The organism is Variovorax sp. MPBD4-3, from assembly GCF_058809745.1.
Map to the genome: position 1 here is coordinate 1 of NZ_JBXASW010000034.1, position 55,895 is coordinate 55,895.

At 67.1% G+C, this 55,895-nt stretch carries 53 protein-coding genes (1 of these 53 running past the window's edge); 14 read left to right on the forward strand and 39 right to left on the reverse strand.

Annotated elements, in window-relative coordinates:
* From AC1RVW_RS19095 to ruvC, 3 genes are all read left to right on the forward strand, one after another.
* Positions 1–370, forward strand: a 370-nt coding sequence (locus AC1RVW_RS19095; protein ID WP_493201786.1) for a lysophospholipid acyltransferase family protein, incomplete at its 5' end; no start/stop codon positions are given.
* Positions 371–542: 172 nt separating this feature from the next.
* Positions 543–1,532 carry a phosphatidate cytidylyltransferase gene (locus AC1RVW_RS19100; RefSeq protein ID WP_081270189.1) on the forward strand — a complete coding sequence of 330 codons (990 nt, stop codon included), beginning with the start codon at positions 543–545 and terminating at the stop codon, positions 1,530–1,532.
* A gap of 25 nt (positions 1,533–1,557) precedes the next feature.
* Positions 1,558–2,106 carry a crossover junction endodeoxyribonuclease RuvC gene (ruvC, locus tag AC1RVW_RS19105; RefSeq protein ID WP_493201788.1) on the forward strand — a complete coding sequence of 183 codons (549 nt, stop codon included), beginning with the start codon at positions 1,558–1,560 and terminating at the stop codon, positions 2,104–2,106.
* A 1-nt stretch (position 2,107) separates the two neighbouring features.
* Here the strand turns inward: ruvC and AC1RVW_RS19110 are convergent, their stop codons facing one another.
* Positions 2,108–3,430, reverse strand: a complete 1,323-nt coding sequence (locus AC1RVW_RS19110; RefSeq protein WP_493201790.1) for an alpha-methylserine aldolase — start codon at positions 3,428–3,430, stop codon at positions 2,108–2,110.
* A gap of 165 nt (positions 3,431–3,595) precedes the next feature.
* On the opposite strand from AC1RVW_RS19110, the gene AC1RVW_RS19115 reads away from it, so the two are divergent.
* Positions 3,596–4,507, forward strand: coding sequence for a LysR family transcriptional regulator (locus AC1RVW_RS19115; protein WP_493201792.1), 912 nt, complete (start codon positions 3,596–3,598; stop codon positions 4,505–4,507).
* A 24-nt stretch (positions 4,508–4,531) separates the two neighbouring features.
* Here the strand turns inward: AC1RVW_RS19115 and AC1RVW_RS19120 are convergent, their stop codons facing one another.
* From AC1RVW_RS19120 to dksA, 21 genes are all read right to left on the reverse strand, one after another.
* Positions 4,532–4,708 (reverse strand): hypothetical protein, encoded by a 177-nt coding sequence (locus tag AC1RVW_RS19120; RefSeq protein WP_172839926.1) that lies wholly within the window; start codon positions 4,706–4,708, stop codon positions 4,532–4,534.
* 24 nt (positions 4,709–4,732) lie between these two features.
* The gene (lpxC, locus tag AC1RVW_RS19125; RefSeq protein ID WP_172839925.1) at positions 4,733–5,656 is read right to left on the reverse strand and encodes a UDP-3-O-acyl-N-acetylglucosamine deacetylase; all 924 of its coding nucleotides are present in this window, start codon (positions 5,654–5,656) and stop codon (positions 4,733–4,735) included.
* A 317-nt stretch (positions 5,657–5,973) separates the two neighbouring features.
* The gene (ftsZ, locus tag AC1RVW_RS19130; RefSeq protein ID WP_081270184.1) at positions 5,974–7,185 is read right to left on the reverse strand and encodes a cell division protein FtsZ; all 1,212 of its coding nucleotides are present in this window, start codon (positions 7,183–7,185) and stop codon (positions 5,974–5,976) included.
* Between the two features lie 170 nt (positions 7,186–7,355).
* Positions 7,356–8,585, reverse strand: coding sequence for a cell division protein FtsA (gene ftsA, locus AC1RVW_RS19135; protein WP_081270183.1), 1,230 nt, complete (start codon positions 8,583–8,585; stop codon positions 7,356–7,358).
* Between the two features lie 28 nt (positions 8,586–8,613).
* Entirely contained in the window at positions 8,614–9,402 is a 789-nt protein-coding gene (locus tag AC1RVW_RS19140; protein WP_081270182.1) for a cell division protein FtsQ/DivIB, read from the reverse strand.
* 2 nt (positions 9,403–9,404) lie between these two features.
* The gene (locus AC1RVW_RS19145; protein ID WP_081270181.1) at positions 9,405–10,376 is read right to left on the reverse strand and encodes a D-alanine--D-alanine ligase; all 972 of its coding nucleotides are present in this window, start codon (positions 10,374–10,376) and stop codon (positions 9,405–9,407) included.
* On the reverse strand, positions 10,373–11,833 hold the full coding sequence (gene murC / locus AC1RVW_RS19150) for a UDP-N-acetylmuramate--L-alanine ligase (protein ID WP_493201796.1): 1,461 nt from the start codon (positions 11,831–11,833) through the stop codon (positions 10,373–10,375). Before murC ends, AC1RVW_RS19145 begins: the two co-directional genes overlap by 4 nt.
* The gene (murG, locus tag AC1RVW_RS19155; RefSeq protein WP_081270179.1) at positions 11,830–12,891 is read right to left on the reverse strand and encodes an undecaprenyldiphospho-muramoylpentapeptide beta-N-acetylglucosaminyltransferase; all 1,062 of its coding nucleotides are present in this window, start codon (positions 12,889–12,891) and stop codon (positions 11,830–11,832) included. Before murG ends, murC begins: the two co-directional genes overlap by 4 nt.
* Positions 12,888–14,186: a putative lipid II flippase FtsW gene (gene ftsW / locus AC1RVW_RS19160; RefSeq protein WP_081270178.1), complete on the reverse strand. Its 1,299-nt coding sequence runs from the start codon at positions 14,184–14,186 to the stop codon at positions 12,888–12,890. Before ftsW ends, murG begins: the two co-directional genes overlap by 4 nt.
* Complete coding sequence (gene murD / locus AC1RVW_RS19165) at positions 14,183–16,288, reverse strand: UDP-N-acetylmuramoyl-L-alanine--D-glutamate ligase (protein ID WP_493201799.1); 2,106 nt, start codon at positions 16,286–16,288, stop codon at positions 14,183–14,185. Before murD ends, ftsW begins: the two co-directional genes overlap by 4 nt.
* Before the next feature lie 7 nt (positions 16,289–16,295).
* Complete coding sequence (gene mraY, locus AC1RVW_RS19170) at positions 16,296–17,474, reverse strand: phospho-N-acetylmuramoyl-pentapeptide-transferase (RefSeq protein WP_081270177.1); 1,179 nt, start codon at positions 17,472–17,474, stop codon at positions 16,296–16,298.
* A 15-nt stretch (positions 17,475–17,489) separates the two neighbouring features.
* A complete protein-coding gene (locus tag AC1RVW_RS19175; protein WP_493201802.1) occupies positions 17,490–18,932 on the reverse strand; it encodes a UDP-N-acetylmuramoyl-tripeptide--D-alanyl-D-alanine ligase in 1,443 nt (480 codons plus the stop codon).
* On the reverse strand, positions 18,929–20,485 hold the full coding sequence (locus AC1RVW_RS19180) for a UDP-N-acetylmuramoyl-L-alanyl-D-glutamate--2,6-diaminopimelate ligase (RefSeq protein WP_493201804.1): 1,557 nt from the start codon (positions 20,483–20,485) through the stop codon (positions 18,929–18,931). Before AC1RVW_RS19180 ends, AC1RVW_RS19175 begins: the two co-directional genes overlap by 4 nt.
* A gap of 2 nt (positions 20,486–20,487) precedes the next feature.
* On the reverse strand, positions 20,488–22,242 hold the full coding sequence (locus AC1RVW_RS19185) for a peptidoglycan D,D-transpeptidase FtsI family protein (RefSeq protein WP_081270174.1): 1,755 nt from the start codon (positions 22,240–22,242) through the stop codon (positions 20,488–20,490).
* Positions 22,239–22,598 (reverse strand): cell division protein FtsL, encoded by a 360-nt coding sequence (gene ftsL / locus AC1RVW_RS19190; RefSeq protein WP_106935707.1) that lies wholly within the window; start codon positions 22,596–22,598, stop codon positions 22,239–22,241. Before ftsL ends, AC1RVW_RS19185 begins: the two co-directional genes overlap by 4 nt.
* 94 nt (positions 22,599–22,692) lie before the next feature.
* Positions 22,693–23,616 (reverse strand): 16S rRNA (cytosine(1402)-N(4))-methyltransferase RsmH, encoded by a 924-nt coding sequence (rsmH, locus tag AC1RVW_RS19195; protein ID WP_081270172.1) that lies wholly within the window; start codon positions 23,614–23,616, stop codon positions 22,693–22,695.
* Positions 23,617–23,624: 8 nt separating this feature from the next.
* Positions 23,625–24,053, reverse strand: a complete 429-nt coding sequence (gene mraZ / locus AC1RVW_RS19200) for a division/cell wall cluster transcriptional repressor MraZ (RefSeq protein ID WP_081270207.1) — start codon at positions 24,051–24,053, stop codon at positions 23,625–23,627.
* Positions 24,054–24,326: 273 nt separating this feature from the next.
* The gene (hslU, locus tag AC1RVW_RS19205; protein WP_081270171.1) at positions 24,327–25,655 is read right to left on the reverse strand and encodes an ATP-dependent protease ATPase subunit HslU; all 1,329 of its coding nucleotides are present in this window, start codon (positions 25,653–25,655) and stop codon (positions 24,327–24,329) included.
* 2 nt (positions 25,656–25,657) lie between these two features.
* Positions 25,658–26,203, reverse strand: coding sequence for an ATP-dependent protease subunit HslV (hslV, locus tag AC1RVW_RS19210; RefSeq protein WP_093126143.1), 546 nt, complete (start codon positions 26,201–26,203; stop codon positions 25,658–25,660).
* A 58-nt stretch (positions 26,204–26,261) separates the two neighbouring features.
* Positions 26,262–27,926: an STAS domain-containing protein gene (locus AC1RVW_RS19215; RefSeq protein WP_106935710.1), complete on the reverse strand. Its 1,665-nt coding sequence runs from the start codon at positions 27,924–27,926 to the stop codon at positions 26,262–26,264.
* A gap of 46 nt (positions 27,927–27,972) precedes the next feature.
* Complete coding sequence (dksA, locus tag AC1RVW_RS19220; protein ID WP_493201856.1) at positions 27,973–28,770, reverse strand: RNA polymerase-binding protein DksA; 798 nt, start codon at positions 28,768–28,770, stop codon at positions 27,973–27,975.
* A gap of 554 nt (positions 28,771–29,324) precedes the next feature.
* On the opposite strand from dksA, the gene AC1RVW_RS19225 reads away from it, so the two are divergent.
* Positions 29,325–30,818, forward strand: a complete 1,494-nt coding sequence (locus AC1RVW_RS19225) for a YdgA family protein (RefSeq protein WP_493201807.1) — start codon at positions 29,325–29,327, stop codon at positions 30,816–30,818.
* Positions 30,819–30,865: 47 nt separating this feature from the next.
* Here AC1RVW_RS19225 and AC1RVW_RS19230 read toward each other — a convergent pair whose 3' ends face one another.
* From AC1RVW_RS19230 to AC1RVW_RS19280, 11 genes are all read right to left on the reverse strand, one after another.
* Entirely contained in the window at positions 30,866–31,921 is a 1,056-nt protein-coding gene (locus tag AC1RVW_RS19230; protein WP_081271346.1) for a CobW family GTP-binding protein, read from the reverse strand.
* Positions 31,922–32,017: 96 nt separating this feature from the next.
* Entirely contained in the window at positions 32,018–33,232 is a 1,215-nt protein-coding gene (locus tag AC1RVW_RS19235) for a class I SAM-dependent rRNA methyltransferase (RefSeq protein WP_493201809.1), read from the reverse strand.
* Between the two features lie 13 nt (positions 33,233–33,245).
* Positions 33,246–34,253, reverse strand: coding sequence for a tyrosine recombinase XerC (locus tag AC1RVW_RS19240; protein ID WP_493201811.1), 1,008 nt, complete (start codon positions 34,251–34,253; stop codon positions 33,246–33,248).
* On the reverse strand, positions 34,237–34,872 hold the full coding sequence (locus AC1RVW_RS19245; RefSeq protein WP_493201813.1) for a YdcF family protein: 636 nt from the start codon (positions 34,870–34,872) through the stop codon (positions 34,237–34,239). Before AC1RVW_RS19245 ends, AC1RVW_RS19240 begins: the two co-directional genes overlap by 17 nt.
* The gene (locus AC1RVW_RS19250) at positions 34,869–35,573 is read right to left on the reverse strand and encodes a DUF484 family protein (RefSeq protein WP_493201815.1); all 705 of its coding nucleotides are present in this window, start codon (positions 35,571–35,573) and stop codon (positions 34,869–34,871) included. The genes AC1RVW_RS19245 and AC1RVW_RS19250 overlap by 4 nt, the downstream gene beginning before the upstream one ends.
* Complete coding sequence (dapF, locus tag AC1RVW_RS19255; protein ID WP_081271353.1) at positions 35,570–36,445, reverse strand: diaminopimelate epimerase; 876 nt, start codon at positions 36,443–36,445, stop codon at positions 35,570–35,572. The genes AC1RVW_RS19250 and dapF overlap by 4 nt, the downstream gene beginning before the upstream one ends.
* Positions 36,446–36,502: 57 nt before the next feature.
* Positions 36,503–38,104 (reverse strand): MFS transporter, encoded by a 1,602-nt coding sequence (locus AC1RVW_RS19260; RefSeq protein WP_493201817.1) that lies wholly within the window; start codon positions 38,102–38,104, stop codon positions 36,503–36,505.
* The gene (locus AC1RVW_RS19265; protein WP_493201819.1) at positions 38,097–38,501 is read right to left on the reverse strand and encodes a DoxX family protein; all 405 of its coding nucleotides are present in this window, start codon (positions 38,499–38,501) and stop codon (positions 38,097–38,099) included. The genes AC1RVW_RS19260 and AC1RVW_RS19265 overlap by 8 nt, the downstream gene beginning before the upstream one ends.
* Positions 38,501–40,387 (reverse strand): amidohydrolase, encoded by a 1,887-nt coding sequence (locus tag AC1RVW_RS19270; protein WP_493201858.1) that lies wholly within the window; start codon positions 40,385–40,387, stop codon positions 38,501–38,503. Before AC1RVW_RS19270 ends, AC1RVW_RS19265 begins: the two co-directional genes overlap by 1 nt.
* Positions 40,388–40,391: 4 nt before the next feature.
* Entirely contained in the window at positions 40,392–40,679 is a 288-nt protein-coding gene (locus AC1RVW_RS19275; RefSeq protein WP_081271399.1) for a DUF1427 family protein, read from the reverse strand.
* Positions 40,680–40,697: 18 nt separating this feature from the next.
* Complete coding sequence (locus AC1RVW_RS19280; protein WP_081271356.1) at positions 40,698–41,351, reverse strand: hydrolase; 654 nt, start codon at positions 41,349–41,351, stop codon at positions 40,698–40,700.
* A gap of 170 nt (positions 41,352–41,521) precedes the next feature.
* Here AC1RVW_RS19280 and AC1RVW_RS19285 point away from each other — a divergent pair, with 170 nt between their 5' ends.
* Positions 41,522–42,433 carry a LysR family transcriptional regulator gene (locus tag AC1RVW_RS19285; protein ID WP_081271357.1) on the forward strand — a complete coding sequence of 304 codons (912 nt, stop codon included), beginning with the start codon at positions 41,522–41,524 and terminating at the stop codon, positions 42,431–42,433.
* 2 nt (positions 42,434–42,435) lie between these two features.
* On the forward strand, positions 42,436–43,653 hold the full coding sequence (locus tag AC1RVW_RS19290) for an MFS transporter (RefSeq protein ID WP_493201821.1): 1,218 nt from the start codon (positions 42,436–42,438) through the stop codon (positions 43,651–43,653).
* Here AC1RVW_RS19290 and AC1RVW_RS19295 read toward each other — a convergent pair.
* From AC1RVW_RS19295 to AC1RVW_RS19305, 3 genes are all read right to left on the reverse strand, one after another.
* Complete coding sequence (locus AC1RVW_RS19295; RefSeq protein ID WP_081271359.1) at positions 43,640–44,395, reverse strand: anti-sigma factor; 756 nt, start codon at positions 44,393–44,395, stop codon at positions 43,640–43,642. The two genes, AC1RVW_RS19290 and AC1RVW_RS19295, sit on opposite strands and share 14 nt — an antisense overlap.
* Positions 44,392–44,916, reverse strand: coding sequence for a sigma-70 family RNA polymerase sigma factor (locus AC1RVW_RS19300; protein WP_253820050.1), 525 nt, complete (start codon positions 44,914–44,916; stop codon positions 44,392–44,394). Before AC1RVW_RS19300 ends, AC1RVW_RS19295 begins: the two co-directional genes overlap by 4 nt.
* A 97-nt stretch (positions 44,917–45,013) precedes the next feature.
* Positions 45,014–45,583: a DUF3455 domain-containing protein gene (locus AC1RVW_RS19305; RefSeq protein ID WP_493201823.1), complete on the reverse strand. Its 570-nt coding sequence runs from the start codon at positions 45,581–45,583 to the stop codon at positions 45,014–45,016.
* A 253-nt stretch (positions 45,584–45,836) separates the two neighbouring features.
* On the opposite strand from AC1RVW_RS19305, the gene AC1RVW_RS19310 reads away from it, so the two are divergent.
* From AC1RVW_RS19310 to AC1RVW_RS19340, 7 genes are all read left to right on the forward strand, one after another.
* Positions 45,837–48,356: an acylase gene (locus tag AC1RVW_RS19310; protein WP_493201824.1), complete on the forward strand. Its 2,520-nt coding sequence runs from the start codon at positions 45,837–45,839 to the stop codon at positions 48,354–48,356.
* 125 nt (positions 48,357–48,481) lie between these two features.
* Complete coding sequence (locus AC1RVW_RS19315; RefSeq protein WP_493201826.1) at positions 48,482–49,165, forward strand: CPBP family glutamic-type intramembrane protease; 684 nt, start codon at positions 48,482–48,484, stop codon at positions 49,163–49,165.
* Positions 49,166–49,360: 195 nt separating this feature from the next.
* A complete protein-coding gene (locus tag AC1RVW_RS19320; RefSeq protein WP_493201828.1) occupies positions 49,361–50,392 on the forward strand; it encodes a M35 family metalloendopeptidase in 1,032 nt (343 codons plus the stop codon).
* Positions 50,389–50,871: an OmpA family protein gene (locus AC1RVW_RS19325; RefSeq protein WP_493201830.1), complete on the forward strand. Its 483-nt coding sequence runs from the start codon at positions 50,389–50,391 to the stop codon at positions 50,869–50,871. The genes AC1RVW_RS19320 and AC1RVW_RS19325 overlap by 4 nt, the downstream gene beginning before the upstream one ends.
* Positions 50,868–51,371 (forward strand): hypothetical protein, encoded by a 504-nt coding sequence (locus AC1RVW_RS19330; protein ID WP_493201832.1) that lies wholly within the window; start codon positions 50,868–50,870, stop codon positions 51,369–51,371. The genes AC1RVW_RS19325 and AC1RVW_RS19330 overlap by 4 nt, the downstream gene beginning before the upstream one ends.
* Positions 51,372–51,510: 139 nt before the next feature.
* On the forward strand, positions 51,511–51,918 hold the full coding sequence (locus tag AC1RVW_RS19335; RefSeq protein ID WP_493201833.1) for a hypothetical protein: 408 nt from the start codon (positions 51,511–51,513) through the stop codon (positions 51,916–51,918).
* Complete coding sequence (locus tag AC1RVW_RS19340; protein WP_493201835.1) at positions 51,915–52,358, forward strand: hypothetical protein; 444 nt, start codon at positions 51,915–51,917, stop codon at positions 52,356–52,358. The genes AC1RVW_RS19335 and AC1RVW_RS19340 overlap by 4 nt, the downstream gene beginning before the upstream one ends.
* A 116-nt stretch (positions 52,359–52,474) precedes the next feature.
* Here AC1RVW_RS19340 and AC1RVW_RS19345 read toward each other — a convergent pair whose 3' ends face one another.
* The 3 genes from AC1RVW_RS19345 to AC1RVW_RS19355 all read right to left on the reverse strand — a co-directional run.
* Positions 52,475–52,786, reverse strand: a complete 312-nt coding sequence (locus AC1RVW_RS19345) for a hypothetical protein (RefSeq protein ID WP_493201837.1) — start codon at positions 52,784–52,786, stop codon at positions 52,475–52,477.
* Between the two features lie 351 nt (positions 52,787–53,137).
* Positions 53,138–54,283 (reverse strand): hypothetical protein, encoded by a 1,146-nt coding sequence (locus AC1RVW_RS19350; RefSeq protein ID WP_493201839.1) that lies wholly within the window; start codon positions 54,281–54,283, stop codon positions 53,138–53,140.
* On the reverse strand, positions 54,280–55,895 hold the 3' portion of the coding sequence (locus AC1RVW_RS19355; RefSeq protein WP_493201841.1) for a DNA cytosine methyltransferase. The gene runs 607 nt beyond the window's last position; only the last 1,616 of its 2,223 coding nucleotides appear in the window; its start codon lies beyond the right edge, outside the window; its stop codon occupies positions 54,280–54,282. Before AC1RVW_RS19355 ends, AC1RVW_RS19350 begins: the two co-directional genes overlap by 4 nt.

Consider the following 55,895-nt stretch of genomic DNA (forward strand, 5'->3'; position numbering starts at 1 on the left):
TCCCCCTGCTGCCCCGGAACCCGAGACCTCTGCGGCCGCGCCCGCAACCGATCCGCTGGCCCCGCTCATCGAAGCCCTGCGCAGCGGCGACTCGATCATCATCTTCCCCGAGGGCACGCGCGGCCACACCGGCGAGCCGCAGAAGTTCAAGTCGGGCCTCTACGCGCTCGCCACCATGTTCCCCGAGGTGGTGCTGGTGCCGGCCTGGATCGACAACGTGCAGCGCGTCATGCCCAAGGGCGAGATCGTGCCCGTGCCCATTCTTTGCTCCGTCACCTTCGGCGCGCCGATCCGCGTCGAGGAAGGCGAGGAGCGCCGTCCCTTCCTCGACCGTGCACGCGCCGCGGTGATCGCTTTGCGCGATGTCTGACATGAAGCACTTCTCGATCGGCCTGCACAACAGCCGCGCCCATTGTGTGAAGGGCGCCGGGTGGCTCCCGCAGCGAAATAAAGGAGGAGGCCGCAGGCCGGGGGACATTCGCGGAGGGAGCTACCCGGTGGCCTTCACACACGCCCTGAACAAACCCGAAGCGCAGTAAAAAATGAACCAGTTCCTGCGCAACCTGACCCCGACCCAGCAGGTCGCCGCCCTCTTCCTCATCGTCTTCGGCGTGCTCGCGATCGTGAGCGCCACCGCGTTCTTCCTCACCTTCAGGGAACGCCGCAACCCCGTGCACGACGCCGCCTGGCAGGCCGAGCTGGCCCACTTCCGCGGACTGCTCGGCACCACCTGGTTCATGGCCGTGATCTTCTGGATCGGCTGGGCGCTGGGCGAGACGGTGGCCACCGTGCTCTTCGCGCTGATCGCCTTCTTCTCGCTGCGCGAATTCATCACCCTCTCGCCCACGCGGCGCGGCGACCACCGCAGCCTCATCCTCGCCTTCTTCGTGGTGCTGCCGATCCAGTTCTGGCTCGTCGCCACCGCGCGCTTCGACCTTTTCACCGTCTTCATCCCGGTCTACGTGTTCCTCGCCATCCCGGTGGCGAGCGCGCTGGCCAACGACCCGAGCCAGTTCCTCGAACGCAACGCCAAGCTGCAGTGGGGCATCATGGTCTGCGTCTACGGCATGAGCCACGTGCCCGCGCTGCTGCTGCTGAGCTTCCCCGGCTACGAAGGCAAGAGCGCCTTCCTCGTGTTCTTCCTGGTGTTCGTGGTGCAGACCTCGGTGCTGGTGCAGCACCTCATCTCGCGCCGCACCCAGCGCGCGCCCTTCGCGCCCAACGTGAGCCGCAGCTTCAACTGGACCAGTTGGGGCATCGGCATCGTGGTGGCCAGCCTGGTGGGTGCGCTGTTCTCCTTCATCACGCCGTTCAAGTTCGCCCAGGCGCTCGCGGTGTCGGTCATCGCATGCATCGCGGGGTCGATGGGGCACCTGGTGATGAAGGCGCTCAAGCGCGACCGCGGCATTCCCAACTGGGGCAAGAAGGGCGTGGGCGTGACCGGGGCCAACGGGCTGCTCGACCGCGTCGACGCGCTGTGCTTCGCGGCGCCGATCTTCTTCCACTCGATCCGCTGGTACTTCAACGCCTGAGGCAGCAAAGGCCTCCTTCCTGTTCATGCGAATTCTCGGCATCGACCCCGGCTTGCAGACCACCGGCTTCGGCGTGGTCGACGCGGACGGCCATGCGCTGCGCTACGTGGCCAGCGGCACCATCAGCACGCGGCACCTGGGCACCGGCAACCTGCCGGCACGGCTCAAGGTGCTGTTCGACGGCATCGCGGAAATCACGGCGCGCTACCAGCCCGATACGTCGGCGGTGGAAATCATCTTCGTCAACGTCAACCCGCAGTCGACGCTGCTGCTGGGGCAGGCGCGCGGCGCATGCGTGACCTCGCTGGTCAACAGCAACCTCTCGGTGGCCGAATACACCGCGCTGCAGATGAAGAAGGCCGTGGCCGGGCACGGACAGGCCGCCAAGGCGCAGGTGCAGGAGATGGTGAAGCGCCTGCTCGACCTGCCGGGCCTGCCCGGCGCCGACGCGGCCGATGCGCTGGGCATCGCCATCACGCATGCGCAGGTGGGGCGTTCGATGGCGCGGCTCGCTCAGGCGGCCGAGCTTTCGAAGACGCATGCCGGCACCTACCGGCAGGGCCGCTCGCGCTGACTCAGCGCACGATGTAACGCAGCTCGCCCAGGCGCTTGCGGCGCTCGCGCACTTCGGCCGCCACCGAGGCGGCGTCGCCTTGCAGGGCGCGCGCGATCCACGACGCCAGCTGCGGCATGTCCTCGGCCGTGAAGCCGAGGCGCACGATCTCCGGCACGCCGAGCCGCAGGCCGTTGATGTCGCCTTCGACCGGCGCCACGGGCAGCCCGATGCCGCAGGCCAGCAGGCCGCCTTGCGCGAGCAGCTTCGCGGCGCGCTGCCCGCCGCCCCAGCGCGCGGCCTCGACCGCCAGCTGGTGCGACTGCGTGAAGCCGCGCGCCCTGGCGAACACCGGCAGCCCCTCAGCATGGAGCGCGCGCGCCAGTGCCTGCGCGGTCTCGCGCATCGCGGCGGCATAGGCCTTGCCGTGCACCTTCCAGTCGAGCAGCCCGCGGGCCAGCGCGGCGGTTCGGCCCGCGTCCGAATTGGCCGTGAGGCCGGGATAGGCGATGGCGTCGATGCGCTCCATCAGCGCCGCGTCGTTCGACACGATCAGCCCGCCCGCCGGGCCGCCCAGGCTCTTGTAGGTGCTCATGGTGATGGCATGCGCGCCCTCTTCGAGCGGCTGCGGCCATGCCTTGCCGGCCACCATGCCCGACAGGTGCGCGGCGTCGAACAGCAGCTTCGCGCCCACGCTGTCGGCAATCTCGCGGATGGCGGGCACGGGGTGCGGAAAGAGATTGAGGCTGCCGCCGATGGTGATGAGCTTCGGTTTCACCTCGCGCGCCAGCCGGGCCAGCGCGCCCACGTCGACGGTGTAGCCGTCGGCATCGACGGGCGCCGGCACGGTCTTCAGGCCGTAGAGGCCGGCCGCGCCCGCCGCATGGTGCGTGACGTGGCCGCCGATGGTGGCGGGTGGCGCGATGATGGTGTCGCCGGGCTGGCAGGTGGCCATGAACACATAGAGATTCGACAGCGCGCCGGAGCCCACGCGCACCTCGGCGAACTTGGCGCCGAACACCTCGGCCGCCAGCTCGGCGGCGACCACCTCGATGCGCTCGATGGCTTCCAGCCCCATCTCGTATTTGTCGCCGGGATAGCCGAGCGACGGGCGCGAGCCGAGCCCGCGCGACAGCAGCGCCTCGGCCGCCGGGTTCATGACGTTCGTGGCGGGGTTGAGGTTCAGGCCGTCGACATCGTGGATGCGGTGGTTGTCGGCCACCAGCCGCTCGATCTCGGCGGCGACGCCGGCCGCGTCGCGCGCTGCGGCATCGGCGGCAATGGAGAGCACGTGGTCTTCGCTGGCGGCGGGAACCCAGGGGCGGCGTTGCAGGGCGGCAGGCATGCGGCGTATCTCGCTGGAAGTGGTGTGTGGCCGCATCGTCGCGCGCCGCACGGCAGCGGGCAAACCGGATAATCTGTGCCCCAGCCTTAGAAAAACTTGGCCTGATCTTTCTCGTTCTCGATGCCGCTCGCACCGCCCCGCCCCCGCCTGCCTCCGCACACCGCCGTGCGTGCCTTCGAAGCGGCCGCGCGCCACGGCAGCTTCGCGCGGGCGGCGGAAGAGCTGTTCGTCACCCCGGCCGCCGTCGCGCAGCAGATCAAGGCGCTGGAGAGCTGGGCCGGCGGCGCGCTGTTCGAACGGCACAGCCAGGGCATACGCCTGAGCGCGCATGGGCGGCGGGCCCTGCCTGCCCTCAGCGCCGCCGTCGACCAGCTCGGCCTCGCGGTGCAGGCGCTGCGCCACGAGACCCAGACCGCCGCTCGCCGCAGCACGCTGCAAGTGGCGGCCCTGCCTGCCGTGGCGCAGCTGTGGCTGTCGCCCCGGCTCTCGCGATTGAAGGCCGCGCTGCCCGGCGTGCAGGTGTCGGTGACGGCGCTCGAGCACCCGCCGAACTTTCGCCGCGAGCCCTTCGACCTGGGGTTGTTCTATGCGCGGGCCGGTGAGCACATCGAGACGGCAGTCGGTGCGCAGGCGATTCCTCTGGCGCGAGACCGGCTGCTTCCCGTCTGCAGTCCACGCCTGCAGCAGCCGCTGCCCAGCGGCCGGCCCCGATCGCTCGACGACCTGGCGGAACTGCTGGCCCGCTGCGGCGGCCTGCACGACACCGTGTGGCAAGACGACTGGCGGCGCTGGCTGCAAGCCACGCGCGCAGGCACCACGGCGGCCGAAGCCGATGCGCTGGCCGCGGGGCCGGACTTCTCGCTCTACAGCCTCGCGCTGCAGGCCGCGGTCGACGGCGAAGGTGTGTTGATGGGCCGGGAACAGCTCGTCGCGCCGCTGCTCGCCCAAGGCAGGCTGCATGCGCCATGGGGACGGCCGAAGGCGCTGGGAGATACCGTCATGCTGCTGGTGCCGGCCCATCGCAAGGGGCCGCTGCTGGCGCAGCAGGTGCAGGCGCTGCAGGCGTTGGCCGCCTGAGTGCCAAGGGGCCTGGGGCGTCGGCTAGGCCACGCGCTCGGCGATCAGCACCGCGAAGAAGCCGAACGCCGCCAGCAGCGTCCACTTCAGCACGATCCAGCCGAAGCGCCGGTACTTGACCTGCCCGGTGCCCGCATAGAACGCAAAGGACACGCCCGCCACCAGCAGAAGCAGCAGGATGGCCCAGCGGAAAAGAAGCATGTGTGAACGTGGCCTGCGCCGGGCCTACCAGGCGCGGGCGACTTCGCCGAAGCCGCGCGGTGCGCGCTTCTCGTCTTCGAAGGTCACGACTTCGTAGGCGTCGCTGTGCGAGAGCAACTCGCGCAGCAGCTTGTTGTTCAGCGCATGGCCCGAGCGGAACGCGGTGTACGCGGCCAGCAGCGGCTTGCCGATGATGTACAGGTCGCCCATGGCGTCGAGGATCTTGTGCTTCACGAACTCGTCGTCGTAGCGCAGGCCGCCTGCATTGAGCACCTTGGTGTCGTCCATCACGATCGCGTTGTCCAGGCCACCGCCGAGCGCGAGGCCCTTGCTGCGCATGTACTCGACCTCTTTCGTGAAGCCGAAGGTGCGGGCGCGCGCGATGTCGCGGCTGTAGGAGTCGGTGCCCAGGTCGAACTCCACGCGCTGGCCGGTGGAATTGACGACGCGGTGGTCGAAGTCGATCTCGAAGCTCAGCTTGAAGCCGTGGTACGGCTCCAGCCGCGCCCACTTCTCGTTGGCGCCCTCGCCCTCGCGCACCTCGACCTTGCGGGTTACGCGGATGAAGCGGCGCGGCGCCTTCTGCAGCGCGATGCCCGCGCTCTGCAGCAGGAACACGAAAGAAGAGGCCGACCCGTCGAGGATCGGCACTTCGTCGGCCGTGATGTCGATGTAGAGGTTGTCGATGCCGAGGCCCGCGCAGGCCGACATGATGTGCTCGACGGTCTGCACCTTGGCGCCGCCGGTGGAGACCGTGGACGCCAGGCGCGTGTCGGTGACCGACTCGGCGGTCATGCGGATGTCGACAGGTTCCGGCAGGTCGACGCGGCGGAACACGATGCCCGTGTCGGCCGGGGCCGGTCGCAGGGTCAGCTCCACGCGTTGGCCGCTGTGGAGCCCCACGCCCACGGCGCGGCTGATCGACTTGAGGGTTCGTTGTTGCAGCACGCCGGCGATTTTAGGCGCGCCACGGGGGTGGCGGCCTATGCCCCTGGCTATGGCACCGATAGACATGGGTTCTATGCAATCCCGCCGGATGCGCGCGAAATGGACGCAACGGGCACGAAGCGAACGCAGTGTGCAGAGCCGGTGAACGTCCCTTTCAGGTCGTCACCGTGGCCCCTTGCGAACCCTCGTGCCCGCTGCGTCCGGTCCGTCGATTCGCGGGACACCGCGGAACCGGCTTTGCCGGGCCGCAGGTGTCGCCCCCGGCAGGGGGTTGGCGAAGCGACACGAAGTGCGCGCAGCCTGGGGGCGAGCCAGGCTCAGTCGGCCTGGCGGCGCAGGAAGGCCGGAATCTCGAAGTCGTCCATGCCGCCCGACGACAGCGCGTCCACCTTGGCGGCGGCCATCGTGCGGTTGGTGCGCCACACGCTGGGCACGGCCATGCCGTCGTAGTTCGGCTGGCTGCCGCTGCTGTGCGCGTGGCCGGTGCCGCCCAGCGTGGGCACGGTGAAGCCGATGTTGTCGGTGCCGGTGCGGATCACTTCCAGGGTCGGGGCCTGGCGGCGTGCGTCGGCGCGCGACAGGCCGGTGGCCACCACGGTGACGCGCATCTCGTCGCCGAGGCTGTCGTCGTAGGCGGCGCCGTAGATCACGTGCGCGTCCGGCGAAGCGTAGGCGCGGATGGTGTTCATCGCCAGCTTCGACTCGTTCAGCTTCAGCGAGCCCTTCGATGCCGTCACCAGCACCAGCACGCCCTTGGCGCCCGACAGGTCGATGCCTTCGAGCAGCGGGCAGGCCACTGCCTGTTCGGCGGCGATGCGCGCGCGGTCGGGGCCCGCGGCCGCGGCCGTGCCCATCATGGCCTTGCCGGGTTCGCCCATCACGGTGCGCACGTCTTCGAAGTCGACGTTCACGCCGCCGTACTCGTTGATGATTTCCGAGATGCCGCCCACGGCGTTCTTCAGCACGTCGTTGGCTTGCGCGAAGGCCTCGTCCTGCGTGACGTCTTCGCCCAGCACGTCGAGCAGCTTCTCGTTGAGCACCACGATCAGCGAGTCGACGTTGGCTTCGAGCTCGGCCAGGCCGGCGTCGGCGTTGGTCATGCGGCGACCGCCTTCCCAGTCGAAGGGCTTGGTCACCACGCCCACGGTCAGGATGCCCATTTCCTTGGCGACGCGCGCGATCACGGGAGCCGCACCGGTGCCGGTGCCGCCGCCCATGCCGGCGGTGATGAACAGCATGTGCGCGCCGTCGATGGCCGCGCGGATGTCGTCCACCGCCGCTTCGGCCGCGTCACGGCCCTTCTCGGGCTTGCTGCCGGCGCCCAGGCCGCTGGTGCCGAGCTGGATGATCTTGTGCGCGCTGCTGCGCTGCAGTGCCTGGGCGTCGGTGTTCGCGCAGACGAACTGAACGCCCTGCACACCGCGCTCCATCATGTGGGCGACCGCATTGCCGCCGCCACCGCCGACGCCGATCACCTTGATCTGCGTGCCCTGATTGAACTCTTCGACTTCGATCATTTCGATGGTCATTTCTAACTCCTTGAATCTTGCAGTTGCCGTTATGTGTCTATGAATATTTCTTGTGCCGCGACTGGAACAACGATGCGCTCGTCATGGCGGTGGACCTGTTCGTCGCCATCGCTCGTTGAAGTGCAATGGAGGGCTGCCGCGCGCGAGCCAGAGTGGAGACTTGATCATCGTCAGAAATTCCCCACTATGAAGTCCTTGAAGCGCCCGAATGCGGTTTTCACCGACCCGTTCTTCTGCGCGACCTTGAAGCCGCGCATGCGCGCGAAGCGTGCCTCTTCGAGAAGGCCCATGACTGTAGCGGCGCGAGGCTGCGCGACCATGTCAGACAACGCGCTGGAATACTTTGGAATGCCGCGTCGCACCGGCTTGAGGAAGATGTCCTCGCCGAGTTCGACCATGCCGGGCATCACCGCGCTGCCGCCCGTGAGCACCACGCCCGACGACAGCACTTCTTCATAGCCCGACTCGCGCACCACCTGCTGCACCAGCGAGAAGATTTCCTCGATGCGCGGCTCGATCACGCCGGCCAGCGCCTGCTTGCTCAGCATGCGCGGTCCGCGGTCGCCGAGCCCCGGCACTTCGACCTGCGTGTCGGGGTCGGCCAGCAGCTGCTTGGCGAAGCCGTTCTCGACCTTGATGTCTTCCGCGTCCTTGGTCGGCGTGCGCAGCGCCATCGCGATGTCGCTCGTGATGAGGTCGCCCGCGATCGGGATCACGGCCGTATGGCGGATCGCGCCGTTGGTGAAGATCGCCACGTCGGTGGTGCCCGCGCCGATGTCGACCAGCACCACGCCCAGTTCGCGCTCGTCCTCGGTCAGCACCGCCTGGCTGGAGGCCAGCGGGTTCAGCATCAGCTGGTCGACCTCCAGGCCGCAGCGGCGCACGCACTTGATGATGTTCTCGGCCGCGCTCTGCGCGCCGGTCACGATGTGCACCTTGGCCTCGAGCCGCATGCCGCTCATGCCGATCGGCTCCTTCACGTCCTGGCCGTCGATCACGAACTCCTGCGGCTCCACCAGCAGCAGGCGCTGGTCGCTGGAGATGTTGATGGCGCGCGCCGTCTCCACCACGCGGGCCACGTCGGCGGGCGTCACTTCCTTGTCCTTCACCGCCACCATGCCGCTCGAGTTGATGCCGCGGATGTGGCTGCCGGTGATGCCGGTGTAGACCCGGCTGATCTTGCAGTCGGCCATCAGCTCGGCCTCTTTCAGCGCCTGCTGGATGCTCTGCACCGTGGCGTCGATGTTCACCACCACGCCGCGCTTGAGCCCGTTGCTCGGCGCGATGCCGAGGCCGGCCAGCTTGAGCTCGCCGCCGGGCAGCACCTCGGCCACCACCACCATCACTTTGGCGGTGCCGATGTCGAGTCCTACGACCAGGTCTTTGTATTCTTTGGGCATTGATATGTCCTCGATTCCTCGGTATTCGCTACTTGATTTTTCTTGGGGCCTCTGGCGAGACCGTGGTGACGCCGCGCAGCCGCAATGCATACGCGTCGTTGTGGCGCAGATCGGCGCCTTCGACATCCGCCACCGTGCGGTGGTACTGGCCCGCGACCTGGGTCACGGTCTTCAGGAAGCGCTGCAGGCGGGCCGACACTTCCTCGCCCTGGCCTCGGCCCAGCTCGATCTCGGCGCCGGTGTCCAGCACGACCTTCCAGCTGCCCCGGCTCGACAGCGTGAGCTCGTCGATGCTGAAGTCATACGGCTTGAACTGCGGCTGCAGCACGCGGTACATGCCCAGCACCTGGCCGGCCTGCTCGATCGGGCCGTCCAGGCGCGGCAGGTTGTCGTCCACCTCGGCCACATTGGCCTCGAACACGTCGCCGAAGCCGTTGATCAGCTTCGAGCCCGCTTCGTCGCCCCAGATGGCCACCGGCACCTGCTCGGTCAGCGTCACGCGCAGCTTGTTCGGGAACTCGCGCCGCACCACCGCGCTGCGCACCCACGGCACCGACTCGAAGGCCGCGCGCGCGCGCAGCAGGTCGATGGTGAAGAAGTTGCCCTTGAGCTGCGGCGCCACGTTGGCGCGCAGCGTGACCGCGTTGTTGTGCGTGACCTCTCCGTCCACCTTGATGCCGACGATCGGGAAGAACGGCTGGCGCAGCACCCACCAGGCGCCCGCCGCAAGCAGCATGAGCGCCACCGCCGCGAACGCAAGGTTGGCGACGATGTTCATGAGCTTGACGTCGAAGGGCGCGGGGATGCTGTCAGCCATGGCTATAACGAGCCTCCCGTGGCGTCGAGCGTGGCCGAGGCCAGCACCCGCACGCAGAGTTCTTCGTAGGCGATGCCCGCGGCGCGGGCCGACATCGGCACCAGCGAGTGGCTGGTCATGCCGGGCGAGGTGTTCATCTCGAGCAGGAAGGGCTTGCGGTCGCTGGCGCGGATCATCACGTCGGCACGGCCCCAGCCGCGGCAGCCGAGCGTGCGGTAGGCGGCCAGCGTGATGCGCTGGATCTCGTGCTCTTCCGCCTCGGGCAGGCCGCTCGGGCACTGGTACTTCACGTCGTCGGTGAAGTACTTGTTCTGGTAGTCGTAGGCGCCTTCGGGCGCGGCGATGCGCACCACAGGCAGCGCACGCGCGTCGAGCCCGTGGCCGAGCACGGCGCAGGTCACTTCCTCGCCTTCGATGAACTCTTCGCAGAGCACGTCTGCGTCGTACTTGGCCGAGAGCGTGATCGCGTCCTGCATCTGGGAGTAGCCCTCGACCTTGGTCACGCCGATGGACGAGCCCTCGCGCGGCGGCTTCACGATCAGCGGCAGGCCGAGCACGTCAGGCACGGCCATGACCTGCTCGCGGCTTTGCTGGTCGAAGGCCAGGCGCACGTACTTGGGCGTGGGCAGCCCGTCGGCCTGCCAGATGCGCTTGGTCATGACCTTGTCCATGGCCACGCTGGAGGCCATCACGCCGGAGCCGGTGTAGGGAATGCCGAGCAGCTCGAGCGCGCCCTGCACCGTGCCGTCCTCGCCGTGGCGGCCGTGCAGCGCGACGAAGCAGCGCGCGAAGCCTTCGCGCTTGAGGTCGGCCAGCTCGCGCTGCGAGGGGTCGAAGGCATGCGCGTCCACGCCGCGCGAGCGCAGGGCTTCGAGCACGCCGGTGCCCGACATCAACGAGATTTCGCGTTCGGCGGAACTGCCGCCGAACAGCACGGCGACCTTGCCGAAGAGTTTGGGATCCTGAAGGCTCATGCGGCCCTCCCTTGGCGCGAATCGCGCTGCGATGTTGAGGGCGTGGCGCCCAGTTCGACCACCTTGGCCGGCACCGCGCCGATGGACCCGGCGCCCATCGAGAGCACCACGTCGCCCGGGCGGGCGTTGTCGAGAATGGCTTGCGGCATGGCGGCGATGTCGTCGACGAACACCGGCTCGACCTTGCCCGCCACGCGCAGCGCGCGTGCCAGCGTGCGGCCGTCCGCAGCCACGATGGGCGCCTCGCCGGCGGCATAGACCTCGCCGAGCAGCACCGCGTCGGCCGTGCCGATGACCTTGACGAAGTCCTCGAAGCAGTCGCGCGTGCGGGTGTAGCGGTGCGGCTGGAAGGCCAGCACCAGCCGGCGCCCCGGGAACGCGCCGCGCGCGGCCGCGATGGTGGCCGCCATTTCCACGGGGTGATGGCCGTAGTCGTCGATGACGGTGAAGGTGCCAGCAGCAGCAGCGGCGTCACCGCCCTGCACCGCCACGTCGCCGTAGCTCTGGAAGCGGCGGCCCACGCCCTTGAAGCCCGCCAGGCCGCGCTGCACGGCCTCGTCGGGAATGCCGAGCTCCACCGCCACCGCGATCACCGACAGCGCATTGCGCACGTTGTGCTCGCCGGGCAGGTTCAGCACGATGGGCAGGTCGGGCAGCGTCACGCCGTTGCGGCGCTGCGCGGTGAAATGCATCTGGCCGCCGACGGCGCGCACGTCGATGGCGCGCACCTGGGCGTCTTCGCCGAAGCCGTAGCTGGTCACCGGGCAGGTCACGCTCGCGACGATCTCGCGCACCGCGGGGTCGTCGGTGCACAAGATGGCCACGCCATAGAACGGCATGCGGTGCAGGAAGTCGACGAAAGCCTTCTTGAGCTTCGCGAAGTCGTGCCCGTAGGTCTCCATGTGGTCGGCATCGATGTTCGTGACTACCGCCATCACGGGCAGCAGGTTCAGGAACGAGGCGTCCGATTCATCGGCCTCGACCACGATGTAGTCGCCGCTGCCGAGCTGCGCATTCGCGCCCGCGCTGTTCAGGCGGCCGCCGATCACGAAGGTCGGGTCCAGGCCGGCGGCGTCGAGCACGCTCGCCACCAGGCTGGTGGTGGTGGTCTTGCCGTGCGTGCCGGCAATGGCAATGCCCTGCTTCAGGCGCATCAGCTCGGCCAGCATCAGCGCGCGCGGCACCACCGGAATGCGCTTCTCGCGCGCGGCCAGCACTTCGGGGTTGTCCGGCTGCACCGCGGTGGAGGTGACGACCGCGTCCGCGCCGTCGATATGCGCAGCGGCATGGCCCACGAAGGTACCGATGCCCAGGCCCGCGAGCCGGCGCAGCGTGGCGCTGTCGGCCAGGTCGGAGCCGGTGATCTTGTAGCCCAGGTTCAGCAGCACTTCGGCGATGCCGCTCATGCCCGAGCCGCCGATGCCGACGAAATGGATGTGACGGATCGCGTGCTTCATTTGGCAAGCTCCTCGCAGGCGCGGACGACCGCCTCGACGGCTTCGGTCTTCTGCATGGTCTTGGCCTTCGCGGCCTTGTCGATCAGCGCGGTGCGCTCTGTGTTCTGTAGCAAGTCAGCCAGCAATTCAGGAGTGAGGTCGGCCTGCTGCACCAGCCAGCCGCCGCCCGCGTCCACGAGGAAGCGCGCGTTGGTGGTCTGGTGGTCGTCGACCGCCGAAGGGAAAGGCACGAACAGCGCTGCTGCGCCGACGGCCGCGATTTCTGTGACGGTGCTGGCACCTGCGCGCGCGACGATGATGTCGGCGTCCGCATAGGCCTGCGCCGTGTCTTCGATGAAGGGCGTGAGTTCGCCTTCGACGCCGGCCGCCGTGTAGTTGGCGCGCAGCTCGTCGATCTGCTTGGCGCCACTCTGGTGCAGCACCTGCGGGCGCACGGCCGGCTCGATGCGGGCCAGCGCCTTGGGCACCACGGTGTTGAGGCCGCGCGCGCCCAGGCTGCCGCCCACCACCAGCAGCTTCAGCGGGCCGGTGCGGCCCGCGAAACGCGTGGCCGGATCGGCCTTGGAGGTGAATGCCTCGCGCAGCGGATTGCCCACCCATTGCGCCTTCTTCAGCACATTGGGGAAGGCGGTGAACACGCGGTCGGCCACGCCCGCCAGCACCTTGTTGGCGAGGCCGGCGACCGAGTTCTGCTCGTGCAGCACCAGCGGCTTGCCCATCAGCACGCCCATCATTCCGCCGGGGAAAGTGATGTAGCCGCCCAGGCCCACCAGCACGTCGGGCTTCACGCGGCGCACCACGCCCAGGCTCTGCCAGAAGGCGCGCAGCAGATTCAGCGGCAGCAGGAACAGCGTGAGCGGACCCTTGCCGCGCACGCCGCCGAACTGCACCGGCTCGAAGGCGAAGCCGCGCGGCGGCACGAGTTTTTCTTCCATGCTGCCGGGCGCGCCCAGCCAGTGCACCTGCCAGCCGCGCTCGCGCAGGGCCTCGGCCACCGCGAGTCCGGGGAAGATGTGGCCGCCGGTGCCGCCTGCCATGACCAAGGCAGTGCGCGTCATACGCGGCCTCCTCGCATCAGCACGCGGTTTTCATAATCGATGCGCAGCACCACGGCCAGCGCCACGAGGTTCATCAGGATGGCCGAGCCGCCGAAGCTCATCAGCGGCAGGGTCAGGCCCTTGGTCGGCAGCGCGCCCAGGTTCACGCCCATGTTGATGAACGCCTGGAAGCCGAGCCACACGCCCACGCCCTGCGCCACGAGGCCGGAGAACACGCGGTCCAGGGCGATCGCCTGGCGGCCGATGTGCATGATGCGGCGCGTGAGCCAGAGGAACAGGCCGATGATCAGCAGCACGCCGATCAGGCCGAACTCCTCGCCGATCACGGCGAGCAGGAAGTCGGTGTGCGCCTCGGGCAGCCAGTGCAGCTTCTCGACGCTGCCGCCCAGGCCCACGCCGAAAATTTCGCCGCGCCCGATGGCGATCAGCGAGTGCGACAGCTGGTAGCCCTTGCCCAGCGCATGCTCTTCGCTCCACGGGTCGAGGTACGCAAAGATGCGCTCGCGGCGCCACGGGCTGGTCGCGACGATGGTGCCGAAGGCCACCACCACCAGCGCGGCAATCACGAAGAACATGCGCGCGTTCACGCCGCCCAGGAACAGGATGCCCATGGCGATCACCGCGATCACCATGAACGCGCCCATGTCGGGCTCGGCCATCACCAGCATGCCGACCACCACCACCGCGATGCCCATCGGCAGCACGGCGCGGAAGAAGCGCTCCTTGATCTCCATCTTGCGCACCATGTAGCTGGCGGCGTAGAGCACCATCGCGAGCTTGGCCAGCTCCGAGGGCTGGAAGCGCATGAAGCCCATCGGCAGCCAGCGGCGCGCGCCGTTCACGTTGATGCCGATATGCGGAATGAGCACGGCCACCAGCAGCAGCAGCGACGCGACGAAGAGCCAGGGCGCGGCGCGCTCCCAGGTCTTCATCGGGATCTGGAAGGTCAGCAGCGCGGCGACGAACGCGAACACCACCGAGGCCGCGTGCCGCGTGAGGAAGTAGGAAGCGCTGTAGCCGGCGCGCGCGAAGCGCGGGTTGTCGGGCAGCGCGATGGAGGCCGAATACACCATGATCAGGCCCCAGGTCAGCAGCGCGACCGTGACCCAGACCAGCGCCTGGTCGAAGCCCAGCACGCGCATGGGCGTGGCCTTGGTCTGTGCGATGCCGGCGCCGCCCAGCCGCACGGGCAGGTGCACCGGCAGCGCGTCGATGCCGCTGCGGGCGCGCCTGAACCAGCCTCCGAAGCGGCTGGTGCGTGCGTTGGGCGTGGCGCCCGATGCGGCAGAGTTCAAAGCTGCTCCTCCGTCGTCGAAGAATCGCCCAGTCCGCGCGGGCTGTCCGCCCAGGCCTGCACGGCCTCGCGGAAGACATCGGCGCGGTGCTCGTAGTCCCTGAACATGTCGAAGCTCGCACAGGCCGGTGACAGCAGCACTGCATCTCCCGGATTGGCGCGGGCGGCGGCGGCCTGCACGGCTTCGTCCATGGAGCCCGCGCGCATCAGCGAGACGCCGGTGGAAGCCAGCGCGGCCTCGATGATGGGTGCGTCGCGGCCGATGAGCACCACGGCGCGCGCGTACTGGCGCACGGGCGCGGCGAGCGGCTCGAAGTCCTGTCCCTTGCCTTCGCCGCCGAGGATCACGACCACGCGTCGCTCTTCGCCCAGGCCGGCCAGCGCGGCCACGGTGGCACCGACGTTGGTGCCCTTGCTGTCGTCGAAGTACTCGACCTCGTCGACGATGGCGATGGGCTCCACGCGGTGCGGCTCGCCGTGGTATTCGCGCAGGCCGTAGAGCATGGGACCGAGCGGGCAGCCGGCGGCGCTCGCCAGCGCGAGGGCGGCCAGCGCGTTCATGGCGTTGTGGCGGCCGCGGATGCGCAGCGCATCGGCGGGCATCAGGCGCTGCAGGAAGATCTCTTCTTCCACCACGGCGCCGCGCTTGCGCTTCTGGGTTTCGTCGGCTTCCAGCGCGCGCACCAGCCAGGCCATGCCGTTGACGCGCTCGATGCCGTAGTCGCCCGGGCGCAGCGGCATCGCGGCGCCGAAGGTGACGTGCGCGCGGATCTGCGGACGCTGCAGCTTGACCTTGACGGGCGCGGGCAGCATCGCCATCACGCCGGCGTCGTCGCGGTTGAGGATCATCAGCCCGCGCGCGCCGAAGATGCGCGCCTTGGCCGCCGCGTAGGCCGGCATGTCGCCGTGCCAGTCGAGGTGGTCCTGCGTGAGGTTGAGCACGGTGGCGGCGGTCGGCTCGAAGTCCTGCACGCCGTCGAGCTGGAAGCTGGAGAGCTCGAGCACCCACACGTCGGGCAGCGTGCCGGCGTCGATGTGGGCCCAGAGCGTGTCGAGCAGCGTAGGGCCGATGTTGCCGGCCACGGCCACGGTCTTGCCCGCGCGCTCGACCAGCTGGCCGGTGAGCGAGGTGACGGTGGTCTTGCCGTTGGTGCCGGTGATGGCGAGCACCGCGGGCGTGTAGCCCTTGGGCGCCTCGGGTTCGACCGGCGGGGCCAGTTCGAGCTGCGGCGATTCTTCCTCGACGGCGGCGGAAGCCGGGTTGGTGGCGGAAAGCTCGGCGATCTTGGCGACGAACTCCGCGGCTTCCCTGGCGGCCGTGGGAACGTAGGGCTTGCCGGTGGCGGGCAGGCGGGAAACGGTGGCGGGCGCCGGTGCCGGGATGGCGACGGGAAGCTCGGCGGCAGCAGTTTCGACAGCTTCTGCGCTTGCCTCAGGGGCGGCAGCGGGTGCGTCGGCTTCCGGCGGCTGCGGCACGGCAACGCTGAGCGAAGGATCGCGCGGCATGGCCTCGGCTTGCGCGGGAACGATCGGCTCTGGCTCTGGCTCTGGCTCTGGCTCTGGCTCTGGCTCTGGCTCTGGCTCTGGCTCCGGCGCGGGTTCGGGCTGCTGCACAGGCTCCGCCACGGCCTCTGCCGGCTCGGCGGGCGCCGGCTCTTCCAGCGGCAGTTCTGCCTGAGGCTGCGGCTCGGCGGCTTCCACGGGCGCTTCGGGCACGGCTTCGGGTTCAGGCTCGGCTTCCGCCACCGGCACCTCGACCGTCCGCAGGTCCAGCAGCGCGCGCGCGAACAGGTCGAGTTCGCCGCCGACCGGCAGGCCCATGGCGCGTGCGGCATCGGCCACCGGCGCGATGGTCGCGGGCGACAGCCCCGGCGAGCGATAGACCGCGCGGATCGGCGTGCCTTCGACCAGCGCGGCCGTGAACGGACCGCCGACGAAAGCAACCTCCGGCCATTCCGCCTTCAGCGTCGCCAGCGAGGCGGGCGCCTCGCGGGTGTCGGCCACGGTCACGACGGCGCCGTGCCGCGCGCACCAGCGCGCCATCGCCAGCCCGGACGCGCCGAGGCCGAGGATGAGAACGTGGAGGTCTTTCAGGTGCCGCATGTGTCCGTTACCGCAGCTTCAGCGTCGAAAGGCCCACGAGGCACAGCAGCATCGTGATGATCCAGAAGCGCACCACGACCTGCGTCTCGCGCCAGCCGCTCTTCTCGAAGTGGTGGTGCAGCGGCGCCATCTTCAGCACGCGCCGGCCTTCGCCGTAGCGCTTCTTGGTGTACTTGAAGTACATCACCTGCGCCATCACCGAGATCGCCTCGACCACGAAGATGCCGCCCATGATGAAGAACACGATCTCCTGGCGCACGATGACCGCGATGGTGCCCAGCGCGCCGCCGAGCGCCAGCGCGCCCACGTCGCCCATGAAGACCTGCGCCGGGTGCGTGTTGAACCACAGGAACGCGAGCCCCGCGCCCGCCATGGCGGAGCAGAACACCAGCAGTTCGCCGGAGCCCGGGATGTTGGGGAACAGCAGGTACTTGGAATACACCGCGCTGCCCGTCACATAGGCGAACACGCCCAGCGCCGAGCCGACCATCACCACCGGCATGATGGCCAGGCCGTCGAGGCCGTCGGTCAGGTTCACCGCGTTGCTCGCGCCCACGATCACCAGGTAGGTCAACACCACGAAGCCGATGCCGCCCAGCGGATAGCTCACTTCCTTGAAGAAAGGCACCAACAGGTTGATCTTGGGCGGGAAGCTGAGGTCGAAGCCCGACTGCACCCACGCGAAGAACAGCTGCAGCACGCGCCAGTTGGAGCTTTCCGAAATGCTGAACAGCAGGTAGAAGCCGGCAAGCAGGCCGACCACCGACTGCCAGAAATACTTCTCGCGCGAGCGCATGCCTTCCGGGTCCTTGCGCACCACCTTGCGCCAGTCGTCGACCCAGCCGATGGCGCCGAAGCCCATCGTGACCCACAGCACGATCCACACGAAGCGGTTCGACACGTCGAACCACAGCAGCGTCGACAGCGCGATGGAGAACAGCACGAGCACGCCGCCCATGGTCGGCGTGCCGCTCTTGGTCAGGTGCGTTTCCATGCCGTAGCCGCGCACCGGCTGGCCGATCTTGAGCGCGGCCAGGCGGCGAATGACGTACGGCCCCGCCACCAGGCCGACCACCAGCGCGGTCAGCGCGGCCATCAGCGCGCGGAAAGTCAGGTACTGGAAAACGCGCAGGAACCCGAATTCGGGCGAGAGCGTCTGCAGCCATTGGGCCAGGGTCATCAGCATGTGGTTTCGCGCGGCTCATGCGTCATGACCGGCCTCCTTTTGTTGTTGTGGTTGTCGTGCCTGGGCCGCGATGGCCTGGACCACGCGTTCCATCTTCATGGAGCGCGAGCCCTTGACGAGCACGCTGCCGACATGCGGCAGCCGGGCGAGCACGGCGGCGCCGAGCGCGTCGAACTCGTTGAAATGGCGGCCGTCGGCATCGCCCCGGAACGCGGCGACGGTGTGGGCCGTGGCGCTGCCGAGGGTGTAGACGGCCTCGATGCCGCGGTGGCGCGCCCAGTCGCCGACCTCGGCGTGGAACTCGGTCGAGCGCTCGCCCACCTCGGCCATGTCGCCGAGCACCAGCAGGCGCGGGCCCGGCAGGGCGGCGAGCACGTCGATGGCGGCAATCACGGAATCGGGATTGGCGTTGTAGCTGTCGTCGACCAGCGTGACCGCGCGGCCGCCGTCCACCACGATCTCGCTGGCGCGCGAACGGCCCTTGACCGGCTCGAAGGCGCTCAGGCCCGCGGCGATGATGTCGGTGGACACGCCGGCCGCGAGCGCGCAGGCCGTGGCTGCGAGCGCGTTGACGACGTTGTGGCGGCCCGCGATGTGCAGGCGCGCGTCGAAGCCGCCGATGGGCGTGCGGATGCGCACGGCCCAGGCGCCCTGCTTCCATTCGGCGCTGTCGAGCGAGATGTCGGCGTCTTCGGATTCGCCGAAGGTCATGCAGCGGCGCGAGCCGCCGGCGTGCGCCATGTCGGTCCACAGCGAGGTGAAGGCGTCGCCGTGCGGAAAGACGGCCGTGCCGTCGTCGGGCAGCACCGCGAACACCGAGGCGTTCTCGATGGCCACCGCCTCGACGGTGGCCATGAATTCCTGGTGTTCGCGCTGCGCGTTGTTGACCAGCGCGATGGTCGGGCGCGAAATGGCGGCCAGCCGCGCGATCTCGCCCGGATGGTTCATGCCCAGTTCGAGCACCGCGCGCTGGTGCTGCGCGCGCAGGCGCAGCAGCGTGAGCGGCACGCCGATCTCGTTGTTGAAGTTGCCGGCCGTGGCCAGCGCGCGCTCGGCCCGGAAGGCGAACAGGATGGCCGCGATCATCTGCGTGACCGTGGTCTTGCCGTTGCTGCCGGTCACGGCGATCAGCGGCAGGTCGAACTGTGCACGCCAGCCCGCGCCAAGCGCGCCCAGCGCCGCCAGCGTGTCGGGCACCTCCAGGCCGGCCAGCCCCGCGGCCTCGAGGCCGTGGTGGGCGATGGCGGCGACGGCGCCCTGCTTCTTCGCCTCGGCGAGGAATTCGTTGGCGTCGAAGCGCTCGCCCTTGAGCGCGACGAACAGGTCGCCCGCCGCGAGCGTGCGGGTGTCGGTGTGCACGCGGGCGATGACGGTCGAGGCGTCGCCCACCAGGCGCGCGCCGGGAATCCATTGCTGCACCTGTGCCAGCGTGATGCCGAGCGGCGTGGTGTCGGTCATGCGCCACCTCGCTTTGCCAGCGCCTGCAGCGCATGCGCCTTGTCGGAGAACTCGATGCGCTGCCCGGCGATTTCCTGCCACGCCTCGTGGCCCTTGCCGGCGATCAGCACCACGTCCTGCGGGGCGGCCTGCGCGATCGCGTCGGCGATGGCGATGGCGCGGTCCGGCTGCACCTGCGCGCCTTCAGGGCGCGAGAAACCGAGCAGCACCTGGCTGATGATGGCGTCGGGCTTTTCGCTGCGCGGGTTGTCGCTGGTGACGATCACGCGGTCGGCCTGGCGCTCGGCGACGGCGGCCATCATCGGGCGCTTGATCGGGTCGCGGTCGCCGCCGCAGCCGAACAGGCACCACAGTGCACCGCCGCGTTGCTTTGCCAGCGGGCGCAGGCCGGTCAGGGCCTTGTCCAGCGCGTCGGGCGTGTGCGCGTAGTCGACCACGGCCAGCGGCGCGCCTTCGCCGGTGCCGGCGCGGTCCATGCGGCCCGGCACGCTGGTGAGGTTGGCGCAGGCGGCCACGGCCTGCGCCAGCGTGAGGCCCAGCGCGCGCAGGGTGCCGAGCACGCCGAGCAGGTTGGCCACGTTGTACTGGCCGATCAGGCCGGTCGACAGGCGCTCGACGGCGTCGGTGCCGTGCTCGGCCACCGAGAACTGCAGGCCCTGCGCGTCGTAGCCGATGTCGCGCGCCACCAGGCGCGCCGGCTTGCCGCCGGTCGAGACGGTCCAGACGTCGAGCGCGCCGATGCCGGCGTCGATCAGGTTCGCGCACAGGCTGGCGCCGTGCGTGTCGTCGATGTTGATCACCGCCGCGCGCAGGCCCGGCCAGCGGAACAGCTCGGCCTTGGCCTGCCAGTAGGCGTCCATGCTGCCGTGGTAGTCGAGGTGGTCCTGCGTGAAGTTGGTGAACACGGCCACCGCGATCCGAGCGCCGTCGAGCCGGCGCTCGGCGATGCCGATGGACGAGGCCTCGATGGCGCAGGCGCCGAAGCCGCGCTCGACCAGCGCGCGCAGCTCGCGCTGCATCATCACCGGGTCGGGCGTGGTCAGGCCGGTGTAGGTCAGATCGGGCGGCACGCCGATACCGAGCGTGCCCATCACCGCGCAGGGCGATGGCGCGTCGCGCTGCATGGTGCCGTCGGGCTTCATCGCGCGCACGCCGCCCGCCGCGCGCAGCGTGGAGAGCGATTCGGCCAGCCACCAGGCGGTGGAGGTCTTGCCGTTGGTGCCGGTCACGGCCAGCACGTCGAGCAGGGCCGAGGGGTTGTCGTAGAAGGCCGAGGCGATCGGGCCGGTGGCGGCCTTGAGGCCGGGGTAGCTCACGATGCGTTCATCGCCATCGAAACCGAAGGGCTCGACGCCCTCGTGCTCGACCAGGCAGACCGCGGCGCCCTGCGCCAGCGCGGATGCCACGTGCTTGCGGCCGTCGGTGGCGGCGCCGGGCCAGGCGACGAAGATGTCGCCCGCGCCCACGGCACGGCTGTCGGCATGCATCGCGCCCTGCGGTGCACGCTCCTTCAGCCAGGCGGCCACCAGTGGGGGGGAAGTGAAGGTCAGCATGTTCAGAAACTCTCGTCGACGCCCTGCGTCATCACAAGCGGTTTGACCGCCAGGTCGGGCGGTACGTTCATCATGCGCAGGGTCTGCTGCACGACTTCGCTGAACACGGGAGCCGCTGCCAGGCCGCCGAAATACTGGCCGTCGCTGGGCTCGTCGATCATCACGGCGACGATGATGCGCGGCTTCTCGATCGGCGCCATGCCGGTGAACCATGCACGGTATTTGTTGCTGGCGTAGCCCTTGCCGACCTGCTTGTGGGCGGTGCCCGACTTGCCGCCGACCGAGTAGCCCACCGTCTGCGCGCGCGTGCCGGTGCCGCCGGGGCCGGCGGCCATCTGCAGCATCTTGCGAACGGCCAGCGCGTTCGACGGCGAGAACACCCGCACGCCGGCCGGCGGCTCGGAGTTCTTGAGGATGGTGACCGGAATGAGCGAGCCGTCGTGCGCGAACGAGGTGTACGAATGCGCCATCTGGAACAGCGAAGCCGACAGGCCGTAGCCGTAGGCCATGGTGGCCTGCTCGACCGGCTTCCAGGTCTTCCACGGGCGCAGGCGGCCCGTCACCGCGCCGGGGAACTGGATCTGCGGCTTCTGGCCGTAGCCGAGCGCGGTGTAGGTGTCCCACATCTCGTGCGGGGTCATCTTCTGGGCGATCTTGAGCGCGCCCACGTTGCTCGACTTCTGGATCACGCCCTCGACCGTCAGCGCGCCGTAGTTGTGGGTGTCGCTGATGGTGAAGCCGCCGATCTGGTAGCGCCCGGGCGCGGTGTCGATCACCGTCGACGGCTTCACGCGGCCGGCTTCCAGGGCCATGCCGACCGTGATGGGCTTCATGGTCGAGCCGGGCTCGAAGGTGTCGGTGAGCGCGCGGTTGCGCAGCTGCTCGCCGGTGAGGTTCTGGCGCTTGTCGGGCACGTAGCTCGGGTAGTTGGCCAGCGCCAGCACCTCGCCGGTGGTGGAGTCGAGCACCACCACGCTGCCGGCCTTGGCCTTGCGCGCGATCACGGCGTCGCGCAGCTTCTGGTAGGCGAAGAACTGCACCTTGCTGTCGACGCTGAGCTGGATGTCCTGGCCGTCGAGCGGCGGCACCAGTTCGCCCACGCCCTCGACCACGCGGCCCAGGCGGTCCTTGATGACGCGGCGCGAGCCGGCCTTGCCCGCCAGTTCCTTGTTGAACGCGAGCTCGATGCCTTCCTGGCCGCTGTCTTCCACGTTGGTGAAGCCCACCACGTGAGCCGCGGCCTCGCCCTCGGGGTACTGGCGCTTGTATTCCTTGCGCTGGTAGAGGCCCTTGATGTTCATCGCGGCGATCTGCTTGGCGATGGGTTCGTCGACCTGGCGCTTCACCCAGACGAAGGTCTTGTCCTCGTCCTCGAGCTTCTTGTCGAAATCCTTCTGCGGCATCTCGAGCAGCTTGGCCACCTGCTTGAGCTTGGCGCGCACCTCGGGGTCGTCGCGCTCGATGTCTTCGGGAATGGCCCAGATGCTGGGCGCCACCACGCTGGACGCAAGGATGAGGCCGTTGCGGTCGAGGATGCGGCCGCGGTTGGCCGGCATCTCGAGCGTGCGCGCGAAGCGCACCTCGCCCTGCCGCTGGAAGAAGCTGTTGTTGAACACCTGCACGTATGCGGCGCGGGCGGCCAGCATGACGAAGCCGAAGGCGATGCCGGCCACGATGAACTTGCTGCGCCACACCGGCGTCTTGCTCGCGAGCAAGGGGCTGGTGGTGTAGCGCACGCTGCGGTTGCCCCGGGTCATCGTGCGGCCCTCGCTGCGGTGGCGGGCTTGGCGGCCGGCTTGGCGCCCGCGGGCGTGGCCGGCGGCAGCGGCGCCACGGCCGGGATCACCGAGCCGTCGGGCCGCACGTACTGCGTGATGGCCGGGGAGGTGGTGCGCATCTGCAACTGCTCCTTGGCAAGCTTCTCGACGCGCAGCGGCGTGGCCTGTGCGCGCTTCTCGACCTGCAGGCGATCGCGGTCCAGCTCCAGGCGGCGGGCTTCCTGCTGCACGCGGTCGAGCTCGGTGTAGAGCTGACGCGACTGGTACTGCGTGTGAACGAGGTACAGCGCCGTGGCAATGACGGCCAGCAGCAGCAGCAGGTTGATACGGGCCATGATTAAAGAAGCTCCCCCAGGCTGCGCCACTGCGTGGCTGCGCCTTCCCCCTCGCGAGCGAGGGGGCGAGCGCCTTCGGGCGGCCGGGCGGCGCTCATGCGGCCTCCGTGCGTTCAGCCACGCGCAGGATGGCGCTGCGCGAGCGCGGGTTGCCGCTCACCTCGGCCTGGGACGGCTTGATGCGCTCGAGCGCGTTCAGCTTCATCACCTTGGGGGCGGCGAAGGGCGCGCGGCGGTCGTAGACCTCCTTCGAGTGCTTGGCGATGAACTGCTTGACGATGCGGTCTTCCAGCGAGTGGAAGCTGATCACCGCCAGCCGGCCGCCGGGCTTCAGCACGGAAAGGCTCGCTTCTAGCGCCTGTTGCAGCTCTTCAAGCTCGGCGTTGATGAAAATCCGAAAAGCCTGAAATGTGCGCGTTGCAGGGTTCTGGCCCTGCTCGCGGGTTTTGACCGTGCCAGCCACGAGCTCGGCCAGTTCGGTGGTGGTTGAAATTGGGCCCCGTTCTTGTCGGCGAGCAACAATCGCCTTTGCAATCTGAACAGCAAACCGTTCTTCGCCATAGTCACGGATCACCTCTGCAATCTGCTGGAGTTCGGCCGTTGCCAGCCATTCGGCCACGCTCTCGCCGCGCGTGGTGTCCATGCGCATGTCGAGCGGGCCGTCGAAACGAAAACTGAAACCTCGCACCGGGTTGTCGATCTGGGGCGAGCTCACGCCCAGGTCCATCAGCAAGCCGTCGACGCTCGCGTCGGGCAGTTCGCCCAGCGAGCGGAATCCCTGGTGGCGGATAGAAAAACGCGCATCGGAGATGCGCGCTGCTTCGGCCACTGCTTCCGCATCCTTGTCGAATGCGATCAGCCTGCCTTCCGGCGCCAGCCTGGAGAGGATTGCACGCGCATGCCCTCCCCGCCCGAAGGTGGCGTCCACGTAGGTGCCGGTTGCCGCCGTGCTGCCGGAAAGAAGGGCTTCCACCGCTTCGTTCAGCAAGACGGTCGTATGGGTCCATGGGGTAGTCACGTGAATCCTCAGAACGCGAAGTCCTGAAACACATCCGGCATCTCGCCCTGGGTGGCCTCGGCCTCCTTGGCCTCGTACGTGGCCTTGTCCCAGAGTTCGAAGTGGTTGCCCATGCCCAACAGCAGCGTCTCGCGCGTGATGCCGGTGGCCGCGCGCAGCTCGGGCGACACCAGGATGCGGCCGGTGCCGTCCATCTCGACGTCCATGGCGTTGCCCAGGAAGACACGCTTCCACCACTGCGCCGACATCGGCAGCGCGGCAATGCGCTCGCGGAATTTTTCCCATTCGGGACGGGGGAACACCATCAGGCATCCGTGCGGATGCTTGGTGATCGTGAGCTGGCCGCCTGCCGTGGCGCTCAGGACGTCACGATGCCGGGTCGGCACGGAGAGCCGCCCCTTGGCATCCAGACTGAGCGATGAAGCGCCTTGAAACACGACCACGAAACCCCTGTGTTGGGAGTGCTGCGGCACCCGAAGGGGGCACTACCCGCACTTTTTCCCACTTAACTGCACTTTTTTGCACTGTAGCAGGAAACACTTCGGACGCAACTGGCCGTTGGGGGTATTTTTTGTAATGGAATCAACGACTTAGCACCGATTCCAAATCCGTGAAATCGGTGAATTTCGTTGAGAATTAAGTACTTAGCCCACGCAGTGAAAGTGATGCGTGAAGGATTCCCCCGTTACAGGGGGAACCAAAGGGCGGCTTCAGAGGATGAAGCGCGAAAGATCTTCGTCGTGACTTAGTGCCGCGAGGCGCTGGTCGACATAGGCGGCATCGATGCGGATCGACTGGCCTTCGAGGCGGGTCGCGTCGAAGCTTACCTCATCCAGCAGGCGCTCCATCACCGTCGACAGGCGGCGTGCGCCGATGTTCTCGGTGCGCTCGTTCACCTCGAAGGCGATGGTGGCCAGCCGGTTCACGCCCTCGGGGGTGAAGTCGAGCGTCACGCCTTCGGTGGCGAGCAGCGCCTGGTACTGCTTCACGAGCGACGCGCGGGTCTGCGTGAGGATGCTCTCGAAGTCCGACACCGAGAGCGACTGCAGCTCGACGCGAATGGGAAAGCGACCCTGCAGCTCCGGGATCAGGTCGCTCGGCTTGCTCAGGTGGAACGCGCCGCTCGCGATGAACAGCATGTGGTCGGTGCGCACCACGCCGTACTTGGTGGTGACGGCCGTGCCCTCCACCAGCGGCAGCAGGTCGCGCTGCACGCCCTGGCGCGACACGTCGGAGCCCTGCGCTTCGCTGCGCGTGGCGACCTTGTCGATCTCGTCGATGAAGACGATCCCGTTCTGCTCCGCATTGGCGATCGCCTGCGTGCGGATCTCGTCCTCGTTGACCAGCTTGGCGGCTTCTTCGTCGATCAGCAGGCGCATCGCCTCGCCGATCTTGAGCTTGCGGGTCTTGCGCTTGCCCTGCCCCAGCTGGCCGAACATGCCGCGCAGCTGCTCGGTCATTTCCTCCATGCCGGCCGGGCCCATGATTTCCAGCGGCGTGCGCGTCTCGGCGAGGTCGAGCTCGATCTCCTTGTCGTCGAGCTGGTGCTCGCGCAGCTTCTTGCGGAAGGCCTGGCGCGTGGGATTGGGAGCGTCGAGCGCCGGGGTCGTGCCGTCGGCGCCGCGCGCCGGGGGCAGCAGCACGTCGAGGATGCGCTCTTCGGCGGCATCCTCGGCACGCACGCGCACCTTGGCGCTCTCGGATTCGCGCGTCTGCTTGACGGCGATCTCGGCGAGGTCGCGGATGATGGAATCGACGTCCTTGCCCACGTAGCCCACCTCGGTGAACTTGGTGGCCTCGACCTTGATGAAGGGCGCATCGGCCAGCCGTGCAAGGCGGCGCGCGATCTCGGTCTTGCCCACGCCCGTGGGGCCGATCATGAGGATGTTCTTGGGCGTGATCTCGTGGCGCAGCTTGTCGTCGACCTGCTGGCGGCGCCAACGGTTGCGCAGGGCGATGGCCACGGCGCGCTTGGCGGCCGGCTGGCCGACGATGTGGTTGTCTAGCTCGGAGACGATTTCCTGGGGGGTCATGGACATGGTCAGAGCGCTTCCACGGTGTGGTTCATGTTCGTGTAAATGCAGATTTCTCCGGCGATCCCCAGCGATTTGCGCACGATCTGCTCGGCAGAGAGTTCGGTGTTCTCGATCAGCGCCTTGGCCGCCGACTGGGCATAGGCGCCGCCGGAACCGATGGCGATCACGCCGTCTTCGGGCTCCAGCACGTCGCCGTTGCCGGTGATGATGAGGGAGGTGGTGGCGTCGGCCACGGCCAGCATGGCCTCGAGCTTGCGCAGCACGCGGTCGGTGCGCCAGTCCTTGGTGAGCTCGACGGCCGCGCGGGTCAGGTGGCCCTGGTGCTTTTCGAGCTTGGCCTCGAAGCGCTCGAAGAGCGTGAAGGCGTCGGCGGTGGCGCCGGCAAAGCCCGCCAGCACCTTGCCGTGATAAAGCCGGCGCACCTTTCGCGCCGTGCCCTTGATGACGATATTGCCGAGAGTGACCTGCCCGTCCCCGCCGATGGCGACCTGGTCGCCTTGGGGGGTCTTGCGGCGCACGCTCACGATGGTGGTGCCGTGAAACTGTTCCATCGAAGCCATCTGGGGATGGCAAGAGGCAATGCAACCCGCGGCAAGGCCGCCCGGCGCCTTAGTTTTTCCTAACCGCGACCGTGGCGTGATCGGTAATGCCTACCAGCGTGAACAGCGCGGCGATGAGCCGGTGCGCATCGACGAACTGCACGCGCTCGCCGTTGGCGTCGCGCGTGCGCACCCAGCTCAGCAGCGCGCCGGCGGCGGCCAGGTCCATGCGCAGCAGCGCGGCACAGGAAATGACGGGCGCCGAGGTGTGGCGCAGGTCGTTGTCGAGCCGCTCCCAGCTCGACAGGGACTCGCCGCGCAGGTCGCCCGCCAGCGCGGCGAAACCGCTGTCGGTGGACGGAAAGCTCTCGGAATCGCCACCGACCGACAGCAGCGACCACACCGAGCTGGGGCGGCTCGCCGGCGGCGCGGCCAGCGAGGCGCATTCGCCGCGCGGGTCCTGCCAGGAGGGCGGCGACACCTCGTAGGTGATGCAGTAGTTGAGCGCCACCAGCTCGAAGTCGTCGGGCAGGTGCATCATGCGCAGCGCCGCGAGGTGCAGTTGCCACCAGACGTCTTCGGTGCTGCGGTCGTTGTTGGGCGCGGCCTCGGACAGCACCGCCAGCAACTGGGCGGAGCCCATGAAGCGCAGTTGCACCGGCGAATCGGCCCAGTGGGTGAACAGCACCCGCAGCGGCGCGGCGGCATCGGCGCCGATGGTGTTCAGGGCGCGCCAGTCGAGCGTCCAGACCGAGCCGGCCTTCGAGAGTGCGCGCGTGAGCTCCACCAGGCCTTCGCGCCCCAGGTGCGTGGGCGACACCCAGTCGGCGTGCGCGGTGGCTTCGGAGACGGCGCCTGCCTCTTCGCTGGCGGCCACGGCCTTGACGCTGCGGGCCAGTTCTTCGAACGAAACCCAGTCGGGCCCCATGCGCCGCATGCGATGCGCATAGCGCATGCGGGCGGCGGCGAACTTGGCGGCATCGCCGGTTGCGCGGTACAGGTCGAACAGGGCACGCCAGCGGCTGTCGTCACGCTCGGCGGCGGGGCTGCCCTCGGCTTCCGTGGCGGGGGCGCTCTCGGAGGCCAGGGCCTGCAGCAGGATGGCTTCGGCGCCGGTGTCGTCGCCATGCGCGAAGCGGATGACGGCCTCTTCGAGCGCGCCGTCGTGCGCCAGCCGCGACAGGGGCGCTGGCGCCGCGCCCGCGGCCATCGCCGGCGCCTCCCCGGCCGGCGCCGCCGCGACGGGCGCGCCACCGCTGTCGGGCCGGTCGGTCTGCGTATCGGGCGCGTCGGAACCGACGGGCGGCAGGGTCTCGGCGCCGGCATCGGGCGGCTGGTTGACCAGCGGCTCGCCGTTCGGGCCGCGCCCCTTCCACCACTGCTGCGACATCTGCTGCTCGATCTCGTCGATCTTCTTGAGCGTGAGCGCGCGGCCTTCGAGCTTTTCCGAAGAGCTGTTGAGATTGAACGACGACGGCGTGACGGTCGGGTCGAAGGCGTGGGCTGCAGCCTCGCGCTGGCGCAGCTTGCGCAGCATGTCGAACTCGCGGCGGCGCACGAAGTCGTTGCGCTGGCGCCGTTCGATCATCTCCTTGAGCATTTCCCTGTTGTAGGCCTGCTCGGGCAACGAAGAGTCCGACTGGGCGGGCTCGTCCAGTTCCGACCAATCCTTCAGCGGATTGCGGACAAACTTGGCCACCTTCGAAAAAAGGCGGCCCGACTCTTCCTTTGCCATTCGACGAAAGCTTGCGGACGGGGGGTTCTTGCGACCTTGTTCCCGATCAATCCCCGAACATCTTCTGCTTGAGTTCCCGGCGCTGCTGCGCTTCGAGCGACAGCGTAGCCGTCGGGCGGGCGAGCAGGCGGCCGACGCCGATGGGTTCGCCGGTTTCGTCGCAGTAGCCGTAGTCGCCGGCGTCGATGCGCTGGATCGACTGCTCGATCTTCTTGAGCAACTTGCGCTCGCGGTCGCGGGTGCGCAGTTCGAGGGCGTGTTCTTCCTCGATGGTGGCGCGGTCGGCCGGGTCGGGCACGACCACGGTGTCCTCACGCAGGTGCTCGGTGGTCTCGCCGGCGTTCTCGAGGATGCCGCGCTTGAGTTCTTCGAGCTTCAGGCGGAAGAACGCCATCTGCTTTTCGTTCATGTACTCGTCGTCGGGCATGGCGATGACTTCGGCGTCGCTCAGCTCGTTGACGGACTTGGTCTTCCAGTTGTTGACCAGCTTCGGGTCCTTCTTCACGGCCAGGGGCGGCGGCGGCACCAGCGCGGTGGAGGGCGCCTGCGAGAAGCTGGACTTGGCGGCGGTCGATGCCACCGATTGCGGCATCGAGGGAACGGTCAATTGCGACAGCCGGGACACGCGGCCACCACGCGCAGCGGGAGCGGGCGTGGCGGTTTGGGCGGGAATCGAGGGTGTCGCCGGGGCGGAAGTGGAGGCGGCAGCCGTTTTTTTCATGGGGATCGGGGAAGCAGAAGGAACGGCAGCAGGGCGGCCGACGGGTTTGGATGACGAGGTACCCGCGCCTGCGCTCTTGGTCGCGGCAGTTGCAGGCTTGGCGGATTTCTTGGCAGCGGTCACGGCTTTGGCCGGTGCTGCCGCGGTCTTTTTGGTCGGCGCGCTTTTCTCTTTCGCCGTGGGGTCCGGCACTGCGGCGGAAACCTTTTTTGCCGCAGGTGCAGCCTGCTTCGCAGCCGCCACCTTCTTTGCGGCGGGCTTGGTTGCTGGCGTGGCCTTGGCGGCGGGTTTCTTCACGGTGACTGGCTCCTTGGTCGAACTGGAACGCGCTTTCACTGGGTGTCTCCTCCCATGGGAACCGATTGCGGCTTTCAGGCCGCGCCGGCTCCACGTTGTCGGGGTGCCCGCCAACGGCGAACCCCGGGGTTATACCCCCGAAAGCCCACCAGAAACGTGCGGCGCCCCGTGCCGGATGCCACATCCCGTCCGCTGGGACGGGGTGTGGCTGCCGGAACAGGCGCGCGATTGTATAGAGAACTCGAAAGCGCGGGCGATGTGTCCGGCTGCCGGTCGCGTCCATTAGCATCGCGCGGCGCCGCTGGAGGGGGTGGCGCTGGCCGGCCATTGCCCTTTTGGCGGCGCGGGCCATCCGATCATTCGACAAAAGAAAGCAAGTCTTGAGCAAAAAAGCAGCAGTATTGGGCGTCCTGGCCGCAGCCATCGCGGTCGCCTACGGTGGCAGCACCTGGTGGGCCGGTTCGCAGGTCAAGTCGCGTTACGACACCGCATTCGAAGAACTTCCGAAGCAGACCGCGCTGGTGCGGGTGGTCGAGCGCAGCTACGAGCGCGGCTTCCTCGGTGCCGTGAGCACCGTGACCCTCGAAATCGGCTGCGCGCCCGACGCCGCAGCGGCCGCCGCCGCGCAGAAACCCGCCGCCGGCGAGGAACCCGAGGAAGAGCCGGAGGAAGAAGCCGAAGCCGCGCCGCCCAAGCCGCTGCGCTTCACCATCCGCGACACCATCCACCACGGCCCGCTGGCCGGCGGCACGCTTGCCGCGGCCACCATCGACAGCGAACTGGTGCTCGACGCCAAGACCCAGGCCGACGCGAAGAAGCTGTTCGGCGAGGCCAAGCCGCTCACGGCCCGCACCAAGGTCGCCTTCAGCGGCGCCTTCACCAGCGACCTGAACGTGGCGCCCGCCAGGCTCGCCGAAGACGGCAAGGGCCAGATGGCATGGCAGGGCGCGCAGCTGCGCATGGACGTGAACGCCGCGCGCACCCAGGTGCGCTACGACCTGACGATGCCCGGCTTCGACTTCAACGACACCCGCAGCGGCCTGACCATGAAGATGGGCAAGCTCACGGCCAAGGCCGACATGGACAGCAGCGCCGGCTGGTTCCTGGCCACCGGCAAGACCGAGGGCCGCCTCGACACGCTCGAATTCGCCGCGCCCAAGGGCCTGGGCGCCGGCGACGGCGACGACACCACGCCGCGCAAGCCGCTGCCGACCGTGCTGCTGCAGGGCATCGACCTGGTGGGCGGCGCGAGCATCAAGGACGGGCTCTACGCGTCCGAAGGCACCCTCAAGGGCGCCGGCAAGATCGGCGCCACCAGGATCGACAGGTTCGAGCTGACCAGCAGCGCGCGCCGCATCCATGCCGCCGGCTACAAGAAGCTGGCCGACGCCTGGATGCAGTCGAGCGCCGCCAACGGCTGCGGCAAGGGCGGCAGCAAGGCTTCACAGGCCGCCATGAGCGCGCTGGTGGAACAGCTCTCGCCGGACCTCAAGGCCATGGCCAAGTACGGCCCCGAAGCCGGCATCGACAAGGTGCTGGTCGAAATCGACGGCAAGCGCGGCGAACTCGGCTACACCGCCAGCATGGCCGGCGTGACCGACGAGGACCTGCAGCTGCCCGGCACCGCGCTCCTGCTCAAGCGCGGCGTGCTCAAGGCCAATGCGCGCCTGCCGATGCAGTGGATCGAGAAACTGGCCGCAACCGGCGCCGAGAGCGGCCAGACGCCCCCGCCCGAAACCGTGGCGCTGCTGGTCACCCAGGGCGAGCAGAGCGGCTTCGTGAAGCGCGACGGCGACGACGTGACCGCCCAGGTCGAGTTCAGCGACGGCAACCTGAAGGTCAACGGCAAGCCGCTGGGCGGGCTGGGCAAGTAGCAGGGTATGTCTCCTTCCCCCAGCGGGGGAAGGAGCAAGTCAGGGCTTCAGACCAGGCACTGCTCCAGGCCCTGCTCCAGAATCTCGCGCGGCAGCTCGATGCCGATGAACACCATGCGGCTCTGGCGCGCCTCGTCCTTGCCCCACTCGGGGCCCAGGTCGCTGCCCATGAGCTGATGCACGCCCTGGAAGATCACCTTGCGCTCGGTGCCCTTCATGTTCAGCACGCCCTTGTAGCGCAGCATGCGAGGGCCGTAGATGTTGACGATGGCGCCCAGGAAGTCTTCCAGCTTGGCCGGGTCGAACGCACGGTCGGCCTTGTAGACGAAGCTCTTCACGTCGTCGTCCGTGTGGTGATGGTGGCCGTGCCCGCCTTCGTGCTTGTGCGAGGGATGGTCGCAGTGCTCGCCATGCGCGTGGTCATGGTCGTGATGGTCGTGGTCGTCTTCCTTGAGGAAGTCGGGGTCGATGTCGAGCTTGGCGTTCAGGTTGAAGCCGCGCAGGTCGAAGATGTCCTTCAGCGGCACGTCGCCGAAGTGCGCCTTCTGCTGCGGCGCGCGCGGGTTCATGTGCTTGAGGCGGTGGATGAGCGCCTCGGTCTCCTCGGCCGACACCAGCTCGCTCTTGCTGATGAAGATCTGGTCGGCAAAGCCCACCTGGCGGCGCGCTTCCTGGCGGTCGTTGAGCTGCTGCGGCGCATGCTTGGCGTCGACCAGCGTCAGGATCGAGTCGAGCAGGTAGCTCTCGGCGATCTCGTCGTCCATGAAGAAGGTCTGCGCCACCGGGCCGGGATCGGCCAGGCCGGTGGTCTCGATCACCACGCGGTCGAAGTCCAGCAGGCCCTGGCGCTTCTTGGCGGCCAGCAGCTGCAGCGCCTCGCGCAGGTCTTCGCGGATGGTGCAGCAGACGCAGCCGTTGCTCATCTGCACGATCTGCTCCTTCGACTCGGTCACCAGGATGTCGCTGTCGATGTTCTCTTCGCCGAACTCGTTCTCGATGACCGCGATCTTCTGGCCGTGGGCCTCGGTCAGGATGCGCTTGAGCAGCGTGGTTTTGCCAGAGCCGAGAAAGCCGGTGAGGATGGTCGCGGGAATGAGGGCCATGTGGGGAGTGCTCCGGAAGCGGAAAACAGGAAAAGGGGCGAAAAAAGACTTGGCCGGCAGTTTAGCCAATGCCACTGAGTTGCGTTGCCGGCAGGGTCAAGCCGGCTTGCGGACCACCACCAGGCCCTTCAGGTACTCCCCTTCCGGGAACTCGATGGTCATCGGATGGTCGGGCGCCGCGCCCAGCCGCTCGGCGATGTAGCCGTCCACGCCCGCGTCGATCCCGGCCGAGGCCACGATCTTGTGGAACAGGTCGGCGCTGATGCCGCCCGAGCAGGAGAACGTGAGCAGCACGCCGCCCGGCTCCAGCAGCTTGAGCGCGAGCCGGTTGATGTCCTTGTAGGCCCGCGCCGCGCGTTCGGCATGCGCCGCAGTGGGCGCGAACTTGGGCGGGTCGAGCACGATGGCGTCGAAGGTGCGCCCCTGGTCGATGAACTCGCGCAGCACCGTGTTCACGTTGGCGTCGAGGAATTCGGTCTCGATGCCCTGCCCCTCGAAGCCGTTCAGCGCCAGGTGGCCGCGCGCGCGCTCCAGCGCCGGCAGCGACGAATCGACCGACACCAGCTGCGCGCCCTGCAGCGCATTCGCGGCCTTCAGGCCCGAGAGCGCCGCGACGGTGAAGCCGCCCGTGTAGCAGAAGCAGTTCAGCACGCGCCGGAAGCGCCGGTGCTGCGCCAGCTCGGCAAAACGCTGGCGGCTGTCGCGCTGGTCGAGGTAGAAGCCGGTCTTGTGGCCGGTCGCGATGTCGAGCGACAGCTGCCAGCCGTGCTCGCGAATGACGATCTCGGTCGGCCCGTCGCCGCGCAGCCAGCCGGTGACCGGCTTCAGGCCTTCGCGCTCGCGGCCGCTGGCGTCGGAGCGCTCGTAGAGCTTGGCGAGGCCCGTGGCCTTGAGCAGCGCGTCGGCCAGCACGTCTTTCCAGCGCTCCACGCCGGCCGACAGAAACTGCGCCACCAGCGTGTCGCCGTAGCGGTCGACGATCAGCCCCGGCAGGCCGTCGGCCTCGCCGTGCACCAGCCGCACGCCGTCGCTCTGCAGGTCGAACAGGCCGCGCGCGGCCACGGCGCGGGCGCACACCGACGCGAGGAAGGCGGCGTCGATGCGCTGCGTCTCGACGAAGCTCCAGGCCCGCGCGCGGATCTTCGAGACCGGGCTGAACGCGGCCCACGCCAGGAAGGCGCCGTCGTGCGACTCGACGCGCACCGTCTCGCCGGAATCGGCACCGCCGCGCGCGATGGCGGATTCGAAGACCCAGGGGTGGCGGCGCTGCATCGAGCGCTCTTTGCCGGGTTTGAGGCGAAGGGTTTTCATTGGTTGTTGTTGCTTACTTGTCGTTCTCCGGCCTGGCCTTGGCGCGCGGATGCGCGGCGTCGTAGGCCTTGGCCAGATGCTGGAAATCCAGCCGCGTGTAGACCTGCGTGGTCGAGATGTTGGCGTGGCCGAGCAGCTCCTGCACCGCGCGCAGGTCGCTGCTCGACTGCAGCACGTGGCTGGCGAAGGAATGCCGCAGCATGTGCGGATGCACCGGCGCCGCGAGGCCGGCCTTGAGGCTGCGTTCGCGCAGCAGCTTCCACACCGCCTGCGACGACATCCGCACGCCCTTGGCGCTGATGAAGAGCGCGGCGGCGGCCTGCGGGTCGCGCAGGTGCGAGGTGGCCAGCGCGGCGCAGTCGCCGCGCACCGTGAGCCAGTCGCGCACCGCCTCCGCCGCCTTGCTGCCCATCGGCACGATGCGGCGCTTGCTGCCCTTGCCGAGCACGTTGGCGTCGCCCGCGTCCAGGTCGACCCAGCCGCGCGCCGTGCTGCTCGCCTGCGCGTCGAGCCCCGTGAGCTCGCTCACGCGCAGGCCGCAGCCGTAGAGCATTTCGACGATGGCGCTGTCGCGCGCCTCGGTCCAGGGGTCGGCCTCGGGGTCGTACAGCTCGGCCAGGCGCACCGCGTCGTCCACGCCCAGGGCCTTGGGCAAGGGCTTGCCGGCCTTGGGCGCATGCACGTCCTGCACCGGGTTGAAGCCGACCAGCCCTTCATGGCCGAGCCAGCGGTAGAAGCTGCGCCAGCAAGACAGCACCAGCGCAATGCCGCGCGGCTCGCGCCCCGCGCCGTGCAGCTGCGCCATCCAGCGGCGGATGTGGGCGGTCTGCACGCGGTCCAGCGGAAGCTTCGCCTCGGCAGCGTGGTCGGTCAGCGACTTCAGGTGGAAGGCGTACAGCTCGACCGTGCGAGCCGCGAGCCGGCGCTCGACGCGCACATGCTCGAGGTATTTTTCGACCCAGCCGGAATCTGCGGAAACGGCCGGCGTCGCGGGCCCGGAGGGCTCAGAAGAGGAAGCCACGGAAGACATTGTTCACGATGGCCGCCGGCTCGCGCAACGCGCCCTTCGAAAACGGCCCCAGCGCGTTCCAGCATGACGTGGGCGCCGCCGCGTACTGCACGTCGAAGATGCGGTCGAAACCGCTCATCTTCACCAGGCGCTCGACGCGCCACATGTGGAACGGTTCCGACACGATGACCACGCTGCGCACGCCGGCCGCCTCCAGCAGCGGGCGCGACAGCGAAAGATTCAGGCGCGTGGAGGTGGAAGCGGGCTCCAGCAGCACCGGCCCGGCGTAGCCCGCGGCCACGGCGCGCTCCTGCATCGCGATGGCCTCCGTGCGGCCGTCTTCGGAATCCACGCCGCCCGAGAAGGCGAGCTGCTTCACGAGGCCGGTCCTGGCCATCGCCACCGCGGTGTCGACCCGCCCCGAGAGGCAGGGGTGCGGCTTGCCGTCCAGGTAGGCGCGGCTGCCGAGCACCAGGGCGGCGTCGGCCGCGCGCTGCGGCGGGTTGGCCAGCAGCGCTTCGGCCTGCCGCCAGATGAACGCGCCGATGGCCGCGTACACCAGCGTCCCGGCCAGCAGCCCGCCGAACAGCAGGACCTGCCAGGGCCGCCGCAACCAGCGCGGGCGGCTCAAGGACGCAGCCGCGACAGCCCGCCCGACGCCAGCTCGGCGATGCGCTCGAGGAAGTCGGTGCCCATTTCGGAGTTGAAGCGCTGCGCGTCGGGCGACGCCAGCACCAGCATCCCGAAGGCCGGCGACTCGGCGTCTGCGCGCAGCGGAATCAGCGCGATCGACATGGCCGACTGCGGCTCCGGCAGCCAGTTCGCCGCCTCGAAGCCCGAATTGAGCCCGCAGTACGGCGAGGTCAGCGAGGTGGCCAGCGCCTTCACGTCGTCGCTCACCCACTGGGCATAGGCCTCGTTGAGGTATTCGCTGCTGCAGTCCCACACCTTGATGGCCGTCTGCGGCACCAGGAACAGCGACTGCAGGTCGACCGCGATGCGGTACGGCAGGCTGCGCGGGTCGCGCGTGGTCAGCAGGCCGCTGGTCCAGCGCTGCAGGCGGTCGGCGATGACGACGTTCTCGGTGCCGTGGCGCACCATGTCCATCAGGCGATGCTCCAGCGCCTTGATCTTTTCGCGCAGCATCTCGGCCTGGCGCTCCTGCAGGCTCACGGCGCGGTTGCCGTGCGGGCTGGTGAGCTGCACCTGCGCCAGCAGCTGGGCATGGCGCTCGAAGAAGTCCGGCGTGTTCGCCAGGTAGTTGGCGATGTCGTCTTCGGTGATCGGGTTCATGGCGTTGGCGTCGTTGATGTTCGTGAAGTTGGTCGTCATGGCAGCTCCGGCACCTCGATGTCGCCCTCGAACACCGTGGTGGCCGGCCCCGTCATGAGCACCGGCTGGCCTTCGCCCTGCCATTCGATGGTGAGAATGCCGCCGTGCGTCTGCACGTCGACCCGGCGGTCCAGCAGCCCCAGGCGAATGCCCGCCACCACCGCCGCGCAGGCGCCGGTGCCGCAGGCCAGCGTTTCGCCGGCGCCGCGCTCGAACACCCGCAGTTTGATGTGCGCGCGGTCGACCACCTGCATGAAGCCCGCGTTCACCCGCTGCGGAAAGCGCGGGTGGTGCTCGATCTTCGGGCCCTGCTCGGCCACGGGCGCGGTGTCGACGTTGTCGACCACCTGCACCGCGTGCGGGTTGCCCATCGACAGCACCGCCAGCGCGACGATGGCGCTGTCGGCGTGCGTGCCGAGCGCGAGGTGCCAGGTTTGCCAGCCGCCGTCGGGTTGCGGGTCGAGCCCGGCCGTGTCGAACGGCACGCGCGCGGTGTCGAAGACCGGGGCGCCCATGTCGACCGTCACGCGGCCGTCGGCGCCCATGCGCGGCTCGATGACGCCGGCCAGCGTCTGCACGCGCACGGTGTCTTTTTCGGTCAGCTTGTGTTCGCTGACGAAGCGCATGAAGCAGCGCGCGCCGTTGCCGCACTGCTCCACTTCGCCGCCGTCGGCGTTGTGAATGACATATTGGAAGTCGACCCCCTCGGCCGGCGAAGGCCGCACCGTGAGGATCTGGTCGGCGCCGACGCCGAAGTGGCGGTCGGCCAGAAAGCGGTATTGCGCGGCGCTGAGGCCCAGCGTGCCGCGCGTTTCGTCCAGCACGACGAAATCGTTGCCGGCTCCCTGCATCTTGGTAAAGCGGATTCGCATCCGGGGATTATCGCCACCGGCACTGTCCCTGACGACCGCGGGCCCAAGCCGCCCGCGCTACAGCGCCAGGAAGTGATGCACCTCGGGCTTCCCCGGCCCGATGTGAAAGCGCAGCGCCTCGCCCTGCAGGTCGGCGTCGGCCTGCGACACCCGGTGGTGCTGGCGCAGGTGCTCCGCCCAGGATTCGACGAGGAACCACTCCATCACCCGCTCGGCGTCGGCCGTGTGCTCGTGCAGGCCCCAGGCGTAGGCGCCGTCGCGGCGGCGTTCGAGAGACAGGCGCTTCATCGCCTGCAGGAAGGCCGGACGGTCGTCCTTGCGGATGCGGTATTCGATCTGGATCATCACCGGCCCGCGGTCGTGCGCCACCGGCTCGGCGAGCAAAGGCTCGGGCCAGTGGTTCGACGCCTGCAGGTCGGCCTCGCCGGAGGGCAGCCGCACGCGGTGGAACACCAGCCCGACCACCACCAGCCCCACGGCCCCCGCCACCAGCGTGGCCGGCACGCCGACCTGCTGCGCCACCAGGCCCCAGCCCAGGCTGCCGGCCGCCATCGCGCCGTTGAACACCGTGAGGTACACGGCCAGCCCGCGTCCGCGCACCCAGTTGGGCAGGATCGACTGGGCCACGCCGTTGAGCGTGGTCAGCGCAATGATCCAGCCCAGGCCCAGCAGCAACAGCAGCAGCACCGCCAGCCACTTCGGCGGCGCGAAGACCAGGCTGCCCATCACGGCGGCCGTGAGCAGCGCGGCCAGCAGCAGCATGCCGTCGGCGTCGAGCCGGGCACGCAGGCGCGGCATCACCAGCGCGCCGCCGATGGCGCCCGCCCCCACGGCGCCGAGCAGCACGCCGTAGAAGCCGGCGCTGCCGCCGAGCATCTGGCGCGCCACCAGCGGCAGCAGCGCCCACACCGAACTGGCGAACAGGAAGAACACCGCCGCGCGCAGCAGCACCACGTGCAGCTCCTTGCTGGCCCGCGTGTAGCGCAGGCCGGCGCGGAAGGCGCCGAGAAAGTTCTCCGACAGCCCGCCGTCGGCAGGCGCCGGGCGCTTCCACCACAGCAGCGCGGCGATCACGAACACATAGCTCAGCACGTCCACGCCGTAGGTGGCCGCCGCGCCGAAGCTCGCAAGAATCAGCCCGCCAGCCGCCGGCCCGATGGAGCGCGCGATGTTGATGCCCAGCGAGTTCAGCGCCACCGCGCCCTTGAGGTCCGAACGCGGCACCAGCTCCGGCACGATCGACTGCCAGGTCGGCCCCATCAGCGCCGCGCCGATGCCGCCCACGAAGGTCAGCACGATCAGGTATTCGACCGTGAGCGCGCCGGTGTGCGAAAGCACCAGCAGCGTGCCGCTGACCGCCGCCAGCACCAGCTGCACGAAGATCAGGAAGCGCCGCCGGTCGAGGATGTCCGAGAGCACCCCCGCCGGAATGGCGAGCAGGAACACCGGCAGCGTGGCCGCCGTCTGGATGAGCGCCACCGCCGTCGGGTTGGCCGACAGGTCGGTCACCAGCCACGAGCTGGCCACGTCGCGCATGAAGCTGCCGATGTTGCCGAGCACGGTGGCGGCCCAGAGCACCGCGAACACCGGATGGCGCAGCGGCGCGAAGGCGCCGGACCGGGCCGCCGGCGCGACCGCGCCGTGAGAGTTGTCAGGCATGGGCACGCTCCTTCAGGTCATGCCAGGCAACCAGCAGGAAACCGCCGGCCAGGCCCAGGTGTTCGAAGAAGGCGTTGGCCGCCATGAAGCGCTCCTGCCCGAGCGGCATCTGCCAGAAGCGCAGCGCCACGAAGGTCGCCATCAGCGTGAAGCCGCCGAGCGCCAGCGCGCCCAGCCAGCGCAGCCGCCCCGCGAGGATCAGCGCCGAGGCGCCCAGCTCCAGCACGATGACCGCCACGGCCAGAGGGCCGGCGGGCGACAGGCCGAAGTGGTTCATCTCGGCGAGGGCCGCGTCGAAGTCCATCGCCTTGTTCAGCCCGCCCTGCAGGTAGGCGGCGCACAGCAGCAGCAACGCGATCCAGCGCAGCGCGGGCGAGGTGGTCCAGCGCGTCGCCATCACACCGCCCAGCAGGCGCAGCCGAGCGCGCCCCAGAAGCTCTTGAGGTCGGCCACGGGCAGCTTGCTGCTCCAGGCCGTGGCGTGGCCGTGGCCGTGCACGTTGCAGTTGTTGGCGCAGCCGCAGGACGCAGCAGCGTTGCGCAGAACCTTCTGCAGCGGCGCGCCCTCCTTCTTGTCGGCCCAGCCGGCGTAGCCGCCGAAGGTGCGCGCGGGCGACCAGTCGGGCATGGCCGGGGGCACCGAGCCTTCGTCGTGCGCTGCGAACACGCCGGCGCCGTAGACCACCTTGCCGCCCACCATCGTGAGCAGTGCCGTGGTGTCGGCGATGTCCGATTCGGCGCAGGCGAAGAAATCGCGGTCGGGCACCACCAGGTCGGCGAGCTGGCCGGCCTGGATGCGGCCCTTCTTGCCCTCCTCGTTCGAGAACCAGGTGACGTTCTCGGTCCACATGCGCAGCGCCTGTTCGCGGTCGAGCAGGTTGCGCTGCGGCGTGATCTGCAGGCCGCCAACGGTCTTGCCCGTGACCAGCCACGACAGCGACACCCACGGGTTGTACGAAGCCACGCGCGTCGCGTCGGTGCCGGCCGAGACCTTCAGGCCGCGCTCCAGCATGCGCTTGACCGGCGGCGTGGCCTCGGCCGCGGCGGCGCCATAGCGCTCCACGAAGTATTCGCCCTGGTAGGCCATGCGGTGCTGCACGGCCACGCCGCCGCCCAGCGCGGCGATGCGGTCCATCGACTTCTCCGAAATGGTCTCGGCATGGTCGAAGAACCAGTTCAGGCCGGCCAGCGGCGTGTCTTTGTCGACCTTCTCGAACACGTCGAGCGAGCGGCTGATGGTCTCGTCGTAGGTGGCGTGCATGCGCCAGGGCCAGCGGTTCTGCGCCAGGATGCGCACCACACCCTCCAGGTCGCCTTCCATCTCGGGCGCCATCTCCGGGCGCGGCTGGCGAAAGTCCTCGAAGTCGGCGGCCGAGAACACCAGCATCTCGCCGGCGCCGTTGTGGCGGAAGTAGTCGTCGCCCTGCTTGTATGTGGAGTTGGCGGTCCAGTTCAGGAAGTCGTCCTTTTCCTGCTTGGGCTTCTGCGTGAACAGGTTGTAGGCCAGGCGGATGGTGAGCTGGCCGTCGTCGGCGAGCTTCTGGATCACTTCATAGTCGTCGGGGTAGTTCTGGTTGCCGCCGCCCGCGTCGATGGCGCCGGTCACGCCCAGGCGGTTGAGCTCGCGCATGAAATGGCGCGTGGAATTGAGCTGGTAGTCGAAGGGCAGCTTCGGGCCCTTGGCCAGCGTGGCGTAGAGGATGGCCGCGTTCGGCTTGGCCAGCAGCAGGCCGGTGGGGTTGCCGGCGCTGTCGCGCACGATCTCGCCGCCGGGTGGCGCGGGCGTGTCCTTGGTGTAGCCCACGGCGCGCAGCGCGGCGCCGTTGAGCAGCGCGCGGTCGTAAAGGTGCAGGATGAACACCGGCGTGTCGGGCGCCACCGCATTCAGTTCCTCGATGGTCGGCAGGCGCTTTTCCGCGAACTGGTGCTCGGTGAAGCCGCCCACCACGCGCACCCACTGCGGCGCGGGGGTGATGGCCACCTGCCGCTTGAGCATGCCCATGGCGTCGGCCAGGCTGCGCACGCCGTCCCAGCGAAGCTCCAGGTTGAAGTTCAGGCCGCCGCGAATGATGTGCAGGTGGTTGTCGATCAGCCCCGGCAGCACGCGCTTGCCCTGCAGGTCGATCACGCGGGTGGCGCCGCCGGCCAGCGGCAGCACGTCTTCGGCGCGGCCGACACGGGTGAAGCGGCCGTCCTTGACGGCCACGGCGTCGGCCACCGGGTTGGCGCGGTCCAGCGTGGTGAAGCGGCCGTTGTGCAGGATCAGGTCGGGCGGGGTCGTCATGTTCTCAGCCATGGCGGGTTTCCTTGTTGGGGGTTTCGGCGGCGGTCTGGGCGGGCAGGCACTTCGGCAGTTCGCCGAACACATGCGGCTTGACCTGGTGGTGCAGCCACGAGGTGGCCACGGCGTCGGGCTTGAACACGCTCTTGATGAGCGGGGGGATCTGCTCGCCGAGCAGTATCCCCAGAAGCCCCACCAGGGCGATGACCGGCGGCGCCGGCGAGCGCACCTGGAACAGTGCGTAGATCACGCCGACCAAGAGGCCGAGCGCAAGCGACAGGACATAGGGCTTCATCTGGTTCACCCCCCGCTTTCAGCCTTCGTGCGCGCCGAACATGGTCTTGGCGTAGGTCACGCCCAGGCCGTAGGCGCCGCCCACCTTCTTCGCGATGCCGGTGGTCAGCTCATAGGTGTCGCCGCGGGCCCAGTCGCGCTGCAGCTCGAGCAGGTATTGCAGCGAGGTCATCGGCTGCGCGCCGGCCTGCACCATGCGCTCCATCGCGCGGTTGTGCGCCTCGGCCGACACGTCGCCGCAGGCATCTGCGATCACGTACACCTCGAAGCCCTGGTCCAGCGCCGACAGCGCCGGCCCGACGATGCACACGCTGGTCCACAGGCCCGACAGCACGATGCGCGGCTTGCCGATCTGGTTGACGCGATCGATCACGGCGGCGTCTTCCCAGGTGTTCATCGAGGTGCGGTCGAGCATCTTCTGGCCGGGGAACGCGTCGGTGATCTCGCTGAACATCGGGCCCGAGAAGCTCTTCTCGGCCACGGTCGTGAGGATGGTCGACACGCCGAAGCCGGCCGCCGCCTGCGCCACCAGCGCGGCGTTGTTGCGCAGGTTCACGGCGTCGATGGAATGCGTGGCAAAGGCCATCTGCGACTGGAAGTCGATCATCACCAGCGTGTGATCGGTGGGCGTGAGCAGCTTGGAACCGGCGGTGGGGGTGGCTTTGATGGACATGGAAAAGCTCCTGGGCTTGAGTTGACGTTCGATTGAATTCACAATTGCGTTCGGAGGGAATCTCCTTGGCATGGGCTGAATCATCGGGCTCCCACTCACTGTCATCGACGAAACTTTTCACCGTCAATGATCGAATTTTTCGATCTTTCTTTTTCGACAAGGACCGCCGCATGCTCAAACTCAGCCTGGAAGCCATCGAGGTGGTCGACGCCATCGCGCGCCACGGCTCCTTCGCCGCCGCCGCCACCCGCCTGAACAAGGTGCCCTCCACCATCTCGTATGCGGTAGGCAAGCTCGAGGAGCAGCTCGGCATGCTGCTGTTCGAGCGCAACGGCCCGCGCGTCACGCTCACCGCCGCCGGCGAAGAAATGCTCAAGGAGGGCCGCTGGCTGCTCAGCGCCGCGAACGATCTCGAATCGCGCATGCGGCAGATCGCCACCGGCTACGAGTCGGAGCTGCGGCTGGTGCACGACTCGCTCATTCCCACGCAAGCGCTCATCGACGACATCCGCGCCTTCGAAGACCTGCGCTGCGGCACGCGGCTGCGCATCGGCTGCGAGGCGCTCACCGGCAGCTGGGAGGCGCTGCGCGAGGGGCGCGCCGACATCGTCATCGCCGCGGGCGACGGGCCGGCCGGCGGCGGCTACCAGGCGGTGACCGTGGGCAGCCTCGACTTCGCGTTCTGCGTGGCGCCTTCGCACCCGCTCACGCGGCTGGGCCGGCCGCTGCAGCGCGGCGACCTGCTGGAGTGCAACGCCATCGTGGTGGGCGACAGCGCGCGCACACTGTCGGAGCGCACCGTCGGCCTGCTGGCCGGCCAGCCGCGCATCACCGTGCCGTCGATGCCCGCGAAGATCGCCTGCCAGGTCGCCGGCCTGGGCCACGGCTTCCTGCCGCGCGCCTGCATCCTGGGCGAGCTCAAGCGCGGCACGCTGGTCGAACTGCCCACCGAGGAACCGCGCCCGCCCGAAGCCTTCTGGCTGGCCTGGAAGACCGGCGCGCAAGGCCAGGCGCTGCGCTGGTGGCGCGAGCGGATGAACCGCACGCTGGTGCCGGCGCTGCTGCCGCGCTCGGCGTTCTGAGGATGAAGCCGATCGGCCCGCGGCGCGCGGCTCGTCAGTTCCCGGCCTTTCTTTTCTCGCTGCTCGTCTCCAAGCTGGCCGACCAGATCCTGCTGTTCCTGGTGCCGCTGGTGGTGTTCCAGGTGACGCAGGACGTGGCGTGGTCCGGCTATGCCTTCGCGGCCGAGACCTTTCCGCGCTTCCTGTCGTTCCCCGTCTGCGGCGCGCTGTGCGACCGGATCTCGCCGATCAGGCTGCTGCGCGGCAGCCAGGTCTTTCGCGCGCTGGTCTGCGTGCTCGGCGTGCTGGGCAACGAGGCGCTGGGCGGCATCGGCTGGCTGGTGGGCCTGTCTGCCGTGTGCGGCGTGCTGACCACGCAGGGCGTCATGGCGCGCGAGGTGATGCTGCCGCAGATTGCCGGCAACGGCCACGGCTTCGACAAGGTGCTGGCCTATGCGCAGACGGCCGAGCAGACCGGCATGGTGCTCGGGCCGCTCGTTGCGGCGGCGCTTTTTGCGTTGTTGCCCTGGCAGGCGGTGGTGGGCGCGGCGGCCGCCCTCTTCCTGCTGGCGGATGTCGCCACCGCGTACTGGCGGCGCGGCAACCCCATGCAGCTGCACGAACCGCAGGCCGTCAAGGGCCACTTGCTGCAGCCGATCAAGACCGCGCTCGGCCATCTGCTGCACCTGCCGGGCCTGCTGCGGCTGACCGGGCTCACGGCCGGCGTGAACCTGATGCTCGGCACCACGCTCGCTTCTTCCGCCGCGATGGTCACCGGGCTGCACCATCGCTCGGCCACCTACTACGCGTGGCTGCAGACGCTGGGCGCCGTCGCCACCATCGCGATCCTGCTGAGCATCATCCGGGGGTCGTTCGCGCTGAAGAAGATGGGGCTGACCGCCTACCTGCTGATCTTCGGCGGGGGCCTGCTCACCGCCGTCAGCACCAGCCACTGGGGCTATGCGGCCGGCTTCCTGCTGGTGATCGGGTTCGACAAGATGTTCAGCATCTACATCCGCATCCACCGCCAGCGGATCATTCCGGCGCACGACTACGGCAAGACCACCGGCGTGATCGTGCTGCTGAACAACCTGACGCAGCCGCTCGCGGGCCTGCTGGTCGGCGCCTTTGCCGACGCGGCGCAGACGCGCATGGTGATCTTCGTGCTGTGCATGCTGGTGGGCGCCATCGGCGTCGCGGCCGCCCTTGCCAGCCGGAGCAGCAGCGCTACAGCACCTTGACCGCGCGCCCGATGAACTGGATCGGCCCGGTCGGACGGTCGATGGGCGAGCCGTTCTCGGGCTCCAGCGTGAGCTCGAACAACTGGTTCGGCTCCAGCGGCGGCAGCTTGTCGATGGGAATGCGCAGCGTCTGGCCCTGCTTGACCAGCCCCAGCGACACCGGGCCGCGCCACTGGTCGGCCTTGGTCCAGAACTGCAGCGTCTTCTGCGGCGGCACTTCGACGGTGCCCAGCGGCACCAGGCTCAGCTGGCGCGACGACGTGGTCTGGATCACCCAGCCCGGCGACTTGTCCTGCGGGGCGACCAGCACCACCATGTACTGCGGCGTGGGCGCCGGACGGGTGACCAGCACGGCCACCATCAGCGCCGCGGCTGCAAAGCCGCCGGCGGCAAGGCCGCGCCAGAGCTGCAGGTTGTTCCACCAGCTCGCGAAGCCCGATGCGCGCGCCGGCTGCCCGGCCTTCGGTGCGGCTGCTGCTGCAGCAGCAGCAACACTGCCCAGCGTGCGCTCGATGCGCGACCACAGCGCGGGCGAGGGATCGGCCGGCGGCGCCAGCGAGGCCAGCGGCAGCAGCCGGGCTTCCCACGCCTGCACCGCATCGCGCAGCGCGGGCTCGTCGCGCATGCGGGCTTCCACCGCCGCGCGCGCGTTGCCAGACAGCGTGCCCAGCACGTATTCGCCCGCCAGCGCGTCGATGTCTTCGAAATTCCCGAAACCGGAAGAAGCGGTGCCGCTGCTCATGCCATGCACTCCCGCAGCGCGCGCATGCCGCGCTGGATCCAGGCCTTGACCGTGCCCAGCGGCGTCTGCAGCCGCTCGGCGATCTCGCCGTGCGAGCAGCCCTCCACATACGCATAGAGGATGCAGTCGCGCCGCGCCGGCTCCAGGCCGCTCAGGCAGCCTTCAAGCCTGCCGAGGTCCGCGCGCAGCTCGAACGGGTCGGCGGCGGTGGCATAGGCCGCGAGCGCGGCCTGGTCGTCGATGGCCTCGGCCGCGTCTTCGCTCACGTCCACCTGGCGTGCGCCGCTGCGCACCATGTTCAGCGCGGCGTTGCGCACCACGCTGTAGATCCAGCCCCGGCCTTCGCCGCGCGCCGGGTTGAAGGTTTCCGCGCGCTGCCAGATGCTGATGAAGGCGTCGTGCAGAACGTCTTCGGCCTGCTGGCGCTGGCGCACGATGCGCAGCGCCACACCCAGCAGGTAGCGGCTTTCGCGCTGATAGAGCTGTTGCAGGGCCTGACGGTCACCGCGTGCGCAGGCCATGAGGGTGGCGTCGTAGTCGAAGGGCGAGGTGGGTGGCGGGTTCTGCACGGCCCGATGGTAGTGGAGCCGGCGGCCCCGCCGCCGAATCGCCCCCCGATCAGGACGCCTTCCAGAAGATGTAGTCGGCCTGGTACTGCACCACCTGCTTCTGGCCCTTGGTGGCCGGCGTGCACGGCACGGCCGCCGGCGCCACGCCGCCTTGCAGCGCCACGCGCTGGATGTACGTGACGCCCGTCATGGCGCCGCTGCCCGTGGCCGGGTTGGCCTTCACCAGCTGGTACGGCAGGCTGGTCGGGCCCGAGGGCGCGACCGCCAGCTGCGTGGCCGTGAGCTTGGAGCCGTCCATCGACTCCCAGGTGGCCGGCGGGCCGTAGTACTTGCCGACCTGCTTGCCGCTGCGGTCCAGCAGCCTGGCGTCGGGGCCGACGAACACCCACTCCGTCTGGCCCGGGGCGTTGGCCTTGTCGCGGCATTCGTAGGTGATGTCGCCCTTGCCCACGGTTTCCATCGCGACCTTGTTGCCGGCCGGCACCTGGATGGTGGGCGGCAGGCTGGACTGGTTGAAAGCGGGCGTCATCGACATCGAGCCGCAGGCGGTGAGCACCGCGGCAGCGGCGGAAACAGCGCCGACAACGGCGAGCGAACGGGCGGGACGGGAGGTGTGCATGGAATTTCTCCTGGGGTTGTAGAGGGTCAGCAGCTCCTTGCTGCTGAGAGGTCTACACGCCAGGGGCGGGTTTGGATGCAGCCTCACGAAAAAAATCTTCCGGCGCGCCAACCCCGCCCCATCCCGGCCCTCCGAGCGGCCGGCGCACGTTCAGCGTTCTTTCAGCATCGCTTCAGCTTGTGCCAAGCCTGGGTTTCTATCGTGCCCCGAGGGCTGCGGCGTGGTGCGGCAGCCGACTTCGATCAGGGACGACATGAACTCTCGGCATTTGCATTCCTCGCCTCCGGCTTCCAACCGTCCATGCGGGCTGCGGCGGGCCTGGCGGCTGGGCCTTTGCGCCAGCGCCACCGCGGCGTTGGCCGCATGCGGCGGCAGCAACAGCGGCAGCGACAATGGCATCGGCAACTGGCTCAACGGCACCGGCGGCACCGGCAGCAACAGCGGCAATGTCAGCAGCACGGGCGGCGGGCAGCAAGGCACCTCCCCGGGCGATGTCTACAAGGCCGAGATCCGCCGCACCGCCCATGGCATTCCGCACATCGAGGCCAGCGACGAGAAGGGCATCGGCTACGGCGTGGGCTATTCGTACGCGCAGGACAACTTCTGCGTGCTCGCAGAGCATTTCGTCACCGTGCGGGGCGAACGGTCCCGCTACTTCGGCGAAGGGGCCTTGCCCGCATCGGGACAGGGCACCCTGCCCGCCAATGTGACCTCCGACCTGTTCTATCGCCATCACAACGACGAGGCCAAGGTGCGCGCGGCCTGGAACGCCTACAGCGAACCGGTCAAGGCGATGTTCAAAGGATTTGCCGCGGGCTTCAACCGCTACCTGCGAGAAACCGGGGCACAGGCATTGCCGTCGAGCTGCAAGGGCGCGACCTGGGTGCGTGCGGTGGAAGAAGCCGACCTCGTGCGGCTGATGCGCGACTACGCGGCGCTCAATGGACTGGCCGACACCGCGCCCTTGCTGGCCCAGGCTTCGCCGCCGCAGCGCAGCGGCAGTGCCGCACAAGGCGCGCCGCAGATTTCCGGGGCGAGCGCGCTCAAGGCACTGGTGCAAAAGCCCAGCACGGGCAGCAATGCCATGGCATTGGGCAGCGAAGCCACCGCCAACGGTCGCGGCATGGTGCTGGGCAACCCGCACTTTCCCTGGGCCGGCGTGCTGCGCCTGTACCAGTTGCACCTGACCATTCCCGGCCGCATGGACGTGATGGGCGCCAGCCTGCCCGGACTGCCGATCGTGGGCATCGGCTTCACGCGCGACTTTGCCTGGACGCACACCACGAACACGGCGGCGCGCCTCACCTTCCACCAGTTGCGCCTGGACCCCGCGGACCCCACGCGCTACATGGTGGACGGGCAAAGCAGGCCCATGGAGCGCAAGGTGTTCAAGATCGACGTACGGGAGCCCGACGGGCGCATCGCAACACGTGAACACGCCTACTACACCACCGACTTCGGCACCGTCATCGCCCATGGGCCGCTGCGCTGGGACAGCCAGCACGCCTACACCGTGCGCGATACCAACACGGACAACCACCGCCTGGCCGACCAGTGGCTGGCCATGAACCGGGCCCGCTCGCTCGACGAGATGAAAGACGCGGTGCTGCGCATCGTGGGCAACCCGTGGAACAACACCCTGGCGGCGGACGCCTCCGGGCGCACGCTGTTCATGAGCGCAACGCCCACGCCGAACGTCTCCGCGCAAATGCTGGCCGACTGCCAGGCCACCGGCTCCGACGCGTTGAAGGACCTCCCCGCCCCCGTGCTGCGAGGCGACACGACGCGCTGCCAATGGGCGAACGACCCTGCCGCGCCGCAGGCCGGCATCTTTGCAGGCAAGGCTCTGCCGCTGCTGGAGCGCCACGACTACGTCCACAACTCGAACGACAGCGCCTGGCTGACCAATCCGCAGGCTCCGCTCGAGGGCTTCTCTCCGCTGTTGAGCATCGCGGGCTCCCGGCAAGGCTTGCGCACACGTCAGGGCCTGTCGTGGCTGCACACCGCCCTGCAGCCGCGCAACGGGCTGCCCACCCGACGCGTATCGCAGGACCAGGTCGAGGCCATGGTGCTGGACAACCGCGTGTACCTGGCGGAGCTGGTGCTCGACGACATGCTCTCGCTATGCCCGGGCGGCAGCAGGTCGCCCGAAGCCACTGCCGAGATGCGCCAGGCATGCGCGGCGCTCAAGTCATGGGACCGCACGGCAGGCCTGGATGCCGGCATCGGCTATGGGTACATGGAAGATTTCGCGCTGTCGTTCCTGCAGCAGAGCCCGGACGTCTGGCGCGTGGCGTTCGATCCCTCCGATCCCGTGAACACGCCGCGCGGCCTGCGCGTGGAAAAGCCCGAAGTGGCGGCCCAGGTGCGTGCGGCCATGGAAGCCGCGGTGCGCAACGTCGCAGCCAGGGGCTGGGCTGCGGGCCGGCGCTGGGGAGACATCCAGGGCGCGACGCGGGGCGGACGGCGCATCCCCGTTCCCGGCGGACATGAGGAACTGGGCGTGTACAACATGATGATGAGCGTCGATGCCACCGGAAGCGGCCTGCGCGAAGCCGTGCATGGCACCAGCTACCTGCAGTCGGTAGGGTTCACGGCCGAGGGGCCGCGCGCCAGGGCATTCCTCGCCTACTCCCAGTCGACCGACCCCGGCTCCCCCTGGTTCGCCGACCAGACCGAGCGGTTTGCCCGCCGCGAATGGGTGGAACTGCCCTTCACGCGTGCGGAGATCGACGCGCAAAGAGATGTGACACTCAAAGTGATCGCCGAGTGAGCCTGCGGCCGTGGCCGGCCGGCTCGAGCGATCACGGCGGCGACGCCGTCCCAATAACGATAAAAGGAGGAGCAGTCTTGACTCGACGAATATTCGCGGCAACCTTTTGCGCAGGCCTTCCCGGGGTGATCGCCGTCGCATGGCTCGCAGTGCCCGAGATCCTGGCGGGCAAGGTGCTGCCGCTGCCGATGTGGGTCGTGAGCGTGGCCTCGGGCATGCAGAGCGCCATGCTGCTGGCACTGGCGGCATACGCCGGTGCCAGGCTGGCACCCGGGGTCGGTTTGCAGGCGCCGGCATTGGCGGCGCTGGCCGGGTCGAGGCCGGCGTGGGGCATGCTTCGCGCACAGTGCCTTCCAGGCATCGTTGGCGGCCTGCTTGGCGCCGCGCTCCTCTGGTCCATCACGCGCCTCGCGGCCGATGCCGCCGGAGCGCTGCAGGGCGTGACGCTGCCGCCCGTCGTGCGCTTTCTCTACGGCGGCATCACGGAAGAAGTCCTAGTACGCTGGGGCCTCATGAGCGCGATGGCCTGGGCCCTGTGGCGCGTTGCAGCACGGCAAGGGCGCGCCACGCCACCCGCGTGGATCTTCTGGGTCGCCATCGCGGGCAGCGCACTGTTGTTCGGCGTGGGGCACCTGCCGGCCGCCTTTGCCATGGCGGGCGCGCCGAGTGCCGGCCTCGTGGCCTACATCGTCGGGGCCAATGCCGCATTCGGCCTGGTGGCCGGATACCTTTTCTGGCGGCATGGCCTGGAGGCGGCAATGATTGCCCACGTGCTGACGCACGCCGTGCTCCTGGCGGTGCAGCCGTAGGGGTCTGCGCGACAGGCCGTCACTCCCGAACCGACCTGGCCTGCAATGCTGCAGGCCTTCCTTGGCAGGCTCCACGCCACTCCAGGAATCGAAAACCAGTGCCCGCGTGAAGAATTTCTAGCCAGTTGACAGTGGGCAACAGTGTCAACGCGCGCTTCCTCCTACAACTCCCGCACACAACAGGGAGGTTTCAGGATGATGCGCAGAGTTGTCTTGGTCGGTGATCCACCGGCCGCTGGTGGAAGGGTGCTGCCGTACGACGGCCCGATGGTCGATTTCTTCGGGCACCGGCCCGCGCTGATCGGTGGCAGGGCGTACTGCGAGGGATGCAACAGCGTCGGCATCATCGCCAAGGCAGGAGGGCCGCGGCGACCGCAGTTCTTATCGGAGATGGCGCTGGAGGGGGATGTGGTGGTGTGCCATTGCCCGGTGCCGCAGCCGCTGCTGTCGGTGTTGCGGCAGTCGGCGGAATATGACGATGGCGATTGGCATGCGAAGGAAGCCACGCCAATGTTGTCGGCGCCAGCCTCAATGGCGACCGCGCACCTCGGATCGGAGATGGCAGCTTTCAAGAAGGTCGTGGATGACGCTGTCACACACCCACCAGAAGCCGAGCAGACGGAGCGGATCTGCCCGAACCAGACCAACAAGGAATTCGCCATCTCGACCATGAAATTGCGGGATATGGCGATCGACTACATCACGAAGCAGCGTCTACCCGAGTTGGCGCGTTGGGATGAAGAGGCCAGAGCTAGCGTGATGACCTGGTTCGGCGTTGCCGATCAGAGCACGCGCGAACACTTGCGCAAGGGTTTGACCGAATGCGCCCGCGTTCTTCGAAGTCTGGAGGCGAGGAACTTTGTTCGATTCACTCCAGGCGGCAAGCTGGCGACCTGCGTCTTGAATGACGGATTTGGCACTGCTGCAGCGGTGTGCAAGCCTGATACGGCAACCCACACCATTGCGATTGCTCTACGGTTCTGCGAGTTCTCGCATGACAACGTGGTGATCTTCGGGACGAACAAGGTCTTCGACGGCGACTCCCGGCTCCTGACTCTGATCCACGAAGTGACTCATTTCGACGACACCTTCAGCTCGAACGACACTTGGTACGGGACGGCAAACTCGAGGAATCAGGTCCGAGCCGAGAACGCGGCGGCGCTCAGGGTGAACGCGGACAGCATTGCCGCCTATGTTCTCAACGTCAACAAGGATGCATCGAAGTGAAGAGCAACGGGCGACTTTCTTTTCTGCAGCGCATCACCGCAACTGTTTGCGTTCTCTTCACGCCAACAATCCTGGCGTGCAGTCCAATCAAGAGTACCGGCGTCGTGTTCGACTGGAACTCCGCAGAGGTTCCAGCGAAACAGGTTCTAAAGCTTGCCAACTGGACCTCAGTGCTTCGCGTGAAGTATCCGAACCGAGAAGCCATCTTCATGACCACGCAAGCCGCATTCGGCGAGAACGACGCGAGCAACCTGGGACTGAGGCGCGCCAGGAACGTAGCAAAGATCCTCGTCGAAGATTTGCAGTTCGATGTGCCGCAAATCCATCTTCCCACCCATGGATATGTTGCCGCGGCTCCAGCACCGGAGGGAAGCGACCTGGTGAAGCGCGTCGACGTTGAATTTCTGCCTGCGTGCCCGCACGAATGCCCGTGCCAAAGAGGTGACCCTCTCTACAAGCCGCCGGCCCTGCAACGATGAAAGAGAAATTTGAGCCCGGGCTCGCTCGCCGAAGATGGTTGTGCACAGGTGTCGCCCTTCTCTGCACCTTCGCCCACACAGGAGCCACCGCATGTTCTTTTGGTGGGCTCCAACGCGAAGTGCAGTTCCCGTCGACAAGCACGCACCTCGGTTCGGAGCAGATCATCTCTCTGACAAACTGGTTCATCGAGCAGAAGGACGCCAACAGAGCGACACACGGCATTTACCGCGCTGACATCTTTGCGTTCGCGATCAAGGGCGATGCTGATTCATCGAGGAAAGCACATCTCCGCCTTGCCGAAATCGCCGGCCTTCTTAAGACGCTAAGCGACGGGACCTCTTTCGAAGTGGAAACCCATGTCGATGAACTTGAGAGCCCCCCGACAAGACGACTCGAGCGCTTGGACAATCTGCACGCCACGGTTCAACCGATGTGCGCCAAGACACTGTCGTGCTGCAAGTGGATTGACGGCGCCCCAGCATCGCTCAAGCCGCAGTAAACCCATGTACAAAAGAATCCTTTGTGCCTTGGTTGCATCTCTCGCTGGCGGGCAAGACCGAAAACTTCACGTTGCGCTTGGCTCCCTGCTCGCATCCCTCGTTTTGACGGCTGTGCCTGCCGCCCACGCCTGCAGCCCCATGCAGGTCATTGGCGTGTACTTCGAGCACAACGCCGCCACGGTATCCGCAGCACAGGTGTCAAGCCTGGCCAACTGGATGGCAGATCTGCGAGCGAGATATCCGAACCATGAATCCATCGACATCAGCGCCTCTGCCGAACCGGGCGAACGAGCGCCGAGCAGCCTTGCAATGGAAAGGGCGCGCAACGTTGCGCGCGTTTTGCAAGACAACCTGCAGTTCGATGCAACGAAGATTTATCTGCCAAACCATGCCTATGTCAGCAAGCCCGCATCCGCGTACCTCAACCCGTTGGAGAAGAGCCAAGGCGTACGAGCAGTGCAACTTGACTTTCTTCCGGCCTGTCCGCATGAATGCCCTTGCCAAGCAGGGGACCCTCTTTACAAGTCACAGCCACCCCGACAATGAAAAGCCGACTCGCCCTAGTCTGGGCACTTGCAGCGGAAGAAGCATCAGCATGCAGCTACATCACACAGACCCCGCTGAGCTTCGATGGCAACTCAACAGCACTGGATCGATCGCAGGTCATCAAGCTTTCCAGATGGCTGGGCCGCTCCTATGCAAACTTTTCCATGTACACACGCGCCTCCATAGAGGTCGGGGCATCCGACGCGGTGCCCCGCAAGGCAAAGGCATTGGCTGAGCAGCGTGCAGCCAACGCGGCGAGAGCGCTGCGCATCTTGTTGAAGACCGAGCTTCCGATTACCACCGTCGCTCGTGGGTATCGGTCACCCGTGAATGGCCTGGGAGACAGCAACGATTTCGCCTCGCTCCAGCTTTATCCCGACGTCGAAGGCCTGAAGCTGCCGGACTGCAATCCTGTCCCGATTCCGGGTTTCAAGCGGTAGCTCGAGGACATTGCTCGCTGGAGGGCAGGCCGCTGCCTGCAGCTACAGCATGCAATCAATATCAGCAGCCGGCCAGACCGGCTGCCTGAATGAACAACGGGCTCTTCGCCGCTACCTCACGCGAGGCCCGGCTTGCGCCCTTGCAGCGCTTCGCGCACCGCGCCGGCCGCGAGGTTGATGGCATCGATGCGCGTCGTCAGCGCGTCGTTGAGCACACCGAGCAAGGCGCTCAGTTCGCTGCGGCTGGGGGTGAGTTCCTCGCTGTCGTTCAGGGCGCTGGTGTCTACGAGCTTCCTGAGCGCGGCGTAGGCGCGCATCACGTCGTTGAGGTTTTCGGCGTCGTCGCAGGCTTGCAGGGCGAGGTCGTCGAGGTTGGGGGATGTGGATCGAGCGCTTGACTGCGCTGACGCGGATGCAGATTCAGCCATGTATGGCCTCGCAGAACTTCGGTTTTGCAACAACCGCCGCAACCGCTTCCAAACGATGGCGGCAGCTCGAACGGGTTGGAAGACCGGGAAGCTCTGACGAGAACCGGCAAGGCTCGCGCCTTCCCGTTCGAGCCGCCAAAACTGGAGGCACAAACAGAAAAGCCGCAGACCATGTGCGGTAGCTGCGGCTTTCGTCGCAGAACTTCGACGGGCTTCCAAACCCGGACGCGCTTTTTGGCGCGACGGGGCAGTATACCGACAGAAAGCCCTTCTATGGGGCTATCGAGGGCGACTCGAAAGGATATCGACCCAAATGCACGCCATTGGCGACGCAAATTTGATCTACTCTATCTAGTTTTGCAAGAGCTCTGCTATTCGAGACCAATTAAAGATAAAACCGCGATTGGGGTGAAAAACATATCGACCTCGCGGCACAACAAGTTCCAGCTGCTTCCAAAGCTGTTTTTCCGCCTTCAAGAATCCTCTCTCCTCACCGCTAATCGCAGCGGCCGCCCGCATCGGGTTCCTTTTAAGTAACCCTTTGGATTCCAAAAAATCCTCCATTCCCTGCAACCAAAGAGTTTCAACAGGGAAATCTCCCACAATAGAGTCTTGGTACTCATTAATTGCATTAAACAAAATTAAATGCTTACCTGCAATTAGTGTTGCCTTGGCCAAAGTATCCAAAAATGGCCGAGACCAAGCTCCATAAAGTGTGCCAGTGTGATGAGCAGCAAGGCCAGATTTGGTTACAGATCCATCAGCTTCAGTCCAGCCAATGTGGAAAAGAAAATTTCTGTAGTTTTTACTAACGCCCTCCTTTGTGCTGCTACTTGCAGTCCTAGGTCTTCTGGCCCAGTTTAAAACGGAACCCGCTTGTATACGAGCCCATAATTTCTCAAATGCCCGACTCCGAACTGTTCCAACAGAACTTGAAGGCGCCCGTGTTTCGTCGTAGCAATAAGACAGTAGTAAGAAAATTTCCTCAGGGCTCATTTCACGCCATTTGGCGTAAAAGCTTTGATCTAAGGTCGCGAGGCGAGACGGAGGGGTTTCTCTTGGTTGGAAAAAAAGTGCCTCATTAAATCCCGGTATAGCAGGAGAAAATGAAAATGGGTCGTAACTAAGAACGCCGATGGGATTTTGAATCGCAGGCTGTCGGAGTACGTCGACGATATGGTCGGCGATTTTGTAGCCGTCGTCGGAAATTACGGGCAGCACCAAAAGCGAGTAATGAAAGTCGCGCGAGTATGCAAATGCCTGACCAAGGCCAGTCAAATACTCTCTTTTCGTTTGATTGGGCGGCTTGAACTCCGCTGCAATTGATACAGAATTTAGACTATCAACCAGAACAAAATCTGGCATTGGCCAAACCCGAGACGACGTTACGTATACATTCGGAGAAAATAAACTATCCCAAGGGGGAGTAGAAGCTCGCAGTCTAGTGACTGCCTCCATGGCTACTGCATACGCTAGGACGTCATGGGTGGTGCTCATGTCGGAGCCGCCGCGAGATCATAGACATCTCGCTTATAACTCTCAGACAGGAAATTTCCTCGGATCGTTTTCATAATGTTATTCGCAAATGTCTCTGCCAGCACAGGAGGAACAGCATTTCCAACAAGCGTGCATTGTTGTTGGCGAGTTCCAATAAAACGCATCCAATCTGGGAAAGTCTGAATTCGAGCAGCTTCACGCACTGTCAGAGTTCGATGAAGAACAGGGTGAACAGGAAATGCATTGTGACCAGGAACCATGGTTGTTGCTGGCGCATTCATTGAAAGCCGTTTGTAGACATGACTATAGTTCTTCACATTATCAGATCTATAACCTTTTCTAAGATGCTCAGGAAGACCATCTTCTGGCAATCGACCACCTTCTGGAATCAGCTTATAGCGCTCCACTACAAGTTCTTTGTGATTCATAGGCACGTGGCTAAACTCTTCGCCACACGATGAGGGGTCCATCAGATCGGAAATTACATCGCCCACTGTGACGTAAGATCGCTGCCATGATTTGGGCTCTGAAAAATACTTAGCCTCTGGCCATTGAAATTGCATCCCAGTCTTCCAAGCGATCAGGATAAAACGCTCCCGCTGCTGAGGGACGCCATAATCAGCGCAATTTACAACCTTATAGTTAACTTCGTAACCAGCGCTCACGAGCCTTTTTTCTACCTCAGCAAGATATGTGCTCTCATTCAATTGAGTCGAGACAAAGCCTTTAACATTTTCCATAAAAATAACTTTTGGACCCAGTCCGATTGCTAGATTTATGTATGCCAGAGAGAGCGCATTCCGCTCATCATCTTCAGGCTTATGGTTTTGCGTATTTACGAACCGTCGCCTTCCAAAAATGGAGAAGCCTTGACAAGGAGGGCCACCAAAGACAACGTCAACGGTACTCCTTTTAATTTGAGATTTGACGCCTTCCACCGTCAAAAGTGCAGCGTCCGAAAGGTGATGCGGAACATCCGGGAAATTTAATAGATGATTCCTCTCAACGCTATTTTTCTTATCATAGGAGGCAAGCACATTAAATCCCGAATTTAAAAATCCGAGCATCAGGCCGCCAGCACCAGAAAAGAAACTAACCGCGGTCGGTCCACTCTTCTTAACTTCACGCCTCGAAGAAAAAATTACTGGTGATTTTTCTTCCTTTAGAAAAGGCTCAAGCGCAATTTTTTCACCCATGGGAATCTCCTTGCGCTGTTTTATTAATTGCCCATTTTCCATATGCGTCCTTATCTGTTCACCAAGCTTTTGAGCAAGGAGTACGGGGACCGCATTCCCAACAAGCTGACATTGCTCCGCCCGAGATCCAAAGAAAATATAATCATCGGGGAAAGTCTGGAGGCGCGCAGCTTCTCTCGGAGAAAGGCTGCGATGTTGAGTGGGATGAATCGGAAATGCATTGTTTCCAGGCACCATCGTGAGCGCGGGTTTTTTTCTATGCAGCCGCTTATATGTGTTCCCGAAGTTTTTCCTCCGAATTTCCTCTGGGAGCTCGGATGGAGGAGGCATCCGCCCTCCTTCTGGAATCAATTTATACCTAGAAACAACAATCTCACCATGCCGAAGAAATGAGTGATTTGCGAATTTAGGGCTCT

Excerpts from the sequence above, each read along its gene's own strand:
- AC1RVW_RS19100 (WP_081270189.1), top strand. The coding sequence starts at position 543 with ATGAACCAGTTCCTGCGCAACCTGACCCCGACCCAGCAGGTCGCCGCC.
- ruvC (WP_493201788.1), top strand. The coding sequence starts at position 1,558 with ATGCGAATTCTCGGCATCGACCCCGGCTTGCAGACCACCGGCTTCGGC.
- AC1RVW_RS19110 (WP_493201790.1), bottom strand. The coding sequence starts at position 3,430 with ATGCCTGCCGCCCTGCAACGCCGCCCCTGGGTTCCCGCCGCCAGCGAA.
- AC1RVW_RS19120 (WP_172839926.1), bottom strand. The coding sequence starts at position 4,708 with ATGCTTCTTTTCCGCTGGGCCATCCTGCTGCTTCTGCTGGTGGCGGGC.
- ftsZ (WP_081270184.1), bottom strand. The coding sequence starts at position 7,185 with ATGACCATCGAAATGATCGAAGTCGAAGAGTTCAATCAGGGCACGCAG.
- ftsA (WP_081270183.1), bottom strand. The coding sequence starts at position 8,585 with ATGCCCAAAGAATACAAAGACCTGGTCGTAGGACTCGACATCGGCACC.
- AC1RVW_RS19140 (WP_081270182.1), bottom strand. The coding sequence starts at position 9,402 with ATGGCTGACAGCATCCCCGCGCCCTTCGACGTCAAGCTCATGAACATC.
- AC1RVW_RS19145 (WP_081270181.1), bottom strand. The coding sequence starts at position 10,376 with ATGAGCCTTCAGGATCCCAAACTCTTCGGCAAGGTCGCCGTGCTGTTC.
- murC (WP_493201796.1), bottom strand. The coding sequence starts at position 11,833 with ATGAAGCACGCGATCCGTCACATCCATTTCGTCGGCATCGGCGGCTCG.
- murG (WP_081270179.1), bottom strand. The coding sequence starts at position 12,891 with ATGACGCGCACTGCCTTGGTCATGGCAGGCGGCACCGGCGGCCACATC.
- murD (WP_493201799.1), bottom strand. The coding sequence starts at position 16,288 with ATGCGGCACCTGAAAGACCTCCACGTTCTCATCCTCGGCCTCGGCGCG.
- mraY (WP_081270177.1), bottom strand. The coding sequence starts at position 17,474 with ATGCTGATGACCCTGGCCCAATGGCTGCAGACGCTCTCGCCCGAATTC.
- AC1RVW_RS19175 (WP_493201802.1), bottom strand. The coding sequence starts at position 18,932 with ATGACCGACACCACGCCGCTCGGCATCACGCTGGCACAGGTGCAGCAA.
- AC1RVW_RS19180 (WP_493201804.1), bottom strand. The coding sequence starts at position 20,485 with ATGCTGACCTTCACTTCCCCCCCACTGGTGGCCGCCTGGCTGAAGGAG.
- AC1RVW_RS19185 (WP_081270174.1), bottom strand. The coding sequence starts at position 22,242 with ATGACCCGGGGCAACCGCAGCGTGCGCTACACCACCAGCCCCTTGCTC.
- ftsL (WP_106935707.1), bottom strand. The coding sequence starts at position 22,598 with ATGGCCCGTATCAACCTGCTGCTGCTGCTGGCCGTCATTGCCACGGCG.
- hslU (WP_081270171.1), bottom strand. The coding sequence starts at position 25,655 with ATGTCCATGACCCCCCAGGAAATCGTCTCCGAGCTAGACAACCACATC.
- hslV (WP_093126143.1), bottom strand. The coding sequence starts at position 26,203 with ATGGAACAGTTTCACGGCACCACCATCGTGAGCGTGCGCCGCAAGACC.
- AC1RVW_RS19215 (WP_106935710.1), bottom strand. The coding sequence starts at position 27,926 with ATGGCAAAGGAAGAGTCGGGCCGCCTTTTTTCGAAGGTGGCCAAGTTT.
- AC1RVW_RS19230 (WP_081271346.1), bottom strand. The coding sequence starts at position 31,921 with ATGGCCCTCATTCCCGCGACCATCCTCACCGGCTTTCTCGGCTCTGGC.
- AC1RVW_RS19235 (WP_493201809.1), bottom strand. The coding sequence starts at position 33,232 with ATGAAAACCCTTCGCCTCAAACCCGGCAAAGAGCGCTCGATGCAGCGC.
- AC1RVW_RS19250 (WP_493201815.1), bottom strand. The coding sequence starts at position 35,573 with ATGACGACCAACTTCACGAACATCAACGACGCCAACGCCATGAACCCG.
- dapF (WP_081271353.1), bottom strand. The coding sequence starts at position 36,445 with ATGCGAATCCGCTTTACCAAGATGCAGGGAGCCGGCAACGATTTCGTC.
- AC1RVW_RS19260 (WP_493201817.1), bottom strand. The coding sequence starts at position 38,104 with ATGCCTGACAACTCTCACGGCGCGGTCGCGCCGGCGGCCCGGTCCGGC.
- AC1RVW_RS19265 (WP_493201819.1), bottom strand. The coding sequence starts at position 38,501 with ATGGCGACGCGCTGGACCACCTCGCCCGCGCTGCGCTGGATCGCGTTG.
- AC1RVW_RS19270 (WP_493201858.1), bottom strand. The coding sequence starts at position 40,387 with ATGACGACCCCGCCCGACCTGATCCTGCACAACGGCCGCTTCACCACG.
- AC1RVW_RS19275 (WP_081271399.1), bottom strand. The coding sequence starts at position 40,679 with ATGAAGCCCTATGTCCTGTCGCTTGCGCTCGGCCTCTTGGTCGGCGTG.
- AC1RVW_RS19280 (WP_081271356.1), bottom strand. The coding sequence starts at position 41,351 with ATGTCCATCAAAGCCACCCCCACCGCCGGTTCCAAGCTGCTCACGCCC.
- AC1RVW_RS19285 (WP_081271357.1), top strand. The coding sequence starts at position 41,522 with ATGCTCAAACTCAGCCTGGAAGCCATCGAGGTGGTCGACGCCATCGCG.
- AC1RVW_RS19290 (WP_493201821.1), top strand. The coding sequence starts at position 42,436 with ATGAAGCCGATCGGCCCGCGGCGCGCGGCTCGTCAGTTCCCGGCCTTT.
- AC1RVW_RS19295 (WP_081271359.1), bottom strand. The coding sequence starts at position 44,395 with ATGAGCAGCGGCACCGCTTCTTCCGGTTTCGGGAATTTCGAAGACATC.
- AC1RVW_RS19300 (WP_253820050.1), bottom strand. The coding sequence starts at position 44,916 with ATGGCCTGCGCACGCGGTGACCGTCAGGCCCTGCAACAGCTCTATCAG.
- AC1RVW_RS19305 (WP_493201823.1), bottom strand. The coding sequence starts at position 45,583 with ATGCACACCTCCCGTCCCGCCCGTTCGCTCGCCGTTGTCGGCGCTGTT.
- AC1RVW_RS19310 (WP_493201824.1), top strand. The coding sequence starts at position 45,837 with ATGAACTCTCGGCATTTGCATTCCTCGCCTCCGGCTTCCAACCGTCCA.
- AC1RVW_RS19320 (WP_493201828.1), top strand. The coding sequence starts at position 49,361 with ATGATGCGCAGAGTTGTCTTGGTCGGTGATCCACCGGCCGCTGGTGGA.
- AC1RVW_RS19330 (WP_493201832.1), top strand. The coding sequence starts at position 50,868 with ATGAAAGAGAAATTTGAGCCCGGGCTCGCTCGCCGAAGATGGTTGTGC.
- AC1RVW_RS19335 (WP_493201833.1), top strand. The coding sequence starts at position 51,511 with ATGCAGGTCATTGGCGTGTACTTCGAGCACAACGCCGCCACGGTATCC.
- AC1RVW_RS19340 (WP_493201835.1), top strand. The coding sequence starts at position 51,915 with ATGAAAAGCCGACTCGCCCTAGTCTGGGCACTTGCAGCGGAAGAAGCA.
- AC1RVW_RS19345 (WP_493201837.1), bottom strand. The coding sequence starts at position 52,786 with ATGGCTGAATCTGCATCCGCGTCAGCGCAGTCAAGCGCTCGATCCACA.
- AC1RVW_RS19350 (WP_493201839.1), bottom strand. The coding sequence starts at position 54,283 with ATGAGCACCACCCATGACGTCCTAGCGTATGCAGTAGCCATGGAGGCA.